The sequence below is a fragment of the Azospirillum aestuarii genome (assembly GCF_016632405.1).
In the GTDB taxonomy this organism is placed as follows: domain Bacteria; phylum Pseudomonadota; class Alphaproteobacteria; order Azospirillales; family Azospirillaceae; genus Azospirillum; species Azospirillum aestuarii.
Map to the genome: position 1 here is coordinate 1 of NZ_JAEPIV010000002.1, position 55650 is coordinate 55650.

The following is a 55650-nucleotide window of genomic DNA, read 5'->3' on the forward strand; positions in this document are numbered from 1 at the left end:
GTTCGGCGAGGAGGGCGACGACCTGCTGGTCGGCGACGCGGGCGACGACACGATCAGCGGCGGGGCGGGCAACGACGTGGCGCTGGGCGGGGCGGGCCGCGACCTGATCGGGCTTGGTGCGGGCGACGACCTGGCCACCGGTGACGACGGCGACGACACGCTGTTCGGCGAGGACGGCAACGACACGCTGTTCGGCGGGGCGGGCAATGACCTCCTGAACGGCGGGTCGGGCAACGACGTGCTGTTCGCCGACGGCGGGGCGGACACGCTGTGGGGCGGCGAAGGCGCGGATCTGTTCGCCTTCGGGCGGGCCTCGGGCGGCTCGGTGGTGATGGACTTCCAGGCGGGTGTGGACCGTCTGGCCCTTTACGACGCCAGCATGGACCTCGGCGCGGTGATCCGCTCGGCGCGGGTGGAGGGCGGCAACACCACCCTCGACGTCGGCTCGGGCAACCGCATCACCATCCTCGGCCAGACCGGCAACGTCGCCGCCTGGTTCGGCTGAGGACGCATACACGCGATACGGAACGGCGGGTGCCGGGGCCTTCGGGCCTCGGCACCCGCCGTTTCCGTTTCAGGCGGCAGGACGTTGCGATGCGAACCGCAAGCTGTGGGGGTTGGCCTCCGGAAACGGGGGCCGGTTCAAGCGCCGCACTCCGCACAACCATGATGAGAACTTGTTGAGACACGACCGCGCGGGTTATCCTGCAATCATGCGCGGTCATGGCCTCACCATCCTCGTTCGCCGGACCGCCGCGTTCGTTCCGACGCGAGATCGCCCGCTCGTCGCATTCGTTCAATGAAATCGGCCAAAGTGGACATTCCCCGGATCTTCACGATCAGTGAAAGCGCCCACCGCATCCACAACCCGATCACACCGGAGAAGCTCGCCATCCTCGGCGCGGCGTTGCGTCTGGAGGCAGGGGACCGGGTGCTCGACCTGGGCAGCGGTTCGGGGGAGATGCTGTGCAGCTGGGCGCGCGATCACGGCATCACCGGGACCGGCATCGACATGAGCCGGCTGTTCACCGAGCAGGCGAAGCTCCGTGCCGTCGAACTCGGCGTCGCCGATCGGGTCGCGTTCATCCACGGTGATGCCGCCGGTTATGTCTCCGACGAGAAGGTCGATGTGGCCGCCTGTGTCGGTGCCACCTGGATTGCCGGTGGTGTCGCCGGCACGGTCGAGCTTCTGGCGCGGAGCCTGCGCACCGGAGGGATCATCCTCATCGGCGAGCCCTTCTGGAGGCAGATGCCGCCGACGGACGATGTCGCCAAGGGGTGCCTTGCCAACGCAACGTCCGATTTCCTCACGCTCCCGGAGCTTCTCGCGTCCTTCGGCCGCCTTGGCTGCGATGTCGTTGAGATGGTTCTGGCCGATCAGGACGGCTGGGACCGCTACGAGGCGGCGAAATGGCTGACCATGCGCCGCTGGCTGGAAGCCAATCCCGGCGACGACTTCGCGAAGGACATTCGAGCCAAACTGAACTCGGAACCGGTGCGCTACGCCACCCACACGCGGGACTATCTGGGCTGGGGCGTGTTCGCGCTGATGCCGCGGTAACACCTCGCCTCAACCCTGACGTGACGCTCTCGGCGACGCGCCGTTCCGCACGCGCAAATGGTCGATGAAGGCGCGCAGCCGCGGCGGCACCGTCCGGCGGCTGGGGTAGTAGAGATGGAAGCCGGCAAAGGGCGGGCAGAACGCCTCCAGGACGGCCACCAGCGCGCCGCGTTCCAGATGGGGCCGGAAGGTCTCCTCCATGCCGCAGGTGATCCCGGCGCCGGCCAGGGCCAGCCGGACCATCATCCCCATGTCGTTGGTCGCGACCCGCGGATTCACCGCGATATCGAAGTCGCGGCCGTCCTCGGTGAACTCCCAGCGGTAGGGCGCCACGTCCGGCGCCGGACGCCAGCCGATGCAGCGGTGGGCGAGCAGGTCGCGTGGATGGGCTGGACGGCCAAACTCTGCCAGATAGGCCGGTGAGGCCACCACCAACTGCCGCTGCGGGGCCGAGACCGGGACCGCGATCATGTCCTGCTCGATGGCTTCGCCCAGCCGGACGCCCGCGTCGAAACCCGCCGCGACGATGTCGAACTCCTCGTCGGTCACCAGGATGTCGACGCCGACCGATGGGTGGGCGGCCAGAAAGCCGGCCAGCGCCTCCCCCTCCAGGATGCTCTCCGCGATGGATGAGACGGCCAGCCGCAACGTCCCGCCCGGCGCCCCGTGCGCCGAGGCGATGACCTCCAGCGCCGTGCCGATCTCCGCCAGCGCCGGGCGCGTCGCGGCCAGCAGATGCGCGCCCGCGTCGGTCAGCCGCACGCTGCGCGTCGTCCTTTGGAGAAGCGGCACGCCGATCCGATCCTCCAGCCGGCGGACCGCCTGGCTGACGGCGGAACGGGTGACGCCCAGGCGCTCGGACGCCCGGCGGAAGTTGAGCGTCTCGGCCACCGCCAGAAACGCCGCCATGCCTTCGAAAGGATCGCTCATTGGTTAGAGAACCTAACCAGCCTGTTCATGATTGGCAACTCGAACTATCGACCGGTTGATCATAGCTTTTCTCCGTCACCGCAACGATCGACGGAAGGGAGCACGATATGACCGCGATCACCGACAAGACGATTCTCATCACCGGCGCCTCCAGCGGCATCGGCGAAGGCACCGCCCGCGTCCTCGGCGCCGCCGGGGCGAAGCTGCTGCTCGGCGCCCGCCGGACGGACCGGCTGGAGGCCCTGGCCGCCGACATCCAGTCCGGGGGCGGGACCGCCGAGGTCCGCGCGCTGGACGTGACGAGCCGCGCGGACATGGCGGCCTTCGCCGCCTTCGCGCAGGAGCGGTTCGGGCGCATCGACGTGCTGGTCAACAACGCCGGGGTCATGCCGCTGTCCCCCATCGCCTCGCTGAAGGTCGAGGAATGGGACCGCATGATCGACGTGAACATCCGCGGTGTCCTCTACGGCATCGCCGCGGTGCTGCCGGTCATGAACGGCCAGGGCTTCGGCCAGATCATCAACATCGCCTCCATCGGAGCGCTCGCCGTGTCGCCGACCGCCGCCGTCTACTGCGCGACGAAATACGCGGTGCGGGCCATTTCCGACGGGCTGCGCCAGGAGAACGAGCGGCTGCGCGTCACCTGCGTCTGCCCCGGTGTCGTGGAATCGGAGCTGGCCCACACCATCACCGACCCGGAGGCCGAGGAGCTGATGCGGAGCTACCGCGCCGTCTCCATCAAGCCGGACGCCATCGGGCGGGCCATCCTGCACGCCATCGAGCAGCCGGACGACGTGGACACCAACGAGATCGTGGTCCGTCCCACGGCCAGCCATTGAGCCAGCCAAAGCGAAGGAAGTCAGCATGACCCACGCCACCGACACCCTCGGCCGTCCGCCCGCGCGCCTGCGCACCCTCGTCGCGGCGGGGCTGCTCGCCGCGGTTCCGGCGATGCCCGCCGCCGCCCTGACCACGGAGGAGCGCGCCAAGCGCGGCGGCGAGGTGATCCGCAGCCTGAACAACAGCCAGCCCCAGCCCACACTGGAGCGGATGCGCGAGGAGTTTCCCTTCCTGGCGGAGGCCACCGAGGCCTACGCGCTGGGTGACGTCTGGTCCCGGCCGGGGCTGGACACGCGGACCCGCCAGCTGGCCGCCGTCGCCGCCTTCGCCGCCATCGGCGAGACGGCCTTCATGAAGATCCACGCCGGCTACGCGCTCAACGCCGGCGTCTCCGAGGACGAGTTGAAGGAGATCGTCTACATGGTGACGGTCCCGGCGGGCTTCCCCCGCGCGATCTCCGCCGCACGCACCCTGTCGGAGCTGTTCGGCGAGCGCCGCCCGTCGGAAGGAGGCACGCCATGAAACGCGCTTTCGCCCGAACCGCCACCCTGACGGCCGCCCTGCTCGCCGCCGGCGCCGAGGCCCTGCCCGACCGCAAGGCGCTGGCCCAGTCCGCCGACCGGCCTGGGGTGGCGCAGGCGGATCACCCCTATGTCGGCCTGTGGGTGACGGAAGATGGCCGCGTCCGCCACGAGCTTCTCCCCGACAACCGCTACGTCGAGGCGCGGGGCAACCGGGAGAAGGCGTACCAAGGCCGCTATCGGGTCACCGGCGACCACATCGACTATTGGGACGACACCGGCTTCACCGCCGACGGCGACTTCATCGACGGGGTGCTGCACCATGGCGGGATGATCCTGCACCGGAGGCGCTGATCGCAGCGCTTTTTCTCTCCTGTGCAAAACTGTGAAGTGGACAACAGTGCCGGATGCCCGATCCGGGAAGAATGGCTGTGCAAGGGCGAGGTCTTCGAAACGAACCGGCAAAAGGAACGCCGAAGAATACGCCTCCCCCTGCATGGCACAATCCCCTGATCCGAAGGAAACGCATCAATGGCAAACGTCTATGGCACCAACAACGCCGACTATCTCGACATGATCAAGTACGGCGTCAGCAATGACTACGTGCAAGGTTATGACGGCAACGACACCATCCTCGGCTGGTCCGGCAACGACACGCTGGACGGCTGGAACGGCAACGACGTGCTCTACGGCGAGTCGGGCAACGACCTGCTGATGGGCTATTACGGCACCGACACGCTCTATGGCGGCAGCGGCAACGACCAGCTCTATGGCGAGAGCGGGTACGACAAGCTCTACGGCGGCGAGGGCAACGACACGCTGAGCGGCGGCGACACTTTCGACGACCTCTACGGCGGCATGGGCAAGGACCAGATGACCGGCGGGGCCGGGGCCGACTGGTTCTTCTTCGAGACGAAGGACAGCGGCGACATCTACGCCGGCAACGCCGACACCATCACCGACTTCAAGGACGAGGACCAGATCTGGCTGAAGGGCAGCTACAGCTATGCCGGCTCGACCAGCGCGCCCGCCGACGGCCAATACAGCATCTGGCAGAAGGACGGTAATTACGTCGTCACGTGGAACGCGGCCAACGACACCGGCTATCACGACCTGATCGTGAAGGGCGACAACCCGATGGGCGACATCTCCTTCTACTGATCCGCCTGACCGAGGTTCCGGGCGCGCCGTCCTTCCCGGCGCGCCCCTTTCCTTTCTCCGGACGACAGGAGCGCCCTTCCCATGGCCGCACGGGAAACCCGCCGCAGCCCATCCACCGGCCCATCCGCCCACCCGCCCGCCCTGGGCGCGATCCGGCGGCGCATCGCCACCGGCCTCGCCGCCGCGGGCGGGTTCAGCGTCTTTCTCGCCCTCATCCAGCTGGCGATGCCGCTCTACACGATGCAGGTCTACGACCGCGTTCTGGGCAGCCGCAGCGTGGAGACCTTGGTGGCCCTGTCGCTGCTGGCCCTGGGCTGCTTCGCCGTGTTCGGGCTGGTCGAGGCGATCCGCGGGCGGCTGACCCAGGCCATGGGGCATCTCGCGGCGCGCAGCCTGACCATGGACGCCCTGGAGGCGTCGATGGGCGGCCTGCTGCGCGGCGGCCCCAGCCGCCCGGCCCAGGTGCTGCGCGACGTGAACGAATTGCGCCAGTTCCTGTCCGGACCGAGCCTCACGGCACCGCTCGACGCCGCGCTCAGCCTCGTCTTCCTGCTGTTCCTGACGCTGATCCACCCGATCTACGGCCTCGTCTGCGGAGCAAGCATCCTGTGTCTGGTCGGGGTGAGCCTGTTGGGCCGGATGCTGACCATGCCGGGTGCGGCGGAGGCCAACCGCGCCCTGTGCCGACACGGCGCCGAGGTCGAGGCGGCGTCGCACGGCGTGGAGGCCGTCGCCGCAATGGGCATGATGGGCAACCTGCGCCGCCGCTGGCAGGCGGTTCAGGACGATCATCTGCGCTTGGTCAACCAGACCGCCGGACGGGCGCAGGCCGTCGCCTCGCTCGCCAAGGTCTTCCGGATGACCGCCCAGGTGGCGATCCTCGCCGCCGGCACGATGCTGGTGCTGGACCGGCAGGTGTCGCCGGGCAGCATGCTGGCCGCCTCCATCCTGATGGGCCGCGCGCTGGCGCCCTTCGAACAGCTGATCGACTCCTGGCGGAACTGGTCCTCGGCCCGCGAGAGCCTGCGCCGCCTGCGCGTCCTGTTCACCGCGGACGCGGCACCCGCGCCGGGCGCCCCCCTGCCCCGCCCCAGCGGTTCCCTGCTGCTGGACCGCGTGACCTACGTCCCGCCGGGGTCGGACCGTCCGACGCTGCGCGGCCTCTCCTTCTCGGTCGAGCCGGGGGAGGCGGTGGGAATCGTCGGCCCCTCGGCGGCGGGCAAGTCCACGCTGGCCCGGCTGCTGGTCGGCGTGCTGGAGCCGACCCAGGGCGGCGTCTACCTCGACGGCCACAATGTGTGGCGCTGGCACCGCGACGACTGCGGGCGGCATGTCGGTTATCTGCCCCAGGGCGTCGGCCTGCTCGGCGCCACCGTGGAGGACGCCATCGCCCGGCTGGGCGACGCCGACCCGACGCTGGTCACCGCGGCGGCGCGGCGGGCCGGCGTGCATGAGATGATCGGCCGCCTCCCCGACGGCTACCGGACGGAGATCGGCGAGGGCGGCGCCCTGCTCTCCGGCGGGCAGAGGCAACGCATCGCGCTCGCCCGCGCCCTCTACGGCGATCCCCGCCTGATCGTTCTCGACGAGCCCAACGCGAACCTGGACCAGGCCGGCGAGGCGGCGCTGCTGCGCGCCATCGCCGAGGCCAAGGCCGGAGGCGCCGCGGTGGTGGTGATCGCCCACCGCCGCTGCGTCCTCGACGCGGTGGACCGCATCGTCGTGCTGCGCGACGGCATGATCGACCAGACCGCGACGCGGGCCGAGATGGTCCGGCGTCTGGGCACCGCCACACCGCAGCCGGTTGCCGCCACCGCCACCCCCTGATTGGAGACTTCGAGATGACGACGACCGACACGCTGCTGGACCGAAGCGCCATCCCGGCGGAGCCGCGCCGCGCCGAGCCTTCCATCGGCGGCGCTGTGCGGGCGGGCTGCGCAGTGATCGCCCTGGCGCTGGGCGCCGGACTCGGCTGGGGCTTCCTGGCCCCGCTGGACAGCGCCGCCCACGCGCCGGGCACCGTGGTGGTGGACGGCAACCGCAAGACCATCCAGCACTTGGAAGGCGGCATCGTCGCCGAGCTGGCGGTGCGAGACGGCGACACGGTGGCCGCCGGGCAGACCCTGCTCCGCCTGGAAGGGACGCAGAGCCGCGCCACCCTGGAGGAGCTGTCCACCGAACAGGCCGCCGCCCTGGTCCGCATGGCCCGCCTGCGCGCCGAATACGCCGGCCAGCGCGCCTTCTCCGTCCCGGCGGAGCTGGTGGATGGAAGCGCCGCCGCCCGGCGCGCCCTGGCCGTGCAGCAGCAACTGTTCGCCTCCCGCTGGACCCGCCATGACGGCGACATGGCCGTGCTGCGCGAACAGCGTCTGCAGGCCGAGCGCGAGGTGACCGCCCACCGCGCCCAGGAACGCGCGGCGGCGGAGCAGATCGTCTACATCGAGGAGGAGTTGGCCGGTGTGCTCGACCTCTTCAACAAGGGGCTGGAACGCAAGCTGCGGGTCCTGTCGCTGAAGCGCGCCATGGCCGACCTGGCCGGCACCCGCGATCAGTCCCACGCCCGCGCCCTGCTGGCCGAACAGGCGGTGACGGTCGCCGACACCCAGATCCACGCCAAGGAGACGGCCCGCCGCTCCGACATCGCCGCGGAGATGGAGGAGGCGCAGAACGCCTTGGACCAGACCGCCGCCCGCTTGAAGGCCGCCCGCGACGCGGTGGAGCGCACGGAGATCCGCGCCCCCGTTCCGGGCCGTGTGGTCGGACTGGCCGTCTTCACCGTCGGCGGAGTGGTGAAGCCGGGCGAGCCGCTGATGGACATCGTTCCGGACAGCGGCCCGCCGACCATCGAGGCGCGCATCGACCCGCTGGACATCGACGTGGTGAAGGCCGGCCAGACCGCGCAGGTCCGCCTCAGCGCCTTCAAGCCCCGCCGCACGCCCTCGATCGACGCCACCGTTGTCGACGTTTCCGCCGATCGCCTGACCGATCCGACGACCCACGCTCCCTACTTCGTGGCCCGCGTCCGCCCCCTGCCCGGCGCGCTGGAGCGCATCGGCCCGGCGGCCCTGCATCCGGGCATGCCCGCCGATGTGCTGATCGCGACCGGCCAGCGCCGGGCCATCGATTACGTGCTGGCGCCGTTGCAGGACGCCATGGCGCACGCGCTGACCGAGGATTGAGGGGCGCCCCGCCCGTCGGCCAGTCGTTGCAGTTCCCCGGCGACTTCGGACACCGGGCCCGGCCAATCGCCCACGCGGCTTTGCCGGAACAGGCGGGCCGTCGGGTACCACGGGCTGTCCGCGCGTCCGAGCATCCAACGCCAGTCCGGCGCAAAAGGCAGCAGCACCCATGTCGGCCGGCCCAGGCTGCCGGCCAGATGCGCCACGGCGGTGTCCACGGTGACGACGAGGTCAAGCGACGCCAGTGCCGCCGCCGTCGCCGCGAAATCGGTCAGGAAGGGCGACGCGTCGAAGGGAGCGTCGGACCAGGAGGCCAGATCAGCCACCGCCGGGCCGATCTGCAGGGACACCCATTGAACTCCGGCCAACTCCCGGAGCGGCGCGAGGGCGGCAAGGGGAAGGGAGCGGCGGCGGTCGTTGGCGTGCTCGCGCCGTCCGGCCCACACAAGGCCGCAACGAATCCGGGCGCTCGGCGCAGCGGCGGCCAGACGGTCCGTCCAGATGCGTGTGGCGGCCTCCGACGCACGCAGCATCGGGGTGTCCGGCGCCACGGGATGGCTGCGGTTCAGCAGCAACGGCAGGCTCATCAGCGGCGCGTGCAGGTCAAAGGGCGGCAGGTGGCTCCCGCCCGGAAAGTCGGGGGAACGCGGGATCACCGCCACGCCCTCGACGGCCGGGGACTCCCGCAACAGGGAGAGAAGAGGCGGCTGGACCTCCAGCAGGACGCGCGTCGCTCCCGCGTCCCGCAGCAGGGGCACAAAGCGCAGAAACTGGAGCGTGTCGCCCAGCCCCTGTTCGGCGTGCAGAAGGATGGTCCGGCCGGTCAGCGGCCCGCCATTCCACGCCGGCTGGTCGAACCGGCGACGCTGGCCTTGCATGACCGGCGCTTTCCAACGCCATTCGAATTCACGCCATCCGTTTGCGAAATCGCCGAGCAGCAACCGCGTCAGCGCGCGGTTCCAATGGGCGTCGGCGTTCTCGGGATCGAGGGACAGCGCGCGACCGTAACAATCCAGCGCCTCGTCCACGGCACCCAGTTCGCCCAGGGTGTTGCCCAGGTTGTTCAGCGCGCCCATGTGCCCCGGCGCCCGGTCCAGAACCTTTCTATAGTGGCGGGCGGCCTCCTCGAGCCGGTTCGCCCGCTCGAACGCGACGCCAAGGTTGAACAGAGCATCGGGGGCGCCCGGCGTCAGCCCGAGAAGCCGCTCGAAGCAAGCGATCGCTTCCTCCGTATCGCCACGCTCCGTCAATGACACGCCCAGATTGTTGAGCGCGTTGGCGGAGGTCGGGGCGCCGTTGAGCGCCTTGCGATGACATGACACCGCCTCGTCGAGGCGGCCACGCCCACGAAGCGCGAGCCCGAGGTTGCCGAGCACGCCGGGGTCGTTCGGCGCAAGCCGCAAGGCCGCGCGCAGGCTCTGTTCCGCTTGCTCCATCCGCCCTTCGACCAAATGGATGGCGCCAAGGTTGCCATGGGCATGCCGCGTCTCGGGCGCGCGGGGATAGCGGCGGATCATGTCCCGGTACAGCGCCTCGGCGCCACGCAAATCCCCGGCCATATGCTTTGCCAACGCGGCTTGCAGGTTCGTCTTGGCGCCCATGACGGGATGAAGGGTCTCGATTTTTCGGAAGGCGGTGGCAGGCGTATGCACGCCTGATAACCTACCCGAACGCCACCCGCCGCCCAGCGCGACATGTTCGCGCACGTCCTTCCAACCACGCCGCTTCAAGGCCCCTGCCGTTGACGCCAACACGCGCGGAACAGCCGCGGTGCCTGACCTGTCTAACCGGGAGTCTAACGGCGCTCATGGGGCATGGGTCGGAAATGAAAAAGGCCAGCCAACCCATTGGATTGACTGGCCTTTATGATGGTAGCAGCGGAGGGATTTGAACCCCCGACCAAGGGATTATGATTCCCCTGCTCTACCACTGAGCTACGCTGCCATCGTGCTTACCATCATCTCCCAGCGCGGTCCGTTTCGGTGTTGGCCGCCGCGGTTCGTGCCGGGGCCGCTTATGTATTCCAGGGGGACCGGGGTGTCAACGCTGAAATTTCACTTTTTGCGAAGTTCTCGTCAGGCTCCCGTGCCGGCAATCCAGCCACCGCCCAGCACCCGGTCGCCCTGGTAGACGACGCAGGCTTGGCCGGGGGCGACGCCGTATTGCGGCTCGTGCAGTTCGGCCTGTGCGGTGCCGTCCGCGCCCAGACGCCACACCGCCGGAGCGGGCGGCTGTGCGGAGCGGAGCTTCACCTCCACCTCCAGCCCCTCGCCGGGAGCCAGGGCGGGGCCGAGCCAGTTGACCTCGCGGATCGTCACCACGCTGCGCGCCAGCTCGCGGCGCGGGCCGACGACGACGCGGCGCTGACCGGGCTCCAGGCGCACGACGAACAGCGGCTCCTCCTCGCCCCGGATGCCGCCGATGCCCAGCCCCTTGCGCTGGCCCACCGTGTAATGAACCACGCCGCGGTGACGCCCGAGCACGCGCCCGTCGACATGGACGATGTCGCCGGGCTCGACCGAGCCGGGACGCAGCTTCGCCACCACGTCGGCGTAGGAGCCGTTGGGAACGAAGCAGATGTCCTGGCTGTCCGGCTTGGCCGCCACCTCCAGCCCGTGGCGCTCGGCCAGCGCGCGGGTCTCCGGCTTGGTCAGGCCGCCCAGCGGGAAGCGCAGGAACTCCAGCTGCTCGCGCGTCGTGGCGAACAGGAAGTAGCTCTGGTCGCGTCCGGGATCGATGGCGCGGTGCAGCTCCGCCCCCGCCGCCCCCTGGACGCGGCGCACGTAATGGCCCGTCGCCAGGGCGTCGGCGCCGAGGTCGCGGGCGGTGTTCAGCAGGTCGCGGAACTTGACCCGCTGGTTGCAGCGCACGCAGGGGATCGGCGTCTCGCCGCGCAGATAGGTGTCGGCGAAGTCGTCGATCACGTCCTGGGAGAACTTGCCCTCGTAATCCAGCACATAGTGCGGGATGCCGATGCGGTCGGCCACCTGACGGGCGTCGTAGATGTCCTGCCCGGCGCAGCAGGCGCCCGGCTTCTGCAGGGCGATGCCGTGGTCGTAGAGCTGGAGCGTGATGCCGACCACGTCGTAGCCCTCCTCCCGCAGAACGGCGGCGGTGACGGAGGAATCGACGCCGCCGGACATGGCGACGACCACGCGGGTGTCCTGGGGACGCTTGGCGATGCCGAGGGAGTTGGCGTAGGAGATCATGGCGCCCTATATGGGCTGGTTCCCAAAAAATTCACCACCGGAGAACCGGGGCGCTCCGCCCGCGAACGGGGCTGGCGCGCCGGTTCCCCGGTGGCTGGTGCGGACCGCGGCGGCCCCGAAAGGCGCCGCGGCGGTGGGTCAGCGCATGGCGTTGTTGGTGCCGCCGGGCAGGCGCACGGCCAAGCCGTCCAGCTCCTCGCTGATGATGATCTGGCAGCCCAGGCGCGAGGTCTTGGTCAGGCCGAAGGCGAGGTCGAGCATGTCCTCCTCGTCCTCCGAGGCCTCGTTCAGCACGTCGAACCACTCCGGCTCCACGATGACGTGGCAGGTCGAGCAGGCGAGCGAGCCCTCGCAGGCGCCTTCCAGATCCAGGCCGTGCTTATGCGCGACCTCGAGCACGGACAGGCCGAGCGGGGCGTCCACCTCGTGGCGGGTGCCGTTCGGCTCGATGAAGGTCATCTTGGGCATTGGGGTGCTCTCCTGAACAAAGGCGTCGATGTGCGGTGGCGATGATTATGGTGTCTTCGAGGCAGGGACGGAGCGCCGCGTCCGGCATTCGACCGCCAGCGCCTCCAACCGCTCCAACCGCGCGAGGATGCGCGCGGCGTTGTCGGTCTGCCCGTTGCGGAAGGCAATGGCAAGATACTTGATGCAACTTTCCACGCGCTGACCGATGTCCTGGGCCAGCCGGTCCACCGCGGTGACGTCCGGGGTGCCGTCCAGCCGGTCGGCGAGCGCCGCCACCTCCTCGTCCTCCTCGACGGAGAGGACGGCGGTGGGGGCGTTCATTTGGTCCAGCAGATAGCGGGCGCGGCGCACCGGGTCGCGCAGCGTCTCATAGGCGTCGCCCAGCGCGTCGGCCTGGGCACGGGCGTTGGCCTGCTGCCGCGCGCCGCGCGCCGCGAAGCGCTCCGGGTCCATGGCGCGGGAGAAACCGGCGTGCTGGCGGGCCAGCGCCTCCGGCTCGATGTCGAAGCGGCGCTCCAGACCCAGCCGGGTGAAATGGTCGAGCGGGCGCGGCGCCTGCACCGCCCCGCAGGAATGGCAGAACATCGCGCGCGCCGCGACCGAATGACCGCACAGCCAGCACGGCTCCAGGTCGCCGTCGATGGCCCCGGCGATGCCCATGGAAGCCTTCCCCTTGGGAAAGCGCGGCGGGCCGGAATCGGATGTCGTCATGCTTGCCGTCCGTTGAAACGCTGCACAGGTCGGCCGTGAGGCCGGCGGGTCGCCGCCGTCCCTTCGGCCGGGTGATACCCAGAAGCGGGGCGCCGCGCAACCTTACACGGCCCGCGGCGGGAGGAGGAGGTCATGGAGAGGCGATTACGCCGCAGGGGCACGGGCCAGCCTTGCCGCCATGGCGGCGTAGGCGGCGGCGAAGCGCTCCACCGCCGCGTCGTCGCTGTCCCAGCCCAGGCTGACGCGGATGGCGCAGGCAGCGTCCCCGGCGCTCTCGCCCATGGCGGCCAGGACGTGGGACGGCTTCACCTTGCCGCTGGAACAGGCCGAGCCGGCGCTGACCGCCACACCGGCGAGGTCCAGCGCCATCACCTGCGTCTCCCCCGCCACGCCGGGCAGCAGCAGGTTGCTGGTGTTGCCGACCCGCGCCGCGCCGGCCCCCATCACCCGCGCAGCCGGAACGGCGGCGAGCGCAAGCACCTCCAGCGCGTCGCGCATGACGGTCAGGCGGGCGCTGTCGGGAAGCTCCTGCCGCGCAAGACGGGCCGCGGCGCCGAAGCCGGCGATGCCGACGACGTTCTCGGTCCCGGCGCGGCGGCGCTTTTCCTGCCCGCCGCCGCGGATCAGCGCCTCCGGCTCCAGCCCGTCGGCGAGAATCAGGGCGCCGACACCGGCGGGGCCGCCGATTTTGTGGGCCGACAGGGTCAGCAGGTCGGCGCCAAGCGCCCCGAGATCGAGTGACAGGCGGCCGGCGGCCTGCACCGCGTCGCAATGGAACAGCGCGCCGTGGGCGTGGGCGATCCGCGCCGCCTCGGCCACCGGCTGGATCACACCGGTCTCGTTGTTGGCGAGCATCAGGGAAACCAGCGCCGGGCCGTCGCCGCTGGCGAGCATCCGGTCGAGCGCGGCGAGGTCGGCGACGCCGTCGCGGCTCACCGGGATGCGGGCGGCGCCGGGCACCGCCTCCAGCACCGAATCATGCTCGATGGCGGAGGTCACGACTTGCCGGCCCGGAAAGCCGCGCAGCGCCAGATTGTTGGCTTCCGTTCCGCTGCCGGTGAAGAAGACCTGGGCGGGCCGCACCCCGGCCAGGGCGGCGACCTGGGCGCGCGCCTCCTCCACCGCGCGGCGGACCGTGCGGCCGAAGCCGTGCACCGACGACGGGTTGCCGGCGAGATCCATGGCCTGAATCATCGCCGTCTTCACCGCCGGCTTCAGAGGCGCCGAGGCGTTGTGGTCGAGATAGACGCGGGTCATCGGAACGAAGGGCCGGAGGGCGCTCCCTTACTCCGCCGCGACCGCGGCACCCTCGTCCGCCGGCTGCGGGCCGCGGATGGTCAGGCTGCTGGTGCCGATGATCCGGCGCTCCACCACGTCGGCCACGGTGACCGAGCTGAGATACATGTGGATCTGGTTGCCCAGCTCCTCCCACAGGTCGTGGGTCAGGCAGCGCGACCGGTTGGTGCGGCAGCCCTGCGGCGTGCCGTTGGCGCAGCGGGTCGTGCGGATCGGCTCGTCCACCGCCAGGATGATGTCGGACACCCGCGTCGCGTCCGCCGGATGGGCCAGCAGATAGCCGCCGCCGGGGCCGCGCACGCTCTTCACCAGACCGCCCTTGCGCAGCTTGGCGAACAGCTGCTCCAGATAAGAGAGCGAAATCTCCTGCCGGTCGGCGATGTCGGCAAGGGCGACGGGGCTCCCCTGGCTGGTGGCAGCAAGATCGACCATGGCCATGACGGCATAGCGTCCCTTGGTGCTGAGTCTCATTTTACCCTCCTTACCCTTCCTTCACCCCGGCCCGACCGTTCAGCGGATCGGCGCCAAGCCTCGTGTTTGTGTTTGGTTCAACAGGACGCCGCCGGACCGCTGTCGGCGGACACCGGCTCGCGCACCCCATTGTCGGGCCGGGCGCTCCCGTTGGAAACGCCCGATGTTTCGTATACGGATGAATTATGCGCGTCACCGCGCTCCGATTCCAGTTCCTCGACGCGCCGGCGCAGGGTCGACACCTGATCGAGCAGGCCGTTCAGCGCGCGCGCCACCGGATCGGGGATGTCGCCGCAGGGCGTGCCGTAGGGCATGAACTTCTGCGTCTCGACGCGGTCGCGCGTCACCACCGCCTTGGCCGGGATGCCGACCACGGCGATGCCCGGCGCCACGTCCGCCACCACGACGGCGTTGGCGCCGACGCGGGCGCCGCGCCCGATGGTGATGGCCCCCAGCACCTTCGCTCCCGCGCCGACGATCACGCCGCTCTCCAGCGTGGGGTGTCGCTTGCCCTGGTTCAGCGAGGTTCCGCCCAGCGTAACCCCATGATAAAGCATCACATCGTCACCGATCTCGGCGGTCTCGCCGATGACGACGCCCATGCCGTGGTCGATGAAGAAGCGGCGCCCGATGGTGGCGCCCGGATGGATCTCGATGCCGGTCAGCGCGCGGGCGATCTGCGAGACGGCGCGCGCCATCAGGTGCCAGCGGCGATCCCAGCAATAGCGCGCGACGCGGTGCATGACGATGGCGTGGAAGCCCGGATAGCACAGCGCGACCTCGGCCCGTGACCGCGCGGCCGGGTCGCGGGCCATGATACCGTCGATCTCTTCGCGAAGATGCTTGAACACCGGAACACCCGCCGTGGTATAGTCCGCCCTCTTGCCGGAAGAGGTGATCTTTCGCAAGAGCCCTCGACCCGTGCCTCGCCGGTCGCGCGGGTTGCCCTTGAAGGACGCATCGACGCATATATGATGACCAAGCAAAACGGTCAAGAATTGTGTGCGAAAAATCCATGCTTGTCCATGGGCAACCACGTCCGCTTGCCGTGGCGTCCGCTCACCGCTCCGCCGGTGGTCCGGATCACCTTATATTCGCGTCAGGATCGCCGTTCCCATGCCTGAAGTGATGATCAACGGTCCGGCCGGACGTCTGGAAGGGCGCTACACACACGGCACGATCCCCAACGCGCCGATGGCCTTGCTGCTGCATCCGCACCCGCATCACAACGGGACCATGAACAACAAGGTGGTCTTCACCCTGTTCCAGTCCTTCACGAAGCGCGGCTACTCGGCCCTGCGCTTCAATTTCCGCGGGGTCGGCCGCAGCCAGGGGACCTACGACAAGGGCGAAGGGGAACTGGCCGACGCGGCGGCAGCGCTGGACTGGCTGCAGACCCACAACCCCAACGCCCCGGTCTGCTGGATCGCCGGGGTCTCCTTCGGGGCGTGGATCGGCATGCAGCTTCTGATGCGCCGCCCGGAGATCGACGGCTTCGTGTCCGTCTCCCCGCCGGCCAACCTGTTCGACTTCTCCTTCCTGGCGCCCTGCCCCTCCTCCGGCCTGATCATCCACGGCGACAAGGACGAGTTGGTTCCGGGGGCGGCGGTGAACAAGCTGGTGACCAAGCTGTCGCACCAGAAGGACATCCGCATCGACCACCGCGTCGTCCCCGGCGCCAACCATTTCTTCGCCAACCGCAGCGACGATCTGGCGGTGCAGGTGGACGATTATCTGGACCGCGCGATGGGCAACCCCGTCGCCGCGGTGGCGGAGTGAGTGGCGGAGTGAGTGGCGGAGTGACCGTTGTGAAAACCCTTCGCCTCACCGTCGTCACCGGCCTCGCGGCGCTCCTGCTGTCCGGCTGCAGCAACGCCCAGATCGCCAGCACCTTCGGCAACTGGTGCAAGCACGCCGACAACTGCACCGACAACAGCCGTCCGCGCCCGTAACCTCCGGCGTCACACCGGGTGGAAGCGCCCGCCGCTCATCGGCCGCGGGACACCGGTGGTGGCCGGCAGGCTGAGCGGCAGCCCCTTGCGGCTGCGCACCGCCAGATAGGCGAAGGCTTCGGCCTCCAGCGCGTCGCCGTTCCAGCCCACCGCCTCGACCGGATCGACCGGCACGCCCAGCCGGTCGGCCAGCATGTCCATCAGCGTCGCGTTGTGCCGCCCGCCGCCGCAGACCAGCCAGCGCAGTGGCGCCTCCGGCAAATGCGGGACGATGCGGGCGACCGACGCGGCGGTGAAAGCGGTCAGGGTCGCCGCTCCATCCTCCACCGACAACCCGCGCACGGGCGCCGGATCAAAGGCGTCGCGGTCCAGCGACTTCGGCGCCGGCTGGTCGAAATAGGGATGGGCGAGCAAGGCCGCCAGAGCGCCTTCATCCGCTTTGCCCCGCGCCGCCAGCGCCCCGCCGGAATCGTAGCGGGCACCCTGGCCGGACAGCACCCAATCGTCCACCAGCGCGTTGCCCGGCCCGGTGTCGCAGGCGATGACCGCGTCCTCCCCCGCGCCGATCCAGGTGACGTTGGCGACGCCCCCGATGTTCAGCACGGCCAAGGGCCGCGGCAGGGCATCGGCCAGCGCGCGGTGGAACAGCGGCACCAGCGGGGCGCCCTGCCCGCCCGCCGCCACGTCCGCCGCGCGGAAGTCGTTGACCACGGCGATGCCGGTCGCCCGCGCCAGCCGCGCGCCGTCGCCGATCTGCCAAGTGCGGCGCTGCGCCGGGTCGTGGAAAATCGTCTGGCCGTGGAAGCCGATCAGATCCACCGCGGCGGCCTCCGTTCCGGCCTCCGCCAGCAGGCGGCGCACGGCGTCGGCGTGGGCGTCGGTCAGGGCGCGTTCCACCGCCTCCACCGGCCCCTTGCCGCCGAGGCAGGAGCGCAGGTCGGCGCGGAAGCCGTCCTCGTAGGGGATGGTGACGAAGGCCAGCGGCTCCACGCGGCGTTCGCCGTCGGTGCGGACCAGCGCCGCGTCGATCCCGTCCATGGAGGTGCCGCTCATCAGCCCGACGACCGTCTGCATTCCCTGCCTCAATCTCCGATCAAACCGGCCCCGAGAATTGTGGGGCCGCGCGTTCCATGCTAACAGACGCGACCCTGGACCCTACCACGACAGCCGGATCGCGGCCATGACGACGCTGACATCGGATTTCCTCCGCACGCTGCAGGAACGCGGCTTCATCCACCAGTGCACCGACCTCGCCGGGCTCGACGAGCGCGCGGCGAAGGGGCCGATCATCGCCTACATCGGCTTCGACTGCACGGCGGACAGCCTGCATGTGGGCAGCCTGCTGCCGATCATGATGCTGCGCTGGCTGCAGAAGACCGGCCACAAACCAATCGTCCTGATGGGCGGCGGGACGACCAAGATCGGCGACCCCTCCGGCAAGGACGAGGCGCGCCAGCTCCTGACCGACGAGGCCATCAACGCCAATATGGCGGGCATCAAGCGCATCTTCGGGCGCTACCTGTCGTTCGGCGACGGCCCCACGGACGCGGTGATGGTCAACAACGCCGACTGGCTGGACGCGCTGAAATACATCCCGCTGCTGCGCGACATCGGCCGGCACTTCACGATCAACCGCATGATGACCTTCGAATCGGTCAAGCTGCGGCTTGAGCGCGAGCAGCCGCTGACCTTCCTGGAATTCAACTACATGATTCTCCAGGCCTATGACTTCGTGGAGCTGTTCCGGCGCGAGAAGTGCGTGCTCCAGATGGGCGGGTCGGACCAGTGGGGCAACATCATCAACGGCGTGGAGCTGGGCCGCCGCACCGACGGTGCGGAGCTGTTCGGCCTGACCACCCCGCTGCTGACCACCTCGTCGGGCGCCAAGATGGGCAAGACCGCCGCGGGCGCGGTGTGGCTGACCGCCGACAAGCTCAGCGCCTATGATTTCTGGCAGTACTGGCGCAACACCGAGGACGCCGACGTCGGCCGCTTCCTGCGTCTCTACACCGAACTGCCGCTGGACGAGGTGGCGCGGCTGGAAGCCCTTGAGGGCGCCGGCATCAACGAGGCCAAGAAGATCCTCGCCCACGAGGTGACCAGGCTCGCCCACGGCGAGGAGGCCGCCCTGGAGGCCGCCGAGACCGCCCGCCGCACCTTCGAGCAGGGGGCCGCCGCCGAGGGCCTGCCGAGCATCGACGTGCCCCGCGCCGAGCTTGAGGCCGGGGTCGCGGTGGTGGACCTGCTGGTCTCCGCCGGGCTGGCCGCGTCGAAGGGCGAGGCGCGCCGTCTCATCAAGGGCGCCGGCGCGAAGATGAACGACGCCGCCATCCCCGACGAGGCCGCCAAGGCCACCGCCGCCGACCTGAACGCCGACGGCGTCATCAAGCTGAGCGCCGGCAAGAAGCGCCACGCGCTGGTCAAGGCGGTGTGAGGCAACGCTGGGTCCCTCTCCCGCCCCGGGAGAGGGAAAATCAACCCCCTACTTCTCGAAGGTCCCCGGCGACGGCGCTTCCTTCCCGTCGCCACCTTCGCCCAGGAAGAACAGGTTGCGCAGGAAGCCCGGCGCCAGCATGGCGAGCGGGTTCACCGTCACGTCCGGGTCGGCCAGCGGCCCGCGGACGTGCCAGGTGGCGCTGAAGATGCCCTGCCCCTCGCCGCCGCTCAGCGCGTCGCCCAGCAGCGGAATCTGGCCGATCAGGCGGTTCAGCCCATAGATGGGCACGATGGTGCCGCGCAGGTTGGCGGTGTCCGTTTCGATGTCGATTTCCCCTCCCAGGGTGAGGCCGAGCGCGGAGCCTGAGGTGCGCAGGTCCTTGATCGTCAGCAGGCGACCGTCCTTGCGGTAATCGCTAACCGCCCGCCCGAAGCGGATGCCCGCGCCGCCGCCCATCAGCTCGGCGAAGCCGGAGGGGGAGATGGCGTTCAGGATGCGGGCCAGGACCGGCGCATCGACCAGCGCGTAGTCGGTCAGCTCCATCCGGCCTTCGATGGCGGCGTCGGCCCGCGGCTCCACCGTGCGGCCGGTGATCGCCAGCGCGCCGCCCTGCACCCGGTCGTTGATGTCGAGCGCGCGGAAGGTCGCGCCCGCGTTGCTGGCCGAGATGGCCACGTCGTGGAAGCCCTGGGCACCCGGCAGATAGCGCAGGGACACCGCGCCGTCGCGCCCCGCCCGCGCCGTCACGTCGAGCGCGGTCCAGGACAGGCGGTCGCGCCTGATCCGCCCGGCCACGTCGGACAGATGGCGGCCATCCCCGAAGACGACGCGATTCAGCTTCAGGTCGAAATCGAGCGGCAGCGGCTTCTCGTCGCTCGGGCCGGGCTTCTTGCCGCCGGGCGGGTCGGCCTTGCCGGCCAGGACGCGGGCGTCGAGGCTCTGGCCCGTGATGGTTCCGGAATAGCCGCTCTTGCCGCCGTCGTGCACCGTCACGTCGGCCTTCAGGTCGGTCTGGCCGACCGACAACTGCCCGACCGCCACCTTGGTGACCGCCATGGTCTGCGGCGCGAGATCGACGACCGCCTGGGCGCGCAGCCCCCCGGCATCGACCGACAGGCCGGTGATGCGGGTCACCCGGTCCTTCTGGAACTCCAGCGCCAGCTTGCCGGCGCCGGGCACGCCGGGCTTCTTCTCCCAGCCCAGCTCGTCGATGCGCAGGTGGGTCTTTTCCAGGTTCAGCCCGGCGGTCAGGCCGAAGCGGCGGCGCTGGTCCACGGTGAACAGCACGTCCGCTCCCAGCGGCCCCGCGACATGCTCGCCGAGGTCGATGCCGTGGCTGCGCAGGTCCTGGGCGTCCACGTCGCCCTTCACGGCAATGCGGGTGCGCGGCCCCTTGGCGGTGGAGGTGAACTGCTCCTTCCAGTCGATGGTGACGGGGATGCCGTCCAGCTTGGTGTTGCCCTTGACCGTCATGGCGTTCATGTCGAGCGCCAGCGTCAGGTCGCCCTCGGTCGCGGTCAACCCGGCTGCCACCTTCTCCACCCCGACGCCGCGCAGCTTCGCCGCGACGTCCAGGTTCAGCTGCTCCACCTTCAGATCGACCAGCAGCGGGAACTGGAAGTGCAGCTGCGCGTCGGCCTGCCCCTGCGTGCGCTTCGGGTCGAGGTCGAGCCGGCTGGGATAGCCCAGCGGCGGACTGTCCAGAACCGTCAGGATGGTGCGCACCGGCCCGCGGACCGGGACGCGGATCTCCATGGTCTCCTTGCCGGTGTCCAGCCCGCCGATGACGACGGTGCCCTCGCCGAGCTGAACGTCGTCGATCCGCCCGCCCTTGGTGTGAATGGTGAAGGTCTTGCCGTCGGTGGACACCTCCGCCGCCAGACCGGTCACCTTGGGCAGCGGGTGGAAGTAATCCACCGTCATGTCCTCGGCCTGGATGCCGGCCTGGAAATGCGTCACGTCGATCGCCGCGAGGTCGGACAGCGGCCCGCTGGCGGCGACGGTGGCCGTCGCCTCCGGGACGACGCCCTGCGACAGGTTTTCGGTCACCCACTCCCGCGCGTTCTTCCCCAGACCCAGCGGCCACAGCCGGGGCAGCTCGTCCGCCGGCACCCGCCGGGCCGTCACGGCGGCCTCCACCGACAGGCGGGCGTCCGGCGTGCCGAACTGGGCGACGGTGGCCTGCGCCGTTCCCTCCACCGTCGGGCCGCCGAGGTCGATCGCCAGCCGCTCCACATCCAGCCGGCCCGAAACGCGATCCCCGGCCACCGTCAGGGCGGCGGAGGCGACGGGCAGCGGTTCCGGGAACAGGTCCGGCCGGAGGACGCGGCCGGCGCCGGCCGTCAGCTCCGCCCGCCCGCTGCGCGGCTGTCCGTCGGGGTCCAGCTCGACGCTGGCCGTGCCGGACAGGGGAAGCTGCGCCGCGCCCAGTGGGGCCAGCGCCGGGGCGAGCCCGGCCAGCGCGGCGGGCACCAGCCCGTCGAGCCTTGCGGCCAGCGACGCGCCCTTGTCGGGAACCTGCGTGCCGTCGAGGTCGAGCGAGGCCCGCTCGCCGCCCGCCGTCAGGTCGAGCCGCAGGCTGCCGCTGCGTTGCCCGCCCTGCTCCCGCAGGTCGCCCCGCCCAGAGATCGCCACCCCGTCGAGCGCGAGGTCGAGCCGCTCCAGCTCCGCCCGCCGGCCCGGCACGTCCAGCCCGCCGCGCAGCCGCAGACGGTCGACGCGGTAGGGGTCGGGCCGCAGCGCGGGCAGGCTGACCTCCCCGGCACCGCCCTGCAGATCGAAGCCGAAGCGCACCGGCTCGAACCGCGAATCCAGGGTCGCGTCGATGCGCCCGCCCAGCGGCACGGTCACCGCCGACAGCGGCGCCAGCAGCGGCCCGATCTTGGCGAGCGCCGCCGGCTGCAGCCCTTCGAAGCGGGTGGACAGCGCGGTTTCCGCATCCGCCATGCGATGGACGCCCGACGCCTCCACCGCCGCCGTCCGCCCGTCGAGGTCGAGCAGCAATTGCGCTCCGCCGACGATCTCCGTCCCGTCGCGGGTCAGCACGATGTCGGCGCGGTTGGCGTGCCAGGACAGGCCCAGCATCCGGTTCGTCACCGTCAGGTCGGCGCCGATGATGGTCAGCCGCCGCAGCAGGCCCAGCGGGCGGGCGATGTCCGGGGGCTGCATCAGGGTGGAGACGATCTCCCCCGCGAAATCGGGGCTTCCGGCCGGCTCCTCCTTCTCCGGCTCGCCAGGAGACGGAAGCGAGCGCACGTCGAAATCCAGGCTGCCGTCGGCCCGGCGCACCACCTGGAGGCGCGGCCGCACGAGGTCGAGCCGGGTCGGCGACAGCTTGCCCTGGAACAGCGCGCGCACGGAGAAGCCGACGCCCAGCTCCGGCACCGCCGCAAGCTCGTCCCCTTCGGCGTTGACCGCGTGCACGTCGATGGCCCGCAGATCCAGCCGGGTCAGCCCGTCGCTCTCCTCCTCGTCCACCCAGGACAGGACGAGCTGGCCGACATCGACGCGGTAGCGGCCCTGCGGATCGCTCAGCGCCCGCTCCACATAGGGGGTCAGCGGGTCGAGCGCGATCGGCCCCTGGGCCAGCCGCCAGGCGAACAGCCCGCCCGCGGCGCCGACGACGACGACCGCGCCCGCGGTGGTCCAGGCGAGAATCTTCGCGGTGCGCCGGATCACGGACGGGGTCCCAGCGGCGGCGCATTGTCACGGTTGACCGGAAGGGCGGGACCGCGCACCTTCCTGCTCAGTTCTTGTGCAGGGATAGCCGCGACCATGACCATTACGCTGCCGAAACCCTTCGACGCCGCCCTTGCCGACCGGGGGCTGGAGCGCTGGCGCCAGGAGGCGGCCAGCACCGGCGACGACGCCTTGCGCGCCTGGGCCGAGGCGTACGCCGATTCGCCCGAGGGCCGGGCGCTGATCGACGCGGTGTGCGGCAACAGCCCGTATCTCGGCCAGATCCTGACGCGCGAGCTGCCCTTCGTCCAAGGGATGGTGACGCAGGGGTACGACGGCGCCTTCGCGGCGCTGCTGCGCCGGCTGGAGGCGGACTGCGCGGAGGAGCGCAACATCGACCGGCTGATGACGGCCCTGCGCGTCGCCAAGCGGCGGGCGGCGCTGCTGATCGCGATCGCCGACATCACCGGCGCGTGGGAGTTGGAGGCGGTCACCGGCGCGCTGTCCGACATCGCCGAGACGTCGGTGCGGATGGCGGCAAACCACCTGCTGCGCCGCGCCGCGGAGGCGGGCACGCTGACGCTGCCGGAACCGCAGCGGCCATGGGTCGGGTCGGGCCTGATCGTGCTTGGCATGGGCAAACTTGGTGCGCGCGAGCTCAACTATTCCAGCGATATCGACCTGATCGTCCTGTACGACGACGCCGTCGTGCAAACGCCCCAGCCGGACAACCTCGCCCGCACGTTCATTCGTATCGCGCGCGATCTTGTCCGCATTATGGATGAACGGACCAAGGACGGCTACGTCTTCCGTACAGATCTGCGGCTGCGTCCCGATCCGGGTGCCACGCCGCTCGCGGTGTCGGTCTCGGCGGCCGAAATTTACTACGGCAGCGTCGGGCAGAACTGGGAGCGCGCGGCCATGATCAAGGCCCGCCCCATCGCCGGCGATCCCGAGGCCGGGGCGCATTTCCTGCGTTTCCTCGAACCGTTCGTGTGGCGGCGCCACCTCGACTTCGCGGCCATCCAGGACATCCATTCCATCAAGCGTCAGATCAACGCCCACAAGGGCCATCGTGAAGTGACGGTGAATGGCCACGACATCAAGGTCGGCCGCGGCGGAATCCGCGAAATCGAGTTCTTCGCCCAGACCCAGCAGTTGATCTTCGGCGGGCGCGACATCCGCGTGCGCATCGCCCCCACCCTGCTGGCCAACAAGGCGCTGTGCGCGGTCGGCCGCGTGCCGGAGGCGGCGGTGGAGGAGCTGGAGGAGGCCTACCGCTTCCTGCGCCGGGTCGAGCACCGCATCCAGATGACCGACGACCGCCAGACCCACCAGATCCCGGCGGACGACGAGGGGGTGGCCCATCTCGCCACCTTCCTCGGCTACGGGCGGGCGGAGGACTTCCGCGCCGACCTGCTGGCGCAGCTCGGCCGGGTGGAGGACCGCTACGCCGAACTGTTCGAGGAGGCGCCGTCGCTGTCCGGCCCCGGCAACCTCGTCTTCACCGGCACCGACGACGACCCCGGCACGGTGAAGACGCTGGCCGGCATGGGCTACCGCGACCCCAGCCGGGTCATCGCCGTGGTCTCCACCTGGCACCGCGGGCGCTACCGCTCCACCCGCTCGGGCCGCGCGCGGGAGCTGCTGACCGAGCTGGTGCCGGCGATGCTGAACGAGCTGGCCAAGACGCCCGCACCGGACGACGCGCTGGTCAAGTTCGACAGCTTCCTGGAACGGCTGCCTGCGGGGGTCGGGCTGTTCTCGCTGTTCATCGCCAACCCCTGGCTGCTCGCCCTGGTGGCGGAGATCATGGGCACGGCGCCGCAACTGGCCGAGACGCTGTCGCGCAACCCGTCGCTGCTCGACGCCGTGCTGTCGCCCGACTTCTTCGACCCGCTGCCCGACGCGGCGGGGCTGACGCCGGAGTACAAGCGGTTCATCGCCGGGGCGCACAATTTCGAGGACGTGCTGACCCTGTCGCGGCGCTGGACCAACGACCAGCGCTTCCGCGCCGGGGCGCACATCCTGCGCGGCATCACCGACGGCGACCGCTGCGGCCCCTTCCTGGCCGATCTGGCCGACGTGGTGGTGCCGGAGCTGGCCGCCCGCGTCGAGGAGGAGTTCGCCGCCCGCCACGGCCGCATCCCCGGCGGCGCCTGGGTGGTGGTGGCGATGGGCAAGCTGGGCAGCCGGCAGCTCACCATCACCTCCGACATCGACCTGATCGTGGTCTACGAGGTGCCGCCGGGAACCCGGCAGTCGGACGGGACCAAGCCGCTGGCCCCCAACGAGTATTACATCAAGCTGACTCAGCGCCTGACCAACGCCATCACCGCCCCGATGGCGGACGGGCGGCTGTACGAGGTGGACATGCGGTTGCGCCCGTCGGGCAACGCCGGGCCGCTCGCCACCGCGCTGGACGCCTTCACCGCCTATCAGGCCAAGGACGCCTGGACGTGGGAGCACATGGCCCTGACCCGCGCCCGCGTCATCGGCGGCGATCCGGCGCTGGCCCGCAAGGTCGAGTCGGCCATCCGCGGCGTGCTGACCGGCCCGCGCGACCCGGCCAAGGTGCTGTGGGACGTCGCCGACATGCGCCGCCGCATCGACAAGGAGTTCGGCACCACCAACCCGTGGAACGTCAAATACGCCCGCGGCGGCCTGATCGACATAGAGTTCACCGCCCAGTATCTCCAGCTCCGCCACGGGCACGCACACCCGGAAATCCTGTCCATCGCCACCAGCCGCGCCCTGCTCAACACCGCCGCGGCCGGGCTGCTGGCGCCGGAGGTGGCGGAGGAGCTGGTGGAGACGCTGAAGCTGTGGCGCCGGGTGCAGGGTTTCCTGCGGCTGACCACCGACGGGGTGCTCGATCCGCGGCAGGTGTCGCCCACGCTGCGGGAAGGTCTGTCCCGCGCCGCCTTCCCGGATGAGGAGCCGGCGGTTGACTTCGCCGCTCTGGACAGCAGAATCCGGGACATCGCCGCCCGCGCCCACCGCCATTTCGTGGCGCTGGTCGAGGAGCCGGCATCCAGGCTGCCTCCCCCAGAGACCAAAGAAGAAGCCAAACTCCCATGAGCGAAGCCCAGAACGCCGCCGCCATCGAGGCCGGCGCCCCCGCCCCGGACTTCACCATGCCGACCGACGGCGGCGGCAGCGTCACGCTGTCCGCCCTGCGGGGCAAGCCGGTGGTGCTGTACTTCTACCCGAAGGACGACACCTCCGGCTGCACGTCGGAGGCTTGCGGCTTCCGCGACCAGCTCCCGGACTTCAGCGGGCTGGACGCCGTCATCATCGGCGTGTCCAAGGACAGCGTGGCCAGCCACGACAAGTTCAAGGCAAAGTACGAGCTGCCCTTCACGCTCGCCTCCGACAAGGAGGCGGGCGTCGCCGAGGCCTACGGCGTCTGGGTCGAGAAGAGCATGTACGGCCGCAAGTACATGGGGCTGGAGCGCGCGACCTTCCTGATCGACAAGGACGGCATCGTCCGCAACGTCTGGCGCAAGGTCAAGGTCACCGGCCATGTGGCGGCGGTGCTGAAGGCGTTGCAGGCGCTGTAATCGTTTCGCGATGCGGTGGGGGACATCATCCCCACCGTTTCAGCCGACCCAGGTTCAACTGACGCCGACCCCGGCAAGGCATTCGCGCAACGCGTCGAGCGGAACGACGTAGTCCCGCTCGATGATGTCATGATGGCTGTCGGGCCGTTCCGGACAGGCGAGATCGAGATAACGCATCCCCCGCTGGGCGGCGAGATTTCCAAAGAAGGGTTGCAGAACGCGGCCACGAAGTTCGATCAGGGTCGCGCCCGCCGGAGCGAACAGGATGTTGGTCAAGGCCGCCCCGTGGCAGCCGACGACCAGCTCCGCCCCGCTGAACAGGGCGATCTGTTCCTCGAACGTGAGGCTTCCCGGATCGACGGCGAGGAAGCCCAGCGGCTCAAGCGCCTCCGCCACCTCGTCCTGATTCACGGCGAAGCGCTTGGTGGCGTTCTTTCGCAGAACGAACAATCGCTTTACGCCGGATGGCGTCGGCAGGACGTCGCGAGCATGGTTCAGGACCACGTTCCAGATCGCCACCGCTTGCGACCGCAACGGCAGCGGCACGAGGCAATCGGGATAGCTGCTCCAATCGCTCCGGCTGACATGGAGATCCAGCGCATCCAGCTTCAGCCCGGTCATGAAAAGACGCAGCGAGGCCGCCTGCCATGGGTTGGGCGTCCCATCCATGATGACCCGCCGCTCCGCACCGTCCGGGGCGAGCGCGCCGAAGACCAGACGCGGCAGGTAATCCAGACACCAATGGAAATAATTGTCGTTGCCGCCCATCGCCAGATACTTGCCGGGCGGCTCGGGCTCGGCGAGCGCCTGCAGGAAAACCGGCGAGGGGACCTGCCCCACCATTCCGTAGGCCATCTCATGGAACATGCCGAAATGACGGCGGAAGCAGCGCAGATCCGGCGTCACCGGGAACATCAGGTGGTTGTTCAGAACGCAGCGGTCGAAGACGGCCGCGACCGGGTTGCCGTCGCCGCCCCGCAGGAGGTGGCCGAGATGCGGGTTGGCCGTCAGATGCCCGACGAGATCGACGCTCTGAATTGTGCTGTCCATGAGGCCCCCATGCCGGCGTCCATGCAAGCGCCCCGGATTTATGCCGCCCGGCGCAAGATTTCCTCGGCCAACGCCTGCATCTCCGCCGCCGCCTGGGTCTTGCGCGCCGCCTCGGTCACCGACAGGCCGGACAGCAGGGTCCCGGCGTAGGCGGTGCGGTTGCCGATCTGCGCCTCCGCGAGGTCCACGGCCGGCGGGTTCACGAGGTCGCGCACCCGCACGATCAGCTCGTCCGCGATGCGGGCGCGCGGCGGCACGCGGTTCAGCACCAGCAGCAGGCGGCGCTTCTCCTGCAAGGCGAGGTCCAGCGTCGGCTGCACCGCCCACAGGTCCATCGGGCTGGGCTGCACCGGGGCGATGACGAGGCTGGCGGCGCGCACGGCGATCCGCGCCTCCGTCTGGGCGTGGGGCGGGCTGTCGATCAGCACGATGTCGTGGTCGCGGGTCAGCTTCTCGACCTCGGTCTGGGTGCGCCAGCCGGTGATCTGGACGTGGGTGAAGCCGGGTTCGCCGCCCGTGGCCTCAGCCCGCACCGCGTGCCAGCGGGTCAGGCTGCCCTGCGGGTCGATGTCCACCGTGGCGACCGACCGCCCGAGCTGCATCCAGGCGATGGCGAGATGGGCGACCAGCGTGGTCTTGCCGGCCCCGCCCTTCTGCTGAGCCACGGTGAAGACCTTGCCCGCCATGCCCGCACCCATCATTTGGTTGTTTATCGCGCACACCCGTCATAAGGCTTGGACAGAGCCGGCGCAACCGCGCGAATTGACTTCATCCTCCCACGCTTTACAAATCGCCCCGTGACCGACAAGCATCCCGACATCATCCCCGCCACGCCCGCCGGCCTCGCCCGCGCCGGCGAGGCCCTGCGCGGCGGCGACCTGGTCGCCTTCCCGACCGAGACCGTCTACGGCCTCGGCGGCGACGCCACCGATGACCGGGCCGTGGCTGCGATCTTCGCCGCCAAGGGCCGCCCGCAGTTCAACCCGCTGATCGCCCATGTGCCGGACCTGGAGTCCGCCGAGGCCATCGCCGTGCTCGACGAGCGCGCGGTGGAACTGGCCCACCAGTTCTGGCCCGGCCCGCTGACCCTGGTCCTGCCTCGCCGGGCCGAGGCCGGGCTGTCGCTGCTGGTGTCCGCCGGGTTGGACAGCGTGGCGGTGCGGGTGCCCGCCCACCCGGTGGCGCAAGCCCTGCTGAAGGCCGCCGGCAAACCGATCGCCGCGCCCAGCGCCAACCGCTCCGGCGCGGTCAGCCCGACCGCCCCCCACCACGTCATCCAGAGCCTGGGCGACCGGGTCAGCATGGTGGTGGCCGGCGGCAAGTGCCAGGTCGGGGTGGAATCCACCGTGCTCGACCTGACCGGCGCGACGCCGGTGCTGCTGCGCCCCGGCGCCGTGCTGCGCGAGGAGATCGAGCGGCTGATCGGCCCCATCCAGGTTTCCGCCGGCAATCCGGACGCCCCGAAGTCGCCCGGCCAGCTGGAAAGCCATTACGCCCCCAACGCCCCGGTGCGGCTGAACGCCACGAGTGCGGAGGAGGACGAGGCGTTCCTGACCTTCGGCCCCGACCGCTTCATCCGCGGCGGCAAGGCCCGGCTGAACCTGAGCCTCCAGGGCGATCTGAACGAGGCGGCGGCGAACCTGTTCGCCCACCTCCGCGCACTCGACCAGGAGGGTGCCCGCGCCATCGCGGTGATGCCGATCCCGGACGAGGGGCTGGGTGTAGCCATCAACGACCGGCTGCGGCGGGCCGCCGCGCCGCGGGGGTAGTGGTAAAACGGACGGCGAGGCGGTAAAAGTTCTGCGGTTTGCCCCCACCCTCCCGCTTCGCGGGTCCCTCCCTTCCCCGCTGTCGCAGGGGAGGGACAGAGAGCCCCCTCCCCTGCGACAGCGGGGAAGGGTTGGGGTGGGGGCAATGAGTCTCTCCAGCCCGTCCGGACCCCGCCCATGACCTCCGCCAGTCCTGCCGCCGCCAGCCTCGCCGCCGCCCTCGACCAGATCCGCGCCATCGTCGGCCCGAACGGCCTTCTCACCGCGCCGGAGGACATGGCCCCCTACCTGTCGGAATGGCGCGGGCGCTTCAAGGGCAACAGCCCGGCGGTGGTCCGCCCGGCCAGCACCGAGGAGGTCGCGGCGGTTGTGAGGATCTGCGCCGAGGCCGGCATCCCGGTCGTCCCGCAGGGCGGCAACACCAGCCTCGTCGGCGGCTCCATCCCCTACGAGGAGGGGCGCGAGATCGTCATCAGCCTGTCGCGGATGAACAGGATCCGCGGCATCGACACGCTGAACTACACCATGACGGCGGAGGCCGGCGTTGTGCTGAAGACCGCGCAGGAGGCCGCGAAGGACAAGGACCGCCTGCTGCCGATGAGTCTGGGGGCGGAGGGCACCTGCCAGATCGGCGGGCTGATCTCGACCAACGCCGGCGGCATCAACGTGCTGCGCTACGGCAACATGCGCGATCTCGTGCTGGGGCTGGAGGTGGTGCTGGCCGACGGGCGCGTCTGGAACGGCCTGCGGTCCTTGCGCAAGAACAACACCGGCTATGACCTGAAGCACCTGTTCATCGGGGCGGAGGGCACGCTGGGCATCGTCACCGCCGCGGTGCTGAAGCTCTACCCTCGCCCGCGCCAGGCGGAGACGGCCTTCATCGCCGTGCCCAGCCCCGCCGCCGCCATCGAACTGCTGGCCCGCCTGCGCGAGGCGTCGGGCGACGCCGTCGCCGCCTTCGAGCTGATGTCGCGCCGCTGCCTGGAATTCGCGCTCAAGCACGTCGCCGGCACCATCGACCCGCTGTCGGAGCCGTCGCCCTGGTACGTGCTGACCGAGCTGACCGCCGGCACCCAGTCCGACGCCTTCCGTGAGACGGTCGAGGCGGCGCTGGGCGAAGCCTTCGAGGCGGAGCTGGCCACCGACGCCACCATCGCCCAGTCGGAGACCCAGGCCAACCAGCTCTGGTTCATCCGCGAGGCCATCGTGGAGGCGCAGAAGTTCGAGGGCGGCTCGATCAAGAACGACGTGTCGGTCCCGGTGTCCCGCGTCGCCGAATTCATTGAGCGCGCCGAGGCCGCCGTGGCCGCGGCCTGCCCCGGCATCCGCCCCACCCCCTTCGGCCATGTCGGCGACGGCAACATCCACTTCAACCTCAGCCAGCCGGTGGGTGCCGACACCGCCGCCTACCTCGCCCGCTGGGACGAGATCTGCCATGTCGTGAACGAGGTCATCTTCGATCTGGACGGCTCCATCTCCGCCGAGCATGGCGTGGGCCGCTTCAAGAAGGACGAGATGCCGGTCATCAAGAGCCCGGTCGAGTTCGACCTGCTGCGCGCCATGAAGGCGGCGCTCGACCCCAAGGGCCTGCTGAACCCCGGCAAGATGCTGCCGTAAGGGGCGCTGCCCTAAGAGGTGTTCTGCCTGCCCCGTGCGACCTTTCGCGGTTCCGGCCTGTTCGTAGGAGTCGGTCGGTAACCGTGGAACGGAGGCGGCAATGCTTCTCGCGATGTCGGCGTGGATGCGCCTGATGCTGGGTGAGGCCGAGACGGCGCCGATGCCCGGCACGCCCACCACATGCGCCCTGCCGCCGGAGCGGGAGCGCATCCGGCAGGCGGTGCACGGGGCCGTGACCGCCCACCCGCTGCACCGCGAACTGGTCCACACCCACCGGCTGGGCGGCTGCCAGTATTACGCCTTCGCCGGGGCGATGCTGCTGGAGGCCCTGGGCCACGGGCGGGCCGAGGTCGCGCTGGGCCGCGTGGCGTTCCGCAAGTCCGATGCCCATGGCCGGGCGCGCTGGCTCGGCTATCCCGAGGCGACCGCCGACGTCCGTCCTCCCGACCCGGCGCAGCGGCGGCAGGAGACGGAGTCCTTCCCGTTCCATGCTTGGATTCGCCTGACCGGCCCTGGCGGGCGGCGGCTCCTGATCGACTTCGACCTGACCAACGTGCTGCGGGAGGTGCGGCTGCGCGAACCGCGCCATGCGCCGGGCCTGCGCCACCGGCCGCCGGCTTTCTGGGGAAGCGCCGCGGCGGCGCGCCGGGCGGGGTTGCGGTTCGAGCCGCACCGCCAATTGACCGCCGACGCGCTGCTGCCCGGCGACCGCCGGGTCTTCGCGGCCATCGCCGCGGAGGCCCGCGAGCGGCTCAAGGACGCTTAGCCCGACGTTCCGCCGGTCAGGCCGCCTTGCTCGTCTCCGCTCCAGCCGCAGTCCCGGCTGACGTCCCCTGGCCGATCACCTTGGACAGGCCAAGCCCGAGGCCCAGCCCGGTGTGCTCGTTCTGATCCGTGCGGACCGGTTGGTCGCGCATGCGGCGGTTGTCCTTGTCCTCGCCGTCCGGACGGCGGCCGCGTGCGGGCCTGCCGGAGATGCTGTCCACCTCATCCGGAGTCTCCAGGGCGTTCAGCGCCAGCACATGGTAGATCGACAGCGGCGTGCCGTTCAGCGCCTTCTGCGGCATGCTGGGCACCTGGGTGGTGAAGCCATCCGGCATGTCCTGGCGGCGCACCCGGTCGATGGCGGTCTGGGCCGGCGCGAAATCGGCGGCGGGCGTCTCCGCGAACTTCGTCGCGAAGCGGTCGTAGATGTCCTTCAGCGATTTGGCCCGGCCGGTGTCCTTGTCGAAGAACACCGCCTTGTTGGCCGAGGCGGCGTCGGGGAACAGCTCCTTGGCGGCGCGGTTGGGGTTGTCCTGCATGGCGGTCAGGAACTTCGACGCCCCGCCCGCCCCGAGGAAATGCGCCATGTAGAGTTCGGTGGACCCGACCTTCCCTTTGACCGTGTCCTCCAGATACTCCTTGTTGTCGCGGGTGTATTCCGCGGCCATTAGGGCCGAGGCGTTGGGGTCCTTGCGAAGGTCCAGGATCTCGCGCTTCAGGTCGGGATCGGTGACGTAGGGGCGCCCGTCGCCGCGCGTCTGGATCGCGTTGGCGTATTTGGCGTAGCCATGGTCCGCCCCATGGTCGCGCATCGTCGCCAGCCACGTGCTGTCGATGAACTGGTAGAGCCCGGTCGCCGAGGAGGAGGAGGACTTCACGTCCGTCCGGTACCCGCTCTCCACGGCAGCTTTTTCCATGAGGTAGGAAAAATCGACCCCGGTCTTGGCGCTGGCGTTGCGGACCGCCTTCTCGACATTCTCCGGCCCACGGGTGGTCTTCGCGGCCTGGACGGCGGATTCGGCCTGACGGGCAAGGGCGGAGGCGATGGTCATGGGAGGAACCCCTGTGAGCGGTGCTGCCCCACTTATGCAACCGCGATGCCAAGTCCGGTCGCCTCTCCTGCGTCGCAGGCGCGCTGTTCGCGCCGCAACCCAGACACCAATATCCATGTCCGTCCGGAACACTCGCCACGCACCATTCGGTACGGTATGGTGACGCGCACGTAAGCCGCCCAAGAAGCATTCACGCGCAATCGGGCACGCACAATCGGGTCACGGGAGGCCGCTCCATCCATGATTCCCTACACCGCTCCGGTCGATGACCTCCGCTTTGTCCTGAACGAGGTGGTCGGCCTCGAAACGGTCGCCGCGCTGCCGAACTGCGATTCGGCCGCCCCCGATCTGGTGGACGCCGTGCTGGAGGAAGCCGGCAAGTTCGCCTCCGGCGTGCTCGCCCCGCTGAACCGGGTCGGCGACAAGGAAGGCTCGGTGCTGGAAAACGGCGTGGTCCGCACGCCGACCGGCTGGAAGGACGCCTACAGCCAGTTCATCGAGAGCGGCTGGAACAGCCTGCCCTTCGAGCCGGAGTATGGCGGGCAGGGCCTGCCATGGACCGTCGCCTTCGCGGTGAACGAGATGTGGCAGGCGTCGAACCTGTCCTTCGGCCTGTGCCCCCTGCTGACCCAGGGCGCCGTCGATCTGCTGACCGAGCACGCCAGCGCGGAGCAGAAGGCGCTCTATCTGCCGAAGATGATCGCCGGCACGTGGAACGGCACCATGAACCTGACGGAGCCGCAGGCCGGCTCCGACCTCGCCGCCGTGCGCACCCGCGCGGTGCGGGCCGAGGACGGGACCTACCGCATCACCGGCCAGAAGATCTTCATCACCTACGGCGAGCATGACCTGACGGACAACATCGTCCATCTGGTGCTGGCCCGCCTGCCCGACGCGCCTCCGGGCATCAAGGGCATCAGCCTGTTCATCGTGCCCAAGTTCCTGCCCAACGCGGACGGCACGCCGGGGGCGCGCAACGACCTGCGCTGCGCCAGCCTGGAGCACAAGCTGGGCATCATGGCCAGCCCCACCGCCGTGATGGCCTTCGGCGACGACGGCGGCGCCACCGGCTTCCTGGTCGGCCAGGAGAACCGCGGCATCGAATACATGTTCACCATGATGAACAACGCCCGCCTCGGCGTCGGCATCCAGGGCGTGGCGATCGCCGAGCGCGCCTACCAGCAGGCCCGCGACTACGCCAAGGGCCGCGTGCAGAGCAAGGATCTGGCCGACCCGAAGGGCTCCGGCGTCGCCATCATCCGCCACCCCGACGTGCGCCGGATGCTGTTGGACATGCGGGCCAAGACGGAGGCCGCCCGCGCGCTGGCGCTCTACGCCGGCACCCAGCTCGACGTCTCCCGCCACCACGAGGACGCCGCGACCCGCGCCGCCGCGACCGCCCGCGTGGACATCCTGACCCCCATCGTGAAGGCGTGGAGCACCGACATCGGCTGCGACGTCGCCTCGACCGGCGTGCAGATCCACGGCGGCATGGGCTTCATCGAGGAGACCGGCGCCGCCCAGCATTACCGCGACGCCCGCATCACCCCGATCTACGAGGGCACCAACGGCATTCACGCCAACGACCTGACCTTCCGCAAGACCGGCCGCGACGGCGGCGAGTCGGCCCGGACCTTCATCGCGGAGATGCGCGCCACGGTGACGGAGCTGGAGAGCATCCCCGGCGACGACATGGAGGCGATCCGCACCAACCTGTCCGCCGGTCTGGACGCGCTGGAGCAGGCGGTGGCCTGGGTGGTGAAGACGCAGGCCGACGGCGACCTGCGCGCCGCCGCGGCGGGGGCGGTGAACTATCTGAAGCTGTGGGGCACGGTGGCCGGCGGCTGGATGCTCGCCCGCTCCGCCGCGAAGGCGCTGGAGGGGCTGCGCCAGCCCGGCGCCAACGCGCCCTTCCTGGAGGCCAAGCTGGTCACCGCCCGCTTCTACGCCGAGCAGATCCTGGCCCAGGGGCCGGGCCTGCTGCTGCCCATCCTGACCGCCCACCGCACGGTCATGGCGCTGAGCGAGGATCAGTTCTGAACGGGGCCATGCCCCACCATCGTGGCGGTTTGGTCACAGTCAGCTGAAACGCGGCCGGCGCCCCACGCCGGCCGCAACCTTTGCGGTTGGTCCGCGTTCCCCGTTCGATCGAGACGTCTCAAGGGGAAACGCCGCATGCGCACCGCCGCCCTTCTCGCCTTCGCCCTCGCCGTTGCCGGAGCCTCCGCCGCGACCGCCCAGACCATGGATGGTCCGGTCGAGTCCCCCTTCCATGTCGGCGCGCAGGCCAGCACGCTCGGCCTGGGGTTGGAGGCCGGCTATCGGGTGAATCCGATGTTCGGGCTGCGCCTGGGCGGCAACATGTTCACCTTCAGCACCGACCGCGGCATTTCCGGCGTCGATTACGACCTGGATGTGAAGCTGCGCAGCTTCGGGGCGGTGCTGGACGTCTATCCCGTCGCCGGTACCGGCTTCCGCATCAGCGGCGGCGCGCGGATCAACTACAACAAGGCCGACCTGACCGGCACCCTGTCCGGCCCGCGCAGCTTCGGCGGGGTGGTGGTCACGCCGCAGCAGGCCGGCCAACTCGACGGCGAAGCCAAGTTCGACCGCTTCGCCCCCTATGTCGGGGTCGGCTACAACGGCACGGTCTTCAGCCCGAACTTCAGCGTCGGCGTGGATCTCGGCGTGCTGTTCCAGGGCAGCCCGCGCGTCAGCCTGACCGCCCCTGGCGCGGCGACCACGCCGGCCATCGCCGCCGTGCTGGAGGACCAGCGCCGCGAGGTCGAGGATTCGATCCGCGCCGCCCGCTTCTGGCCGGTGGTCGCCATCACCGCCTCCTACCGCTTTTGAGGAAGACTCCCCTTTTGATGGAGGGCGGGCACAAAACGCCCCCGTGAACCGTTACGCCTCCATGGATCAACTGTGGAGACCAGTCCATGGCTCGTCGTAACGGGATTCGCACCGCTGTCCTTGCCCTTCCGCTCCTCGCCCTGCCGCTGCTGGCCGCCTGCGACGACCAGCAGTCGGCGGAGAAGACCGGCCAGGAGATCGGGCGCACGGTGGACCAGACCGCGGAGCGCGTGGGCGAGGCCGCCAAGGGCATCGGCGCCGAAGCGGGCCGTATGATGCAGGACGCCGGGGCGGCCATCCAGCAGAAGGCCCGCGACGCCAAGGACGACATCAACCGGGAGACCGCCCCCGAGAAGCCCTGAGGCGTTTTACGCCTCGGCCGGTCCGCGCAGCGTCCGCCACAGGCAAATCGCGGCGTAATAGGCGCTGCTGGCCAGCCAGACGTACCAGACGGCGTCGGGCCGGTCCGGATGGAGGACCACCAGCGCCGCGCTGGAGGCCAGCCAGGCCCCGCTGACCAGAAGATTCAGGCGCATCCAGCGGCGCACCCGGAAGGGATGCAGGAACTTGACCGTCGTGAAGGTCAGCAGGCCGAGGATGAGCACCACCGCGGTGTTGATCCACGGGTCGAGCGCGAGAAGCCACAGATAGAGGGCGACCACGTTCCAGATCGCCGGAAAGCCGACGAAGTAGTTGTCGCCGCTTTTCATCCCGGTGTTCGAGAAGCAGTAGAGCGAGGTCATCATGATGAAGGCGGCAAGCGCCACGCCGAACCCGTCGGGCAGCAGGCCGAAGCGGTACAGGAAGACCGCCGGAACGACGACGTAGGTCAGATAGTCGATCACGAGGTCCAGCGCCGACCCGTCGATCCCCGGCAGCACCTCCTTCACCGAGGCGCGTCGGGCCAGCGTGCCGTCCACCCCGTCGACGACCAGCGCCAGCCCGAGCCAGCCCAGGCACGCCTTGGCCTCACCATTGACCGCGGCGAGCAGCGCCAGCAGCCCCAGCACCACGCCGCTGCCCGTGAAGGCGTGCACCCCCCAGGCCGACAGACGCCGTACGATCCCGTACCCACCGTCCTGGCGGTGGCTATCGCCCCCGAGACCGCCTTCCTTCAAACCGCCCTTCAAACCGGAGTCCACTGGATGCCTCATCGTCCCGTTGGCGCCAACCTAGCCATACGGCGCGAAAAGTCCAAGCGGGTCGGCGGTCCCTCTTCCAGCCTACTCCGCCGCGCGCACCGCAGCACCCGGCGCCTGGGCAGGACCGGCGAAGGCCGGACTGTCCCGCAGCGCGTCGGGCTTCGGGCCGCCGGTCGCCCAATCCAGCAACTCGACCGTGTGAACGACGGGCAGCCCGGTCCCGGTGGCGATCTGGGTGATGCAGCCGAGATTGCCGGCGGCGATGGCGGCGGCCTTCGTGCTCTCGATGTTGCGGACCTTGCGGTCGCGCAACTGCATGGCGATCTCCGGCTGAAGCATGTTGTAGGTGCCGGCGGAGCCGCAGCAGATGTGCGCCTCCGGGATCTCCTTCACCTGGAAGCCGGCGCCGTGCAGCAGATGGCGCGGCGGGTCCTTGATGCGCTGGCCGTGCTGCATGGAGCAGGCGGAGTGGTAGGCGATGGCCTGCCCCGTCTCGATCACCGGGGCGGACAGCCCGATCTCCGCCAGGAACTCCGTCACGTCGCGGGCGATGGCCGCCACGCGCAACGCCTTGGGCGCGTATTCCGCGTCCTCGCGGAACTGGAAGGCGTAGTCCTTCACCGTGGTGCCGCAGCCCGAGGTGTTGACGATGATGGCGTCCAGCCCCTCCCCGTCCATCTCGGCGATCCAGGCGTCGATGGTCTTCCGCGCCGCGGCGTCGCTGAGGTCGGTCTTGCCCATGTGATGGGTCAGGGCGCCGCAACAGTCGGCCCCCTTGGCCACCACCACCTCGACCCCCTGGCGGTTCAGCAGGCGGATGGTCGCCTCGTTGATCTGCGGGGCCAGCACCTGTTGGGCGCAGCCGACCAGCAGGGCGGCGCGCTTGCGGCGCGGCCCGACCGCCGGATGGCTGCCCGGACGGTCGCTGTGGCTCGGCCCCGGCACCGACTTCGGGGCCAGCGCCAGCAATGCGCCGAGCCGCCCCGGCAGCAGACCGGCGAAGGGCTTGCCGAACCAGGCGGCGATCAGGGCCAGCCGGAACAGCCGCGGGTTCGGCAGCACGCGCGCCAGCAGGGCGCGGATGGCGCGGTCGGCGGGCGGGCGGGCGTGGGTCGCCTCGACATGGGCGCGGGCGTGGTCGACCAGATGCATGTAGTTGACGCCCGACGGGCAGGTCGTCATGCAGGACAGGCAGGAGAGGCAGCGGTCGATGTGCTTCACCTGATGCTCGGTGGGCGGTCCGCCCTTCTCCAGCATGTCCTTGATCTGGTAGATGCGGCCGCGCGGGCTGTCCAGCTCGTCGCCCAGCAGGACGTAGGTCGGACAGGTCGCCGTGCAGAAGCCGCAATGGACGCACTTGCGCAGGATCGCTTCCGAGTCCCGGTAGTCGGCGTTGGCGAGCTGGGTGAGCGTGAAGTTCGTCTGCATGGATGCCTTACACTCCCGCGTGCATGCGGCCGGGGTTCAGGATGCCGCAGGGGTCGAAGCTCTCCTTCACCCGGCGGCTCAGCGCCATCACCGTGTCGGGCAGCGGATGGAACACCTCCGTCGTGGTCCGCACGTCCTCGGGCGCACGCACCAGCGTCGCGTGGCCGGCGGTGCCCAGCGAGCCGCGGATCGCGGAGGCGGCATCGGGCGTCGGCGCCACCGCCGCCCAGATCAGCCCGCCACCCCAGTCGAAATACAGTTCAGCGTCCAGCGCCCAGCGGATCGACTCCGCCACGCGCGGCCCTTCGGAGGGTTGGACGGAGATTTTCCAGACATGGCGGGAGATGTGGCGGGAGTCGTCGCCCCCACCCCGGCCCTCCCCCGCTGACGCAGGGGAGGGAGCGGGGCCAAAATACGCCACGTCCCGAACCTCCCTCCACACCGCCCGCGACTCGTCCTGATCCAGCACGGCGTCGGCGCCAAGCTCCTCCGTCAGCGCGGCGACGCGGGCCGTGACGGACGGGCCGAAGCCTTCCACCCGCACCAGGGTCACCGCCCCGCCCACCGCGGCGACCGCCCCCACATCGGACCGCGCCGCCACGGCGGCCGGCAGATGGGCGGCGCCGGACACGTCGTAGGGGCTCTGCAGCGCCGCGGTCAGCGCCGCCACGGCCTGACGGTCCTCGCGCCCGGCCAACAGAAGCGTTCGAACGTCCTCCGGCGCCGGCAGCACCTTCACCGTCAGCTCGGTCAGAGCGGTCAGCGTGCCGAAGGACCCGGCCATCAGCTTGGGCACGTCGTAGCCGGTGACGTTCTTCACCACCTTGCCGCCGCCCTTGTAGAGGTCGCCGCGCCCGTTCACCCCCGCGATGCCCAACGTGTGGTCGCGGGCGGAGCCGGCGCTGATGCGCCGCGGCCCGGCCAGCCCGCTGGCGACCACCCCGCCCAGCGTCCCCTGCCCCTCCGGTTGCCCGAACAGCGGGCCGAGGTCCTGCGGCTCGAAGGCGAGCTGCTGCCGCCGCTCCGCCAGCATCGGCAGGATCTCGGCCATCGGCGTGCCGGCCTTGGCGGTCAGCACCAGCTCCTCCGCCTCGTAGGCGACGACTCCGGACAGGCCGGACAGATCGAGTGTGTGGGCGGCCTGGATCGGACGCCCGAGGCCGCGCTTGGACCCCGAACCGGCGACGTCCAGCGGCGTCCCTTCCGACAGGGCCCAGCGCACCGCGTCGGCGGTCTGGGCCGCCGAATCGGGCTTGATGGTGGTCACGGTCATAACGGCTCCCTCAGAAGCGGGGAATGTCCGGGAAGCGCAGCTCCCCCTTGTGGATGTGCACGCGGCCCAGCTCGGCGCAGCGGTGCAGCTTGGGGAAGACCTTGCCGGGGTTCAGCAGCCCGTCGGGGTCGAAGGCGCATTTGATCCGCTGCTGCTGATCGAGATCGACCTCGTCGAACTGGTCGGTCATCAGGTCGCGCTTCTCCACCCCCACGCCATGCTCGCCGGTCAGCACGCCGCCGACCTCGACGCACAGCCGCAGGATGTCGTTGCCGAAGGCCTCCGCCCGCTCCAGCTCGCCCGGCTTGTTGGCGTCGTAGAGGATCAGCGGGTGCAGGTTGCCGTCCCCGGCGTGGAAGACGTTGGCGACCCGCAGGGCGTAGCGGTCCGACATCTCCTGCATGCGGTGCAGCACCAGGGGCAGCGCCTTGCGCGGGATGGTGCCGTCCATGCAGTAGTAATCGGGGCTGATGCGTCCCACCGCCGGGAAGGCCGCCTTGCGCCCGGCCCAGAAGGACAGCCGCTCCTCCTCCGAGGTCGAGACTCGGGAGTAGCAGCAGCCCTTCGACCGCGCGATCTCCGCCACCCGGTCGATCAGATGGTCGACCTCCGCCGCCGGACCGTCCAACTCGACGATCAGCAGCGCCTCAACGTCCAGCGGGTAGCCGGCATGGACGAAATCTTCCGCCGCGTGGATGGCCGGCCGGTCCATCATCTCCATGCCGCCGGGGATGATCCCCGCGGCGATGATGGCGGCCACGCAGTCGCCGCCCTGCTCGCTGGTCGGGAAGCCGATCAGCACGGCGCGGGCGGTGGCCGGCTTCCTGAGGATGCGCACCGTGACCTCGGTCACCACGCCGAGCAGCCCTTCGGAGCCGGTGACGACGCCCATCAGGTCGTAGCCGCCGGCGTCGAGATGCTTGCCGCCCAGCCGCAGGACGGTGCCGTCCATCAGCACCATCTCCAGCCCTAGGACGTTGTTGGTGGTCAGCCCGTATTTCAGGCAATGCACCCCGCCGGAATTCTCCGCGATGTTGCCGCCGATGGTGCAGGCGATCTGGCTGGAGGGATCGGGCGCGTAATAGAAGCCCTCATGCGCCACCGCGTTGGAGATGCCGAGGTTGGTCACCCCCGGCTGGGTCACCACGCAGCGATTGGCGAAGTCGATGTCGAGGATGCGGTTGAACTTGCCCATCCCCAGCAGCACGCCGTCGGCCAGCGGCAGCGCACCGCCCGACAGGGAAGTGCCGGCGCCGCGCGGCACCACCTTTACCCCCATCGCCTTGCAGGTCCTGAGCACCCGGCTCACCTGCTCCACCGTGCTGGGGAGCACCACGACCATGGGGAGCTGGCGGTAGGCGGTCAGCCCGTCGCATTCATAGGCGCGCAGTTCGCTTTCGTCGGCGATCACCCCCTCGCCGGGCACGATGGCCCGCAGCGCTGCGATGATCTCGCGGCGGCGCGCGATGACGCCGTCGTCGGGCGCGGGCATCCGCATGGCCGGCCGTCCTCCCCCGTGATTCGCACCGGTTGGTTCCGGATGCATTCCGTAACCAGTGGTATCATTGCCGGCGGGACGCGCACAAGCCGGTGAGGGATCGGCCAATGGGCGAACCGATCCCCCAAAACGCAAGAGCCGCGCCCGAAAGGCGCGGCTCTTGCGAGAAACCCGATGCTCGTCGGCCGGGCGGACCCGGCCGCCGGTCTCAGCCCTGGCGGGCCTTGAAGCGCGGGTTCTGCTTGTTGATGACGTAGACGCGGCCCTTGCGGCGGATCACGCGGCAGGCCTTGTGGCGCGTCTTCATCGACTTCAGAGAGTTAACGATCTTCATAGTTCTTCATCCTGGTCGGTCGGCGGCTCGATCGAAGGCGCGCACCATAGTGCGGCGCACCCCCGCTGTCAACGGCCCCCGTCGCGGTTGCGTTTCCCGCCGGATGCGGCCGTTTCGACGCTACTCCGCCGGTTTCAGCGCGTAGAAACGACAGACCCGCATCCCCGCCTCGATGGCGGAAACGCGGCGGACCCACAGCTCCACCTCGTCCATCACGGCGAGCTTGGTCTCGTGGTCGAGATGATGGCGCTCCAGATGCTCGACCAGCCCCTGGATGGCGCTCACGATCAGGCCGCGATGGGTGTCGGTGATGTCCTCGGCGATTCGCAGGTCCAGATTCCGCTGGGCGAAGGCGGCGGCCATCTGGTCCTTGGACCACAAATGCGGCTGCATCGGCTCCTTGTCGCACCAGACCTGGACGGCCTTGGCTCCGGCCAGCGCCGGCTCGATCACGTAATCGGTCATCAGCAGATGGCCGCGCGGCTTCAGCGCCAGCTCCATCCCGTCGAACAGCTGGTCCTTGCCGCGCACGGAGAACATCCCCTCCTTGTAGACGATGGCGTCCACGCGCTTGGGATAGCTGAAATTCTCCGGGTCGTAGGTTTCGATCGGGGCCTTCTTCTCCAGCCCCTCCTTGAAGGAGCGGATCATCCCCTCCTTGGCCAGAATTTCAGCCGCCTCCAGCCCGGTGACCCAGCAGCCGTACTTGCTCGCCATGGTGCGGCTGGTGCCGCCCAGACCGGCGGACAGGTCCAGCACGCTCATCGCCGGATTGAGTCCCAGCGGCTTCACCAGATAGGGGATGTGGTCGTGGCCGCCCGGCGTGTTGAAGCCCTCGCCCCACAGCTTCTCGGCCACCTCGATCCGCGTGGCGCTCCACAGCGGCTTGCCCCAGCGGTTCACGCCGGGGCCATGGCCCCGGACGGCGGGCTGGGCCGGAACGGCGCCGGCCCGCGGCTTGCCGTCCTCCTCCCCGCCCTTGCCCTTCAGGCCGGAGAGGTCGTACCCCTCCCACCAGGCGTGAAGGCGGGTCTTGAGCGTGATGCGGGGAGCGCCCGCGTGGTCGTGTCCGCTGTTATCGCTCATCGCCTTCGCGCCTGCCCCGTTGCCTGGACCGCCGGACGACCGGTTCGTTCGCGGGGTGGACATGGTCTTTCCACCGCGCGAACGAATTCATTCCGACTTTCACAGTATCCGGGCGCTCCGTTCGTGCAAGCGCAAAATCCTGCGTCACATTACCGTAACGCCTTCTCCGTATGCGAATCGTCGATGGCGGCGACCCGCGTGCCGGCGGCGCGCAGCACCGCTGTGCAGGCGGGCGGCATGTTGACGTAGCGCGGCTGCGGCTTGCCGTTGTGCTTCTCCACCACCGGATAGACGGAGCCGAGCCAGGATTCGACCTCGTCCCCGCAGCCGTCGCCGTCGGGAATGTCGCGCTGGTCCTCGCATTGCGGGCTTCCCGCCGGGCAGCCGAGCCGGATGTGCATGTGCCCGTCATGGCCGTGCCAGGGGCGCAGCTTGCGCAAAAAGGCGCGGTCCGGCCAGGAATGGCGGCACATGGCGAGCTTGATCGCCGGGTTGACGAAGATGCGGGTCACCCGCGGATCGCTGGCGGCGATGCGGACGAGCTGGGCCTGCCGCTCCGACCAGTCCTCGGTGACGCGGACGCGCCCGTAATCGACGTACTTGATCTCGGTCAGGCCTTCCCGCGCGTTGCGTCCCATCGGCGGGTGGTCGAGCCGCAGCCAGATGTCGGCGTCCAACCCGATCTGGTGGCTGGCATGGCCGAAGCTCATCGGGCCGCCGCGCGCCTGCCCCATGTCGCCGATCAGCGCGGTCCCCAGCCCGGCCGCGGCGACCTTCCGCCCGAAACCCTTCAGATAGTCGATCAGTTCCGGATGGCCGTAATAGCGTTGGCGGGACATGCGGATCACCTGATAACCGGTGCCTTCCCCCGGCAGGGCCTGAGCGCCCGTGACGCAGCCCGCGGCGTAGCCGCCGATCGACTGGGCCGGCCCCAGGGCCGGGCCGCTCACCTGACTCCAGGCGATGGAATTGGGGGCCGGCGGCGCGGGCTTCTTCTTCTTGTGCGATCCGGCCTCTGCCGGGCCGGCTAGACCGGCGGCGATCAGAACCGCCGCGAGAACCCCAACCGCCGAGCGCCGCATCATCTTCCCCCACGGACCGCCAATCGGGAAAGATTAGAGCCAATGTTCCTTAACGAAAAGTGAGGCTCACGCCCATGTCACAGCCGATGTCGACTTGGCGGCGACGATGACGGGCCATACCCAGCCCCCGTTTACTGCTCAGTCCAAGGTCTGCCGGTAGCGTTTCAGCGCGACGACGGTGACCACCGCCAGGAAAATCAGCAGCGCCGCCACCTCCCCCGCGATCTCCGCCGGGCCGTTGCCCTTCAGGAGAATGCCGCGGACGATGCGCAGGAAATGGGTCAGCGGCAGGACCTCCCCCACCGCCTGCGCCCAGCCGGGCATGCCGCGGAAGGGAAACATGAAGCCGGACAGCAGCATCGACGGCAGAAAGAAGAAGAAGGACATCTGCATCGCCTGAAGCTGGTTCTTCGCCACCGTCGAGAAGGTGAACCCCACCGCCAGATTGGCGGCGATGAACAGCACGAGCACCGCCGAGAGCAGGGTCAGGCTGCCGACGATGGGCACACCGAACAGCAGCCGGGCGGCCAGGACGATGATGACGACCTGGATGTAGCCGACCAGGATGAAGGGCACGATCTTGCCCAGCATCACCTCGAACGGGCGGACGGGCATCGCCAGCAGGTTCTCCATAGTTCCGCGCTCCCGCTCGCGGGTGACGGCCAGCGCGGTCATCATCACCATGGTCATGGTCAGGACCACCCCCATCAGGCCGGGCACCACGTTGTACTGGGTGATGCCCTCCGGGTTGTAGCGGCGGTGGACCCGCAGCTCGACCGGGTCGGGGGTGGAGCGCAGATGGGCCAACGGTCCGGTCAGGTCGGGGTCCAGCGCCTGCCGCGCGAGGGTGGACAGGGCGGCCAGCGCGTTGCTGGTCGCCGCCGGGTCGGTCGCGTCGGCCTCGACCAGCAGCACGGGACGCTCGCCCCGCTGCAGATCGCGGGCGAATCCGGCGGGGATGGTGACGGCGAACTGCACCCGTCCTTCGGCCAGCAGGCGGTCCAGCTCCGCCGGGCTGTCGGCGCCGCGGGCCACGTCGAAATAGCCGGAGTTCGCCATGGCCGACACCAGCGTGCGCGCGAAGGGGCTGGAGTCGGCGGCGTGGACGGCGGTCGGCAGGCTTTTCGGGTCGGAATTGATGGCGAAGCCGAACAGCACGAGTTGGAGCACCGGCACCCCCACCATCATGGCGAAGGTCAGCCGGTCGCGCCGCATCTGGATGAACTCCTTCACCATCACCGCGACGAAGCGCGCAAAGGAAAACCGCGCCATACCGCCACCTCCGTTTCGCGTGCTTCGGGACGGAAACACAACTTTCCACTTCAAAGCCTCATCCAGTCACTTGGCACCCATTGACATATCGAAATTGCCTCAAGCATCGTCCAAATGGATTAACTCGTATGCAGGAGACATGCCGTGACATCTATTCTTGCCAAGAGCGCCGCCGCCGTCGCCGCCATGTTCCTGTTTCACGGCGTTGCCCTGGCCGGGCAACAGGATTTCACCATCGCGAATGAGACGGGCTATGCGCTGAAGCACATCTACGTCAGCGAGTCCGCCAACGAGAAGTGGGACGAGGACATTCTCGGCCGCGACGTCCTCGAGGACGGCGAAGAGTTCGAACTGAGCTTCGACAAGGCCGAGAAGACCTGCAAGTGGGACATGAAGGTCATCTACGACGACGGCGAGTCGGCGGTCTGGCAGAACCTGAACCTGTGCAAGATCTCCAAGCTGACGCTGCGCTGGAACAAGAACACCGGCGTGACCTCCGCCAAGTTCGAGTGACCGCGCGCCGTCCCCACACCGGCTTTCGCACCGGTATGGGGACGGCCCGATCCTGCCCGCCGACGGCGCGGTCATGCGAAGTTGTCCGTGCTGCGGTTCATCAGATGGATGAACACGTCCTCCAGTGTCGGCTCCGTCCGCCTGACCAGCAGGCCCGAGTCGCCGGCCCAGGGGCGCAGAGCCTCGTCCAGGGCAGCGCCGCCGCCGCCGCTGACATGCAGCCGGGCGCCGAAGGCGGCGACCATCTCGACGCCGGGGCAGTCCCGCAGCGCCGCCGCGACACGCCCGAGGTCCGGCCCGCCCATCCCTCGTGAACCCACCTCGTAGGTGACCAAGCCCGATGTGGCGATCACCTGCTCCACGCTGCCCTGGGTCATCAGCCGGCCGTAGGCGAGGTAGGCGATGGCGTGGCAGCGTTCCGCCTCGTCCATGTAATGGGTGCTGACCAGCACGGTCAGCCCTTCGTCGGCCAGCCGGTGAATCTCGTCCCAGAACTCCCGTCGCGCCTTGGGATCGACCCCGGCGGTCGGCTCGTCGAGCAGCAGCAGCTTCGGCTCGTGCAGGATGCAGGCGGCCAGCGCCAGACGCTGCTTCCAGCCGCCGGACAGCTCGCCCGCCAGCTGCGCCCGCCGGTTGCCCAGCCCCAGCCGCTCCAGCGCCGCCGCGACCTTGGCCCTCCGGTCCGGCAGCCCGTACATGCGGGCGACGAAATCCAGGTTCTCGGCGATGCTCAGATCCTCCCAGAAGCTGAACTTCTGGGTCATGTAGCCGACCTGCCGCTTGATGGCGGCGCTCTGGCGGCGGATGTCGAGCCCGAGGCAGGCCCCCTCCCCGGCGTCGGGGGTCAGCAGCCCGCAGAGCATGCGTATGGTCGTCGTCTTGCCCGACCCGTTCGGCCCCAGGAAGCCGTAGATCTGCCCGCGCTCCACCCGGATGGAAAAGCCGTCCACCACCGTCTTGGCGCCGAAGCGCTTGACCAGACCGCGCACATCGATGGCGGGCTCCCCGCTCATGGCGGCAATTCCACATCGACCGGCAGGCCGGGATTGAGCGTTGCCCCGTCCTCCAGCCGCGCCTCGACGCGGAAGACCAGCTTCTCGCGGCTGCCGACGCTGTAGATCACCGGCGGGGTGTACTCGACCCGCGGCGCCACATAGGTCACGCGCGCCGACAGGCCGGGCGGACAGCCGTCGCAGCGCACCGTCACCCGGTCACCCGGACGGACGCGGGCCATCAGCGGTTCCGGAACGAAGACCACCAGCTTCCGCTTTCCCGGCGGCAGCAGCGACACCACCGGGGCGCCCGCCGGCACCCATTCGCCGGGGTTGAACAGCGTGTCCTCGACCAGCGCCGCCTCGGGTGCCGGCGGGGCCAGCTCGTCGAGGCGCTTGTCCGTCTGGGCCAGCGCCGCCTCGGCCTGGGCGACGGCGTTCTCGGCGGCGCGGATCTGGTCGGGACGGGCCGGCAGGTTGGAGACGGCCAGTTGCGCGGTCAGTTCCTCCAGCCGCGCGTGGTCGCGGTCGCGGCTGGCGCGGGCGGCGTCCAGCCGGTCGTCGGAGCTGACCTTGCGCGCCACCAGCGTCTGCTGCCGCGCCAGTTCCGCTTCGGAATAGCGCAGCGCCGCCTCGGCCTGCGCGCGCTGGGCGGAAACCACCGCCAGCTCGTCGGGGCGCCGGCCCGTCCGCAGATCGGCCAGCTCCGCCCGCGCCTGCGCCAGCGCGGCGGCCAGCCGGTCGCGCTCCGCCCGCGCGCTGGTGCGGTCGAGTGCGAAGAGGGGTGCGCCCGCCTCCACCCGCCCGCCGCGCGTCACCGCCAGCGAGTCGAGCGTCCCGGCCACCGGGGCGGCGATGCGCAGATACTCCCCTTCGGCGTAGCCGTGGGCCAGGGGCACGGCGTCCCCGCCGCCCAGCCCGAGGACGGACAGGGCCGCCACCAGCGTTTCGGCGATCCAGCTCATGATGACGGCCCTCCCTCCGGGGCGAGCGTCCGGCGCAGCGCGTCGAGGTGCGCGGCCACCAGCCTCCGAACGTCCAGCGGCCGGTCCTCCAGCGCTTCGAAGGAGGAGCGCCACAGCGCGCTCATCAGCATCGGCGCGACGATCAGCCGGACGGTCGAATCGACGTCCACCGGGCGGAACTCCCCGCGCGCCATGCCGCGCTCCAGCACCGCCGCCAGCAGGGCGAAGGCGCGGCGGATCACCTCGTCGTGATAGAAGCGGGCGAGATCGGGGAAATTGCCGGCCTCCGCGATGACCAGCTTGGGGATGGCCCCGGCGCGGGATTTCAGGATGCGCGTCGCGAAGAGGGTCAGCAGCGTTTCCAGAACGGCGAAGCTCGGCCCCAGCGCCCCGGCGAGCAGGCGCTCGGCCATGTCCAGGTTGGGCAGGATGGCCTCGCGGACCACCGCCTTGAACAGCTCCTCCTTGTTCGGGAAGTAGAGATAGAGCGTGCCCTTGCTGACACCGGCCCGCGCCGCGACATCCTCCAGCCGCGTTGCCGCGAAGCCGCGCTCGCCGAAGACGGTCAGGGCCGCGTCGACGATCTCCCGGGGACGCGCCTCCTTCCGGCGGCGCCAGCGCGGAGCGGCGGGAACATCCTCCGGCATTCCGTCCCCCAGGGTGGAGAAAATATTACTGACCAGTCAGTTATTAGTTCATTTCCGGCCGAAACACCAGTTTTCTCAAGGGTTGCGCCGTTCTGCCGCAGCCATAAGTCATTGTGCGCCGCAGCAACTGATATGCAAAAGGGCTTGCCTTTCGACCGAGAGTTTCCGAAACTTTCGACAGTCCGCAGCGCGAACGGCTTGTCACGGAAGCACGCGCGGCGGGCGCACCGGTGGTCAAAGGCGCCGATCAGCAACGAGCGCACACCCCACCCCGGGAGGAACGGTTCAAGGCGCCGTGCCGGGATCAATGCGACGGGCGCGCTGGTGCGCGGCGTCCGGAGTCCCGGTTGAGCAGGGGGTGTCGATCATGCCGGGTGCAATGCGCCAGTCCACGTCGAACCTGGAGCTGCTGACCATCTATGAGGTCAGCAAGATCCTCGGTTCCTCTCTCGACCTCCAGCAGACGTTGCGCGAGGTGCTTCGCGCGCTGGCCTACCAGCTGCAGATGCACCGCGGGCGCGTCTATCTGGTCGGCGAGGACAATGTGCTGCGGCTGGTCGCCGCGAACGGCCTGTCGAACGAGGCCGCGGCCCAGATCGAATTCCGCGACGGGGAAGGAATCACCGGCCGCATCCTGAAGACCGGCATGCCCGCCGTCGTCCCGAATCTGGCGGAGGAACCGCTGTTCCTCAACCGCACCGGCGGGCGCGAGGACCTGGACGAGCAGGTGGCCTCGCTGGTCGGCGTACCGATCAAGGCCGCGGGGGTGGTCGTCGGCGTGCTGACCATCGACCGCATTTCCGACGAAGGGCCGCAGGGCCATTTCGGCAGCGACGTGCGCTTCCTGACCATGGTCGCCAACCTGATCGGCCAGACCGTGCGGCTGCACCGCACCGTGGCCGAGGAGCGCCGCTTCATGATGCGGGAAACCTTCCGCATGCAGAAGGAACTGCGCCCCCTCGCCGCCCCGATCAACGACGTGGTCTGCACCAGCCCCAACATGCTGGAGGTGATGGCCCAGGTCCATCGGGTGGCGCCCTTCAAGTCCACCGTGCTGATCCGCGGCGAGAGCGGCACCGGCAAGGAGCTGATCGCGCGGGCCATCCACAACATGTCGCCGCGCAAGGACGCCCCCTTCATCCGCGTGAACTGCGCCGCCCTCCCGGAATCGCTCTTGGAATCGGAGCTGTTCGGCCATGAGAAGGGCGCCTTCACCGGCGCGCAGAAGGACCACAAGGGCCGTTTCGAGCTGGCGTCGGGCGGCACGCTGTTCCTGGACGAGATCGGCGACATCTCGCCCAACTTCCAGGCCAAGCTGCTGCGCGTGCTGCAGGAGCAGGAGTTCGAGCGGGTCGGCGGGTCCAAAACCATCAAGACCGACGTCCGCCTGATCTGCGCCACCAACCTGAACCTGGAGGAGGCGGTCGGCCACGGCAAGTTCCGCGCCGACCTGTATTTCCGCATCAACGTGGTGACCATCCACCTGCCGCCGCTGCGCGAGCGGCGCCAGGACATCGGCCCGCTGGCCCGCCATTTCGTGGCGAAGTTCGCCAAGGACAACGGCATGGCCCTCGTCATGGAGGACGAGGCGCTGGAGGTGCTCAACCGCTGCACCTGGCCCGGCAACGTGCGCGAGCTGGAAAACTGCATCGAGCGCGCGGCCACCCAGTCGCGCGACGGCATCATCCGCACCGAGTCGCTGTCCTGCAGCCTCAATCTCTGCAACTCTTCGGTCCTCTTCCAGTACCGCACGCTGGGCGCCTCGGTCGGCGGGCTCGCCCCGTCCATGGGGCCGGGGTCTGTCAACCGCGTGCCTCCGGGGCGCCCCGGCGTTCCGGCACCGACCAACGCGCCGAAGACCCCGGCCATGCCCGCCCCGATGCCGGAACCGGCCGGTACCGGCGGCGGCGCGTGGCCGGCCTGCGCGTCGGGCTGTTCCGCCGGCCCGTCGCCGGTCTGCGGAGCCGCCCAACCGGTGGTTCCGGTCCCCCTGATCCCGCTGCCCCTGCCCGAGCCGAGCGCGCCCGCCGCCGCGGCTCCCGCGCCCGCATCGGCTGCCAATGCCGCTCCGCCGCCCGCCGCCGAGGTGCCGCTGGACGAGCCGGAGTCGGGATCGCTGCGCGACCGCCTGCTCTGGGCGATGGAGCGCACCGGCTGGGTGCAGGCCAAGGCCGCGCGCCTGCTCGGCATGACGACCCGCCAGGTGAGCTACGCCCTGCGCAAGTACAACATCGAGATCAAGCGCTTCTGAGGGGCGCAGCGCCGCCCGGCGCCCCTCTCCCCACGGGAGCGGGGGACATGATGCTGCGCAACCGGGACAGGTGTCCGAGGGTATGCTAACCTCCTTGCACTCTCCCCGGTTGCCGCAGATTTATGGAAAAGCCCCTCGCGCTCCTCTTCGTGGACATCGCCGACAGCACGCTGCTCTATGAACTGGCGGGCGACCGCAAGGCGGCGGCGCTGACCCTGCGGGTGCTGGAAGGGCTGCGCCAGATCGTCGGGGAGAACGACGGCAGGGTGGTGAAAAGCCTGGGCGACGGGCTGTTGGCCTGCTTCCCCATGAGCGACGGCGCTACCCGCGCCGCGCTCGCCATGATGGAGCGGCAAGGGGAGTTCGGGCTGCGTCTGCGCGCCGGGCTGCATTTCGGCCCGGTGATCGCCGGCCCCGACGACCTCTACGGCGACGCCTGCAACGTCGCCGCCCGGCTGGAGTCCATCGCCCGCCCCGGCGAGATCCTGGCGACCGACGATCTGGTCGACCGCCTCTCCCCTCCCCTGCGAAAACGGGCCCGCCTTCTGAACAGCGTCGCGGTGAAAGGAAAGGCGGCCCCGGTCCGCGTCCACCAGATCCGCGACGGCGACGCCGCGCCGGAGGCCGAGGACAACGCCACCGTCGGGCTTCCCCTGTCCGAACCCGGCCGGGGGCGCGGCCTGCCGTCCCTGCGCCTGTCCGGGCGCGGCGCCGACGCGACGCTGACCCCGCTGCTGCCGCGCGTCACGGTGGGGCGCGACGAGAGCTGCGGCCTGCACGTCCCGTCGCGCCGGACCTCCCGCCAGCACGCGGTGATCGACTTCAGCCGCGGCGGCTTCCTGCTGACCGACCATTCGACCAACGGCACCTTCATCCGCACGGGCGACTCCCCCTCCCTGCTGCTGCGCCGCGATTCGACGAAGCTGACCGGCCGAGGGCTGATCGGCTTCGGGGGGGAACCCTTGCGGCCGGACGAGGACCATGTCCTGACCTTCCAGGTCGGGAGCGCGTGACAGCCCCTATCATAGGGCAACGCAGTCGGCCTTCTTAACCCTCTCCCCTCTGGGGAGAGGGTGGCCCGAAGGGCCGGTGAGGGGGTTGCGCTTTTGCAGGATGTGCCACCACGCGCACCCCCCTCACCCTAACCCTCTCCCCAGAGGGGAGAGGGGGCTTCAAACACGATTGCCGCCCCCGTGTCGGGTCCCCGACAGGCCATGTGTTTGTCGGCCATTGTTTGGCTTTGTCCGCCTTTGTCGGATTACCGACATGGCCCACAGGCCCGACACAACCGTCTAACCTTCTGAAACTCCACAATTCACGCGGTTGGCCCCGAACTTGCTTTTAACGACCTGACCAAGGGCGCCGACGGCGCGGCTGGGAAGGGAGTGGACGATGGCCAACGTTATTTCGCTCGACAGCATCCTGGGCGTGGGTGAGCTGAAGGCTCCCGCCGAGGCGCCGCCCGCCGCCGCCTCCGGCTGCGCGTCGTCCTCCTGCGGGTCGTCGGACGGCCCCGCCGACATGTCCCCGGAGGTGTGGGAGAAGGTGAAGAACCACCCCTGCTACTCCGAGGAGGCGCATCACTATTTCGCCCGCATGCACGTCGCGGTGGCGCCGGCCTGCAACATCCAGTGCAACTACTGCAACCGCAAATACGACTGCTCGAACGAGAGCCGGCCGGGCGTGGTCTCCGAGAAGCTGACCCCCGATCAGGCGCTCCGCAAGATTCTGGCTGTCGCCAAGGAGATCCCGCAGCTCTCCGTCATCGGCATCGCCGGCCCCGGCGACAGCCTGGCGGCGGGCGGCAGGAACACCTTCAAGACCTTCGAAATGCTAGCGAAGAAGGCGCCGGACCTCAAGCTGTGCCTGTCCACCAACGGTCTGGCCCTGCCTGACCATGTGGACACCATCGCGAACTACAACATCGACCACGTCACGATCACCATCAACATGGTCGATCCCGAGGTCGGGCAGCACATCTATCCCTGGATCTTCCACGACCACAAGCGTTGGACCGGCCTGGACGCCGCCAAGATCCTGCACGAGCGCCAGATGCTCGGGCTGGAGATGCTGACCTCGCGCGGCATCCTGGTGAAGGTGAACTCCGTCATGATCCCGGGGATCAACGACGAGCACCTGATGGACGTGAACAAGGCCGTGAAGTCGCGCGGCGCCTTCCTGCACAACATCATGCCGCTGATCTCCGACCCGGCGCACGGCACCCATTTCGGCCTGACCGGCCAGCGCGGGCCGACCGCCCAGGAGCTGAAGGTGCTTCAGGACCAGTGCGAGGGCGGGGCCAAGCTGATGCGCCACTGCCGCCAGTGCCGCGCCGACGCGGTCGGCCTGCTCGGCGAGGACCGCGGTTCCGAATTCACCATCGACCGCATCGAGGCAATGGGCGAGGTCGAATACGACCAGGAAGCCGCCCGCACCTACCGCGAGCATGTCGAGGGCGAGCGCTCCGGGCGCCACGCCGCCAAGGCCGCCGCGCAGGCCGATGTGGTCGAAACCGTCGGCACCGAGGTGCAGCCGATCCTGATCGCCGTCGCCACCAAGGGCGGCGAGCGCATCAACGAGCATTTCGGCCACGCCAAGGAATTCCAGATCTACGAGGTCGGCCCGAAGGGCGCCAAGTTCGTCGGCCACCGCCGCGTCGACCAGTATTGCGAAGGCGGCTCGGGCGACGAGGACGCGCTCGGCTCCGTCCTGTCGGCGATCAACGACTGCACCGCGGTCTTCGTCGCCAAGATCGGCGGCTGCCCGTCGCAGAACCTCAAGGACGCGGGCATCGAGCCGGTTGACCGCTTCGCCTTCGAATACATCGAGGAGTCGGCATTGACCTACTTCAAGGACTACGCCGAGCGCCTCGGCCAAGGTGCGATCAACGCGCGCGAGGGGCAGGACGCGGTGATCCGCACCGGCGCCTTCACCGCCCTGCGCGCCTGACGCCCGAACACCCGATCACCCCACGGACTTACCCGGCGGCCCACCGCAACAGCCGCCACCACACCCAAGGAGAGTGTCATGGCTTACAAGATCAAGGCTTCCGACTGCACCGCCTGCGGCGCCTGCGAGGCCGAGTGCCCGAACAACGCCATCAGCTTCAAGAAGGGCGCCTACGCCATCAACGCGGACCTGTGCACCGAGTGCAAGGGCCAGTTCTCCAGCCCGCAATGCGCCTCGGTCTGCCCGGCCGACTGCTGCGTCCCGGCCTGATCGCCCGAAACCCCTCTCCCGTCCCATCACGGGAGAGGGTGTCCATGGAGCGCACCGCCATGCTGGACGAGGTGGATGAAGGCTGGCTCAACCGCCGTTACTACGGCGGCGACCTGCCGCCCGAGGCGGAGCGGTTCCTGCATCTCGCCGCCGCCAGCCACGCCGACGCCGAGGCGGCGGAGCGCTACCTCGCCCGCGCCGCCGAGCTGGCGCCGGGGCACCGGCTGGTCGATCTCGGCCATTACAAGTTCCACTTCTACAAGGCCAACCTGGACACCGCCCTGCTCTACGGCGAGCGGATGCTCGGCCACGCCATGGCGGCCATCGGCCTGAACCACACCGACTGGCGCATGGTCGGCCAGGATTCTTCCAAATCATTGGGGGCTGACTTCGCGGGTCTGGAGCCGGCCCCGCGCCTGTTCCTGTTCGCCCTGACCGCGGTCGGCTACCTGCATCTGCGCCTGGGCCGTCTGGCCGAAGGGCGCGAGGCCCTGAACAAGGTCCGGGAGCTGGACCCGAAGGACCGCTTCGGAACCACCCGCCTGCTCGCCGCCGCCGATCGTTTCGAAGCCGGCCCGGAGGACGATGCATGAGCGACGACATCGACAAGGCGCTGGACTGGCTGGGCAACCCCGTCGATTGCGACGGCTGCGCCTTCCGCGACCGTCTGGCCGAGGGGCGCTGCGAACCGCTGCGCGCCTGCGTGCACGACCGCTACGCCAAGCGCATCCAGCGCTTCTTCCAATGGAACGACGATCTGGCCGGCGAGCATCTCGACCATCCCTATTTCGAGGTCCGCGCCAACGCCGCCCGCTTCGCGCCGATCTTCATCGTGCCGCGGCTGATGGACGATCCGGACGAGACGGTGCGCGCCGCCGTCGCCCGCCGCCTGCCGCGCCGCCTGCTGCTGAAGATGCGCGGCGACCCCGACCGAGAGGTGCGCATCGCCGTCGCCTCCCGGCTGGAGGAGGCCGACCTCGCCCCGCTGATGCGCGACCCCGACTATTCCGTCCGCCTGCGCGTCGCCCGCCGCGTGCCCGAGGGCATGCTGCCGGCGATGATGCACGACGAGGACCCGGAAATCCGGCTGGAGGTCGCCAACCGCATCGGGCTGGAGTGGCTGATGAGCATGGCCTGGGACGACAGCGCCCGCGTGCGCATGGTCGTGGCCCGGCGCCTGCCGCCGGAAAAGCTGGCCGCGCTGATCCGCGACGCCGACTGGTGCGTGCGTTTCGTCGTCGCCAGCCGCCTGCCGCCCGAAGACCTCGCCCCACTGACCGAAGACCCGGTGGACGACGTCCGCACCGTGGCGCAGAAGCGCCGCGCCGGACTGCCCGCCACCGGCGACCTGATCCCCGACTGACCGGCCCCCTGACTGACCGGACCAAGGAGCACCGAATGCGCGAGCGCGCCCGCGATCCGAACGAACCGATCGAACTGGAAGACCGCCCCGCCTTCGAGGAGGGCCAGAAGGTCCGCGCCCTTCGCGACGTGCGCAACGACGGCACCTATCCCGGACGCCCGATGGGCGACTTCCTGATCCGCACCGGCGATGTCGGCTACGTCAAGTCGATCGGCACTTACCTGCAGATGTATTACATCTACGGCATCGATTTTTACGAGAAGCGCATCATCGTCGGCATGCGCGCCAAGGAACTCGAACTGGTCGACGCACACTGCAACGATCCGCAGTGACTTATCCCCACAGTGACCCACCGCCTGAGGAGCACGCGATGAGCGACGCCGTTACCGAAGCGAAGAAGCCCGGCTTCATCCCGCCGCGCGAACCGCTCTACGACTGGGGTCTGGCGGTCATTGCCACGGTGGACCTGCACAACGACGGCAGCCACCCCAACGCCGAGGATGGCGCTCTGCTGGCCCCGAAGGGCACGCCCGGCACCATCGTGCGCATCGGCCACGCCGAGGGCACGCAGATCCCCGTCTATCTGGTGGAATTCCCGGCCGGTGTCGTCGTCGGCTGCCTGGAGGAGGAGATCGCCCCCGCCGACGGCCGCCGCCGCGGCGTCCCCGGCGTGATGGACTGATGCGGTTCCGCCCACCCGTGCCACGGCTTCCGATGGACCCATGATCTATCTCGACAACAACGCGACGACCCCGCTGGCGCCCGAGGTGCGGGAGGCGATGCTGCCGCACCTGTTCGGGGAGTTCGGCAACCCCTCCAGCCCGCACGCCGCCGGCATGGCGGCCAAGCGGGCGGTGGGCGAGGCGCGCGCCCAGGTGGCGGCGCTGGTCGGCGCGAAGGCCGCGGACATCCTCTTCACCGCCAGCGCGACGGAGGCCAACCACACGGCCCTGATCGGCACGCTGCGCGCCGTCGCGGCGGAGCGTCCGGAACGCCGCCACCTCGTCACCACGGCGATCGAGCATCCCTCGACCCTGATGCTGGCGGGGGATCTGGAGCGGCAGGGCTGGCGGGTCACCGTCCTGCCGGTGGACGGCACCGGCACCATCGCGCTCGCCGACCTGCGCGACGCGGTGACGCCCGACACGGCTCTGGTTTCCGTCATGTGGGCGAACAACGAGACCGGGGCGATCCAGCCGGTCGGCGCCGCCGCCGACATTGCCCAGGCCCGCGGCGCCCTGTTCCACACCGACGCGGTGCAGGCCGCCGGACGGGTGCCCATAAAAGTGGACGCGGTGAACGCCGACCTGCTGACCCTGTCCGCCCACAAGATGCACGGGCCGAAGGGCATCGGCGCCCTCTTCATCCGCAAGGGCGTGCCCTTCACCCCGCTGATCCACGGCCATCAGGAGCGCCACCGCCGCGGCGGAACGGAGAATGTGCCGGCCATCGTCGGCTTCGGCGCCGCCGCCGGCCGCGCCGCCGCCATGGTGGCGGAGGCC

At 69.8% G+C, this 55650-nt stretch carries 52 protein-coding genes, 1 tRNA gene and 1 pseudogene (1 of these 54 only partly in view); 29 read left to right on the forward strand and 25 right to left on the reverse strand.

Features of this window, described 5'->3' with window-relative positions:
• Positions 1-505 (forward strand): calcium-binding protein (locus JJL56_RS04655; RefSeq protein WP_282188920.1); only part of this gene is annotated, 505 nt, incomplete at its 5' end.
• Between the two features lie 309 nt (positions 506-814).
• Positions 815-1561, forward strand: coding sequence for a methyltransferase domain-containing protein (locus JJL56_RS04660; RefSeq protein ID WP_200484347.1), 747 nt, complete (start codon positions 815-817; stop codon positions 1559-1561).
• A gap of 9 nt (positions 1562-1570) precedes the next feature.
• Here the strand turns inward: JJL56_RS04660 and JJL56_RS04665 are convergent, their stop codons facing one another.
• Positions 1571-2491 carry a LysR family transcriptional regulator gene (locus JJL56_RS04665; protein WP_145622299.1) on the reverse strand — a complete coding sequence of 307 codons (921 nt, stop codon included), beginning with the start codon at positions 2489-2491 and terminating at the stop codon, positions 1571-1573.
• Between the two features lie 107 nt (positions 2492-2598).
• On the opposite strand from JJL56_RS04665, the gene JJL56_RS04670 reads away from it, so the two are divergent.
• From JJL56_RS04670 to JJL56_RS04695, 6 genes are all read left to right on the forward strand, one after another.
• On the forward strand, positions 2599-3330 hold the full coding sequence (locus tag JJL56_RS04670; protein WP_200484348.1) for an SDR family oxidoreductase: 732 nt from the start codon (positions 2599-2601) through the stop codon (positions 3328-3330).
• Positions 3331-3355: 25 nt separating this feature from the next.
• The gene (locus JJL56_RS04675; protein WP_145622303.1) at positions 3356-3853 is read left to right on the forward strand and encodes a carboxymuconolactone decarboxylase family protein; all 498 of its coding nucleotides are present in this window, start codon (positions 3356-3358) and stop codon (positions 3851-3853) included.
• Entirely contained in the window at positions 3850-4206 is a 357-nt protein-coding gene (locus JJL56_RS04680; RefSeq protein ID WP_145622306.1) for an Atu4866 domain-containing protein, read from the forward strand. The genes JJL56_RS04675 and JJL56_RS04680 overlap by 4 nt, the downstream gene beginning before the upstream one ends.
• A gap of 177 nt (positions 4207-4383) precedes the next feature.
• Positions 4384-5013: a calcium-binding protein gene (locus JJL56_RS04685; protein WP_145622308.1), complete on the forward strand. Its 630-nt coding sequence runs from the start codon at positions 4384-4386 to the stop codon at positions 5011-5013.
• Positions 5014-5094: 81 nt separating this feature from the next.
• Positions 5095-6840 (forward strand): type I secretion system permease/ATPase, encoded by a 1746-nt coding sequence (locus tag JJL56_RS04690; protein ID WP_200484349.1) that lies wholly within the window; start codon positions 5095-5097, stop codon positions 6838-6840.
• A 14-nt stretch (positions 6841-6854) separates the two neighbouring features.
• Complete coding sequence (locus tag JJL56_RS04695) at positions 6855-8192, forward strand: HlyD family type I secretion periplasmic adaptor subunit (RefSeq protein ID WP_200484350.1); 1338 nt, start codon at positions 6855-6857, stop codon at positions 8190-8192.
• On the opposite strand, the gene JJL56_RS04700 is transcribed toward JJL56_RS04695, so the two are convergent.
• From JJL56_RS04700 to epsC, 8 genes are all read right to left on the reverse strand, one after another.
• Positions 8138-9898 carry a tetratricopeptide repeat protein gene (locus JJL56_RS04700; protein WP_200484351.1) on the reverse strand — a complete coding sequence of 587 codons (1761 nt, stop codon included), beginning with the start codon at positions 9896-9898 and terminating at the stop codon, positions 8138-8140. The genes JJL56_RS04695 and JJL56_RS04700 overlap by 55 nt on opposite strands.
• 163 nt (positions 9899-10061) lie before the next feature.
• Positions 10062-10136 (reverse strand) — tRNA-Met (locus JJL56_RS04705).
• 131 nt (positions 10137-10267) lie between these two features.
• Entirely contained in the window at positions 10268-11401 is a 1134-nt protein-coding gene (mnmA, locus tag JJL56_RS04710) for a tRNA 2-thiouridine(34) synthase MnmA (RefSeq protein WP_145622318.1), read from the reverse strand.
• Between the two features lie 138 nt (positions 11402-11539).
• Complete coding sequence (locus JJL56_RS04715) at positions 11540-11869, reverse strand: ferredoxin family 2Fe-2S iron-sulfur cluster binding protein (protein WP_035672428.1); 330 nt, start codon at positions 11867-11869, stop codon at positions 11540-11542.
• 45 nt (positions 11870-11914) lie between these two features.
• Positions 11915-12580, reverse strand: a complete 666-nt coding sequence (locus tag JJL56_RS04720; RefSeq protein ID WP_200484352.1) for a molecular chaperone DnaJ — start codon at positions 12578-12580, stop codon at positions 11915-11917.
• A 144-nt stretch (positions 12581-12724) separates the two neighbouring features.
• Entirely contained in the window at positions 12725-13837 is a 1113-nt protein-coding gene (locus JJL56_RS04725; RefSeq protein ID WP_200484353.1) for a cysteine desulfurase family protein, read from the reverse strand.
• 27 nt (positions 13838-13864) lie between these two features.
• Complete coding sequence (locus JJL56_RS04730; protein ID WP_014239836.1) at positions 13865-14347, reverse strand: Rrf2 family transcriptional regulator; 483 nt, start codon at positions 14345-14347, stop codon at positions 13865-13867.
• A gap of 77 nt (positions 14348-14424) precedes the next feature.
• On the reverse strand, positions 14425-15198 hold the full coding sequence (epsC, locus tag JJL56_RS04735) for a serine O-acetyltransferase (RefSeq protein WP_247889198.1): 774 nt from the start codon (positions 15196-15198) through the stop codon (positions 14425-14427).
• A 265-nt stretch (positions 15199-15463) separates the two neighbouring features.
• Here epsC and JJL56_RS04740 point away from each other — a divergent pair, with 265 nt between their 5' ends.
• A complete protein-coding gene (locus tag JJL56_RS04740; protein ID WP_014239834.1) occupies positions 15464-16126 on the forward strand; it encodes an alpha/beta hydrolase in 663 nt (220 codons plus the stop codon).
• A gap of 29 nt (positions 16127-16155) precedes the next feature.
• A complete protein-coding gene (locus JJL56_RS04745; protein WP_200484354.1) occupies positions 16156-16299 on the forward strand; it encodes a hypothetical protein in 144 nt (47 codons plus the stop codon).
• 9 nt (positions 16300-16308) lie between these two features.
• Here the strand turns inward: JJL56_RS04745 and JJL56_RS04750 are convergent, their stop codons facing one another.
• Positions 16309-17373, reverse strand: coding sequence for an anhydro-N-acetylmuramic acid kinase (locus tag JJL56_RS04750; protein ID WP_200484355.1), 1065 nt, complete (start codon positions 17371-17373; stop codon positions 16309-16311).
• 106 nt (positions 17374-17479) lie between these two features.
• Here JJL56_RS04750 and tyrS point away from each other — a divergent pair, with 106 nt between their 5' ends.
• The gene (gene tyrS, locus JJL56_RS04755; RefSeq protein WP_145622330.1) at positions 17480-18733 is read left to right on the forward strand and encodes a tyrosine--tRNA ligase; all 1254 of its coding nucleotides are present in this window, start codon (positions 17480-17482) and stop codon (positions 18731-18733) included.
• 48 nt (positions 18734-18781) lie between these two features.
• Here the strand turns inward: tyrS and JJL56_RS04760 are convergent, their stop codons facing one another.
• Positions 18782-22414 (reverse strand): YhdP family protein, encoded by a 3633-nt coding sequence (locus JJL56_RS04760; RefSeq protein WP_200484356.1) that lies wholly within the window; start codon positions 22412-22414, stop codon positions 18782-18784.
• 96 nt (positions 22415-22510) lie between these two features.
• Here JJL56_RS04760 and JJL56_RS04765 point away from each other — a divergent pair, with 96 nt between their 5' ends.
• Positions 22511-25495, forward strand: coding sequence for a bifunctional [glutamine synthetase] adenylyltransferase/[glutamine synthetase]-adenylyl-L-tyrosine phosphorylase (locus tag JJL56_RS04765; RefSeq protein WP_200484357.1), 2985 nt, complete (start codon positions 22511-22513; stop codon positions 25493-25495).
• Positions 25492-25977, forward strand: coding sequence for a thioredoxin-dependent thiol peroxidase (bcp, locus tag JJL56_RS04770; protein WP_200484358.1), 486 nt, complete (start codon positions 25492-25494; stop codon positions 25975-25977). The genes JJL56_RS04765 and bcp overlap by 4 nt, the downstream gene beginning before the upstream one ends.
• A 54-nt stretch (positions 25978-26031) precedes the next feature.
• Here the strand turns inward: bcp and JJL56_RS04775 are convergent, their stop codons facing one another.
• Both JJL56_RS04775 and parA read right to left on the reverse strand, forming a co-directional pair.
• Positions 26032-27027 (reverse strand): glycosyltransferase family 61 protein, encoded by a 996-nt coding sequence (locus JJL56_RS04775; RefSeq protein ID WP_200484359.1) that lies wholly within the window; start codon positions 27025-27027, stop codon positions 26032-26034.
• Positions 27028-27065: 38 nt separating this feature from the next.
• The gene (gene parA, locus JJL56_RS04780; protein ID WP_200484960.1) at positions 27066-27713 is read right to left on the reverse strand and encodes a ParA family partition ATPase; all 648 of its coding nucleotides are present in this window, start codon (positions 27711-27713) and stop codon (positions 27066-27068) included.
• Between the two features lie 111 nt (positions 27714-27824).
• On the opposite strand from parA, the gene JJL56_RS04785 reads away from it, so the two are divergent.
• From JJL56_RS04785 to JJL56_RS04795, 3 genes are all read left to right on the forward strand, one after another.
• On the forward strand, positions 27825-28796 hold the full coding sequence (locus JJL56_RS04785; protein ID WP_200484360.1) for an L-threonylcarbamoyladenylate synthase: 972 nt from the start codon (positions 27825-27827) through the stop codon (positions 28794-28796).
• Between the two features lie 177 nt (positions 28797-28973).
• The gene (locus JJL56_RS04790; RefSeq protein ID WP_145622345.1) at positions 28974-30413 is read left to right on the forward strand and encodes an FAD-binding oxidoreductase; all 1440 of its coding nucleotides are present in this window, start codon (positions 28974-28976) and stop codon (positions 30411-30413) included.
• Between the two features lie 100 nt (positions 30414-30513).
• Entirely contained in the window at positions 30514-31179 is a 666-nt protein-coding gene (locus tag JJL56_RS04795; protein WP_200484361.1) for a hypothetical protein, read from the forward strand.
• A gap of 16 nt (positions 31180-31195) precedes the next feature.
• On the opposite strand, the gene JJL56_RS04800 is transcribed toward JJL56_RS04795, so the two are convergent.
• On the reverse strand, positions 31196-32230 hold the full coding sequence (locus JJL56_RS04800) for a lysozyme family protein (protein ID WP_145622349.1): 1035 nt from the start codon (positions 32228-32230) through the stop codon (positions 31196-31198).
• Between the two features lie 240 nt (positions 32231-32470).
• On the opposite strand from JJL56_RS04800, the gene JJL56_RS04805 reads away from it, so the two are divergent.
• The 3 genes from JJL56_RS04805 (at position 32471) to JJL56_RS04815 (ending at position 35445) form a co-directional block, all read left to right on the forward strand.
• Positions 32471-34270 (forward strand): acyl-CoA dehydrogenase, encoded by a 1800-nt coding sequence (locus JJL56_RS04805; protein WP_145622350.1) that lies wholly within the window; start codon positions 32471-32473, stop codon positions 34268-34270.
• Positions 34271-34405: 135 nt separating this feature from the next.
• Positions 34406-35083 carry a hypothetical protein gene (locus tag JJL56_RS04810; protein ID WP_200484362.1) on the forward strand — a complete coding sequence of 226 codons (678 nt, stop codon included), beginning with the start codon at positions 34406-34408 and terminating at the stop codon, positions 35081-35083.
• An 86-nt stretch (positions 35084-35169) separates the two neighbouring features.
• Positions 35170-35445, forward strand: a complete 276-nt coding sequence (locus tag JJL56_RS04815) for a hypothetical protein (RefSeq protein ID WP_145622354.1) — start codon at positions 35170-35172, stop codon at positions 35443-35445.
• 6 nt (positions 35446-35451) lie between these two features.
• Here the strand turns inward: JJL56_RS04815 and pcsA are convergent, their stop codons facing one another.
• The 8 genes from pcsA to JJL56_RS04855 form a co-directional block, all read right to left on the reverse strand.
• Positions 35452-36225, reverse strand: coding sequence for a phosphatidylcholine synthase (pcsA, locus tag JJL56_RS04820; protein WP_247889199.1), 774 nt, complete (start codon positions 36223-36225; stop codon positions 35452-35454).
• Positions 36226-36306: 81 nt separating this feature from the next.
• Positions 36307-37653, reverse strand: a complete 1347-nt coding sequence (glcF, locus tag JJL56_RS04825; RefSeq protein WP_145622357.1) for a glycolate oxidase subunit GlcF — start codon at positions 37651-37653, stop codon at positions 36307-36309.
• Between the two features lie 7 nt (positions 37654-37660).
• Positions 37661-38926, reverse strand: coding sequence for an FAD-binding protein (locus tag JJL56_RS04830; RefSeq protein ID WP_200484363.1), 1266 nt, complete (start codon positions 38924-38926; stop codon positions 37661-37663).
• 10 nt (positions 38927-38936) lie between these two features.
• Positions 38937-40424: an FAD-linked oxidase C-terminal domain-containing protein gene (locus JJL56_RS04835; protein WP_200484364.1), complete on the reverse strand. Its 1488-nt coding sequence runs from the start codon at positions 40422-40424 to the stop codon at positions 38937-38939.
• Between the two features lie 208 nt (positions 40425-40632).
• Positions 40633-40758 (reverse strand): type B 50S ribosomal protein L36, encoded by a 126-nt coding sequence (gene ykgO / locus JJL56_RS04840; RefSeq protein ID WP_012973122.1) that lies wholly within the window; start codon positions 40756-40758, stop codon positions 40633-40635.
• Positions 40759-40878: 120 nt separating this feature from the next.
• Positions 40879-41844: an SAM-dependent methyltransferase gene (locus JJL56_RS04845; protein ID WP_145622364.1), complete on the reverse strand. Its 966-nt coding sequence runs from the start codon at positions 41842-41844 to the stop codon at positions 40879-40881.
• Positions 41845-41993: 149 nt separating this feature from the next.
• Positions 41994-42929, reverse strand: coding sequence for a penicillin-insensitive murein endopeptidase (gene mepA / locus JJL56_RS04850; protein WP_200484365.1), 936 nt, complete (start codon positions 42927-42929; stop codon positions 41994-41996).
• Between the two features lie 135 nt (positions 42930-43064).
• Positions 43065-44198: an ABC transporter permease gene (locus tag JJL56_RS04855; protein ID WP_200484366.1), complete on the reverse strand. Its 1134-nt coding sequence runs from the start codon at positions 44196-44198 to the stop codon at positions 43065-43067.
• A gap of 144 nt (positions 44199-44342) precedes the next feature.
• On the opposite strand from JJL56_RS04855, the gene JJL56_RS04860 reads away from it, so the two are divergent.
• Positions 44343-44711, forward strand: a complete 369-nt coding sequence (locus JJL56_RS04860) for a hypothetical protein (protein ID WP_145622369.1) — start codon at positions 44343-44345, stop codon at positions 44709-44711.
• Between the two features lie 71 nt (positions 44712-44782).
• On the opposite strand, the gene JJL56_RS04865 is transcribed toward JJL56_RS04860, so the two are convergent.
• Genes JJL56_RS04865 through JJL56_RS04875 form a run of 3 tightly spaced genes read right to left on the reverse strand, consistent with a single transcriptional unit; the run spans position 44783 to position 47315 of the window.
• A complete protein-coding gene (locus tag JJL56_RS04865; protein ID WP_200484367.1) occupies positions 44783-45724 on the reverse strand; it encodes an ABC transporter ATP-binding protein in 942 nt (313 codons plus the stop codon).
• On the reverse strand, positions 45721-46668 hold the full coding sequence (locus JJL56_RS04870) for an HlyD family secretion protein (protein WP_200484368.1): 948 nt from the start codon (positions 46666-46668) through the stop codon (positions 45721-45723). Before JJL56_RS04870 ends, JJL56_RS04865 begins: the two co-directional genes overlap by 4 nt.
• Positions 46665-47315, reverse strand: coding sequence for a TetR/AcrR family transcriptional regulator (locus tag JJL56_RS04875; protein ID WP_145622376.1), 651 nt, complete (start codon positions 47313-47315; stop codon positions 46665-46667). Before JJL56_RS04875 ends, JJL56_RS04870 begins: the two co-directional genes overlap by 4 nt.
• Before the next feature lie 367 nt (positions 47316-47682).
• On the opposite strand from JJL56_RS04875, the gene nifA reads away from it, so the two are divergent.
• The 9 genes and pseudogenes from nifA to JJL56_RS04920 form a co-directional block, all read left to right on the forward strand.
• Positions 47683-49566 (forward strand): nif-specific transcriptional activator NifA, encoded by a 1884-nt coding sequence (nifA, locus tag JJL56_RS04880; RefSeq protein ID WP_200484369.1) that lies wholly within the window; start codon positions 47683-47685, stop codon positions 49564-49566.
• Between the two features lie 122 nt (positions 49567-49688).
• Positions 49689-50579, forward strand: coding sequence for an adenylate/guanylate cyclase domain-containing protein (locus tag JJL56_RS04885; protein ID WP_200484370.1), 891 nt, complete (start codon positions 49689-49691; stop codon positions 50577-50579).
• A gap of 379 nt (positions 50580-50958) precedes the next feature.
• Positions 50959-52515 carry a nitrogenase cofactor biosynthesis protein NifB gene (gene nifB, locus JJL56_RS04890; protein WP_200484372.1) on the forward strand — a complete coding sequence of 519 codons (1557 nt, stop codon included), beginning with the start codon at positions 50959-50961 and terminating at the stop codon, positions 52513-52515.
• A gap of 45 nt (positions 52516-52560) precedes the next feature.
• Positions 52561-52785, forward strand: a pseudogene (locus JJL56_RS04895) (4Fe-4S dicluster domain-containing protein); the annotation flags it as partial.
• A 44-nt stretch (positions 52786-52829) separates the two neighbouring features.
• Positions 52830-53378: a hypothetical protein gene (locus JJL56_RS04900; RefSeq protein ID WP_200484374.1), complete on the forward strand. Its 549-nt coding sequence runs from the start codon at positions 52830-52832 to the stop codon at positions 53376-53378.
• Positions 53375-54148 (forward strand): 4Fe4S-binding leucine-rich repeat protein, encoded by a 774-nt coding sequence (locus JJL56_RS04905; RefSeq protein ID WP_145622388.1) that lies wholly within the window; start codon positions 53375-53377, stop codon positions 54146-54148. Before JJL56_RS04900 ends, JJL56_RS04905 begins: the two co-directional genes overlap by 4 nt.
• A 35-nt stretch (positions 54149-54183) precedes the next feature.
• A complete protein-coding gene (locus tag JJL56_RS04910) occupies positions 54184-54480 on the forward strand; it encodes a nitrogen fixation protein NifZ (protein WP_145622390.1) in 297 nt (98 codons plus the stop codon).
• Positions 54481-54518: 38 nt separating this feature from the next.
• Positions 54519-54830 carry a nitrogen fixation protein NifZ gene (locus tag JJL56_RS04915; RefSeq protein ID WP_145622392.1) on the forward strand — a complete coding sequence of 104 codons (312 nt, stop codon included), beginning with the start codon at positions 54519-54521 and terminating at the stop codon, positions 54828-54830.
• A 40-nt stretch (positions 54831-54870) separates the two neighbouring features.
• On the forward strand, positions 54871-55650 hold the 5' portion of the coding sequence (locus tag JJL56_RS04920) for a cysteine desulfurase family protein (protein ID WP_200484376.1). The gene runs 372 nt beyond the window's last position; the window shows 780 of its 1152 coding nt (coding positions 1-780); its start codon is at positions 54871-54873; the stop codon falls past the right edge of the window.

What these genes read in the sequence shown, in the direction of transcription:
- JJL56_RS04665 (WP_145622299.1), bottom strand. Translation starts at nt 2,491, where the DNA reads ATGAGCGATCCTTTCGAAGGCATGGCGGCGTTTCTGGCGGTGGCCGAG.
- JJL56_RS04670 (WP_200484348.1), top strand. Translation starts at nt 2,599, where the DNA reads ATGACCGCGATCACCGACAAGACGATTCTCATCACCGGCGCCTCCAGC.
- JJL56_RS04675 (WP_145622303.1), top strand. Translation starts at nt 3,356, where the DNA reads ATGACCCACGCCACCGACACCCTCGGCCGTCCGCCCGCGCGCCTGCGC.
- JJL56_RS04680 (WP_145622306.1), top strand. Translation starts at nt 3,850, where the DNA reads ATGAAACGCGCTTTCGCCCGAACCGCCACCCTGACGGCCGCCCTGCTC.
- JJL56_RS04685 (WP_145622308.1), top strand. Translation starts at nt 4,384, where the DNA reads ATGGCAAACGTCTATGGCACCAACAACGCCGACTATCTCGACATGATC.
- JJL56_RS04690 (WP_200484349.1), top strand. Translation starts at nt 5,095, where the DNA reads ATGGCCGCACGGGAAACCCGCCGCAGCCCATCCACCGGCCCATCCGCC.
- JJL56_RS04695 (WP_200484350.1), top strand. Translation starts at nt 6,855, where the DNA reads ATGACGACGACCGACACGCTGCTGGACCGAAGCGCCATCCCGGCGGAG.
- mnmA (WP_145622318.1), bottom strand. Translation starts at nt 11,401, where the DNA reads ATGATCTCCTACGCCAACTCCCTCGGCATCGCCAAGCGTCCCCAGGAC.
- JJL56_RS04715 (WP_035672428.1), bottom strand. Translation starts at nt 11,869, where the DNA reads ATGCCCAAGATGACCTTCATCGAGCCGAACGGCACCCGCCACGAGGTG.
- JJL56_RS04720 (WP_200484352.1), bottom strand. Translation starts at nt 12,580, where the DNA reads ATGACGACATCCGATTCCGGCCCGCCGCGCTTTCCCAAGGGGAAGGCT.
- JJL56_RS04725 (WP_200484353.1), bottom strand. Translation starts at nt 13,837, where the DNA reads ATGACCCGCGTCTATCTCGACCACAACGCCTCGGCGCCTCTGAAGCCG.
- JJL56_RS04730 (WP_014239836.1), bottom strand. Translation starts at nt 14,347, where the DNA reads ATGAGACTCAGCACCAAGGGACGCTATGCCGTCATGGCCATGGTCGAT.
- JJL56_RS04740 (WP_014239834.1), top strand. Translation starts at nt 15,464, where the DNA reads ATGCCTGAAGTGATGATCAACGGTCCGGCCGGACGTCTGGAAGGGCGC.
- JJL56_RS04750 (WP_200484355.1), bottom strand. Translation starts at nt 17,373, where the DNA reads ATGCAGACGGTCGTCGGGCTGATGAGCGGCACCTCCATGGACGGGATC.
- tyrS (WP_145622330.1), top strand. Translation starts at nt 17,480, where the DNA reads ATGACGACGCTGACATCGGATTTCCTCCGCACGCTGCAGGAACGCGGC.
- JJL56_RS04765 (WP_200484357.1), top strand. Translation starts at nt 22,511, where the DNA reads ATGACCATTACGCTGCCGAAACCCTTCGACGCCGCCCTTGCCGACCGG.
- bcp (WP_200484358.1), top strand. Translation starts at nt 25,492, where the DNA reads ATGAGCGAAGCCCAGAACGCCGCCGCCATCGAGGCCGGCGCCCCCGCC.
- JJL56_RS04775 (WP_200484359.1), bottom strand. Translation starts at nt 27,027, where the DNA reads ATGGACAGCACAATTCAGAGCGTCGATCTCGTCGGGCATCTGACGGCC.
- parA (WP_200484960.1), bottom strand. Translation starts at nt 27,713, where the DNA reads ATGGCGGGCAAGGTCTTCACCGTGGCTCAGCAGAAGGGCGGGGCCGGC.
- JJL56_RS04790 (WP_145622345.1), top strand. Translation starts at nt 28,974, where the DNA reads ATGACCTCCGCCAGTCCTGCCGCCGCCAGCCTCGCCGCCGCCCTCGAC.
- JJL56_RS04795 (WP_200484361.1), top strand. Translation starts at nt 30,514, where the DNA reads ATGCTTCTCGCGATGTCGGCGTGGATGCGCCTGATGCTGGGTGAGGCC.
- JJL56_RS04800 (WP_145622349.1), bottom strand. Translation starts at nt 32,230, where the DNA reads ATGACCATCGCCTCCGCCCTTGCCCGTCAGGCCGAATCCGCCGTCCAG.
- JJL56_RS04805 (WP_145622350.1), top strand. Translation starts at nt 32,471, where the DNA reads ATGATTCCCTACACCGCTCCGGTCGATGACCTCCGCTTTGTCCTGAAC.
- JJL56_RS04810 (WP_200484362.1), top strand. Translation starts at nt 34,406, where the DNA reads ATGCGCACCGCCGCCCTTCTCGCCTTCGCCCTCGCCGTTGCCGGAGCC.
- JJL56_RS04815 (WP_145622354.1), top strand. Translation starts at nt 35,170, where the DNA reads ATGGCTCGTCGTAACGGGATTCGCACCGCTGTCCTTGCCCTTCCGCTC.
- glcF (WP_145622357.1), bottom strand. Translation starts at nt 37,653, where the DNA reads ATGCAGACGAACTTCACGCTCACCCAGCTCGCCAACGCCGACTACCGG.
- JJL56_RS04830 (WP_200484363.1), bottom strand. Translation starts at nt 38,926, where the DNA reads ATGACCGTGACCACCATCAAGCCCGATTCGGCGGCCCAGACCGCCGAC.
- JJL56_RS04835 (WP_200484364.1), bottom strand. Translation starts at nt 40,424, where the DNA reads ATGCGGATGCCCGCGCCCGACGACGGCGTCATCGCGCGCCGCCGCGAG.
- ykgO (WP_012973122.1), bottom strand. Translation starts at nt 40,758, where the DNA reads ATGAAGATCGTTAACTCTCTGAAGTCGATGAAGACGCGCCACAAGGCC.
- JJL56_RS04845 (WP_145622364.1), bottom strand. Translation starts at nt 41,844, where the DNA reads ATGAGCGATAACAGCGGACACGACCACGCGGGCGCTCCCCGCATCACG.
- mepA (WP_200484365.1), bottom strand. Translation starts at nt 42,929, where the DNA reads ATGATGCGGCGCTCGGCGGTTGGGGTTCTCGCGGCGGTTCTGATCGCC.
- JJL56_RS04855 (WP_200484366.1), bottom strand. Translation starts at nt 44,198, where the DNA reads ATGGCGCGGTTTTCCTTTGCGCGCTTCGTCGCGGTGATGGTGAAGGAG.
- JJL56_RS04865 (WP_200484367.1), bottom strand. Translation starts at nt 45,724, where the DNA reads ATGAGCGGGGAGCCCGCCATCGATGTGCGCGGTCTGGTCAAGCGCTTC.
- JJL56_RS04870 (WP_200484368.1), bottom strand. Translation starts at nt 46,668, where the DNA reads ATGAGCTGGATCGCCGAAACGCTGGTGGCGGCCCTGTCCGTCCTCGGG.
- JJL56_RS04875 (WP_145622376.1), bottom strand. Translation starts at nt 47,315, where the DNA reads ATGCCGGAGGATGTTCCCGCCGCTCCGCGCTGGCGCCGCCGGAAGGAG.
- nifA (WP_200484369.1), top strand. Translation starts at nt 47,683, where the DNA reads ATGCCGGGTGCAATGCGCCAGTCCACGTCGAACCTGGAGCTGCTGACC.
- JJL56_RS04885 (WP_200484370.1), top strand. Translation starts at nt 49,689, where the DNA reads ATGGAAAAGCCCCTCGCGCTCCTCTTCGTGGACATCGCCGACAGCACG.
- nifB (WP_200484372.1), top strand. Translation starts at nt 50,959, where the DNA reads ATGGCCAACGTTATTTCGCTCGACAGCATCCTGGGCGTGGGTGAGCTG.
- JJL56_RS04900 (WP_200484374.1), top strand. Translation starts at nt 52,830, where the DNA reads ATGGAGCGCACCGCCATGCTGGACGAGGTGGATGAAGGCTGGCTCAAC.
- JJL56_RS04905 (WP_145622388.1), top strand. Translation starts at nt 53,375, where the DNA reads ATGAGCGACGACATCGACAAGGCGCTGGACTGGCTGGGCAACCCCGTC.
- JJL56_RS04910 (WP_145622390.1), top strand. Translation starts at nt 54,184, where the DNA reads ATGCGCGAGCGCGCCCGCGATCCGAACGAACCGATCGAACTGGAAGAC.
- JJL56_RS04915 (WP_145622392.1), top strand. Translation starts at nt 54,519, where the DNA reads ATGAGCGACGCCGTTACCGAAGCGAAGAAGCCCGGCTTCATCCCGCCG.